We start from the raw sequence: 55,780 nt of genomic DNA on the forward strand, positions 1-55,780 counted from the left end.
CCCGCAACTGGTCAAGGACGGCAAGATCAAGTCGCTGGAATCGATGAACGCCGAAGCACTGAAACTGCACCCGGGTGCAACGATTACCGACACCGACCTGGATAACCACTTCAACGGTTATGAGTATGAAGTTGAACTGAAGACTGCTGATGGTAAAGAGTTCGACGTGGACTTTGATGCCACCACCGGTAAAGTGCTGAGCGACAAGCAAGACACTTGATAGACCATTGTTAAAGAGCCGCACGATTTAAGGTCGTGCGGTTTTTTTATGATTTGCGTTTGGCTTTATTGATGAGTTGTCAGTGAAAACTTTACCCCCTCACCCCAGCCCTCTCCTCCAAGGGGGCGAGGGGGAAAGGGAGCAGATCGGGGAAATTTCGGAGCCTGAGTTCGCCTCAAAATCCAAAAGCCATCACAAACGACTACCAGCCTGAGTTTACCTCGACATCTCAGGTCGGCGTATCTCGAACAATCAGCACGGTCAGTCCCCTCTCCCTCCGGGAGAGGGCTAGGGTGAGGGGCCAAAGCCATCACGCCGAAAACACTGACAAACCGTTACCCAACAAATCAAGCACTGAGCCGCGCCGTCACCTCATTCAACTGCCCCGACAACCCATGCAGATTCTGACTGGCACTCTCGGTGCGCTGAACGTTGTCGAGGTTGGTGCTGGCGATCGCGGTGATTTCAGTCAGGTTGCGCGAGATATCCTCGGCCACCGACGTCTGCTCCTCAGCGGCCGTGGCGATCTGCCGGTTCATGTCGCGAATCGCCTCCACCGCCAAGGTGATGCGCTCCAGCATCGCGCCAGCCTGGGTCACTTGCTCGACACTTTCATCACTGCGTGCCTGGCCGCTCTCGATAGCCTGCGCGGCATCGACAGCGCCGGTCTGCACGTTCTGGATGATCTGGTTGATCTCGATGATCGACTCCGCCGTGCGCTGAGCGAGGTTGCGCACCTCATCGGCGACGACGGCAAAACCACGCCCGGCCTCGCCCGCCCGCGCCGCTTCGATGGCTGCGTTGAGCGCCAGCAGGTTGGTCTGTTCGGCGATGCCACGAATCACCTCCAGCACCTTGCCGATACGACCGCTGTCGGTTTCCAGACGACGAATCACCGTGGCGGTGTTGGCGATTTCGCCGCGCATCTGCGTGATCGAGTGAATGGTGGTTTGCATGACCTTTTCACCCTGCTGCGCCGACTGATCGGCATCGTCGGCAGCACGCGCGGCATCAGCGGCGTGACGGGCGACTTCCTGGGCCGTGGCGGACATTTCATTCATCGCCGTGGCCACTTGGTCAGTGCGATTGAATTGCTCGCTGGTGCCGCCGGCCATGGTCGTGGCGATGGCGTTCAACTCACCGCTGGCGCTGTCCAGATCACCGGCGCTGCGTTGCAAGCGAGTGAAGGTGTCCGCCAGAAAATCGCGCAGAGTGTTCGCTGCGGCGGCAAGGTTGCCCAGTTCATCGCGACGCTCGCTGACTACGCGCTCCGCCAACTGCCCACGGCTCAAGCGAGTGACGTAATCGATGAGGTTGCGGATCGGCTCGATCAGGTTGCGGCTGACCAGCCACAGGCTCAGCAGACCGATCAGCAAGCCTGACGCGAGCATCACCAACAGGCCCAGCCACACGGTGCGATCAGCGCTGGCACTGATCAATGCCGATTGCGCGGTGCCCTGCTCGCGCAGCTCGGCAACCAACGCGCTCATCTGCTCGCTGGTGGCGCGGTCGAGGCCTTTGACAGCGGCGTCGCCGGCGCTCGCATCACCACCGGTAGCCACGTAGGCATCACGGCCCTTCTGGTAGGCCGCGCCCAACTGGCGATGCTCCTCGCGCAAGCGTTCGATGCGGGATTTGAGATTGGCCTCGATGCCTTTCTGGCTGGCCAGTTCGCCGAGAATATTCTGCACATCGCGCTGACGCTCTTCGAACTGGCTCCAGTATTTCGCCAGATCCGCCGGTTGCTTGCCGCGCAGCAGAACGTTTTTCCATTCCTGCACCTGCACTTTGAATTGCAGGTTGGCTTCATCGATCAATTGCGAAGTGTGCAGCGGGCCGGCGATCAATTGGCTATAGCTTTGCACGCCGTTGGAGAGGAAATGAAAGCAGGCCAGGGCGATCAACAGCATCGCCAGCAGACTGCCGCTCAGCAGGGCGAGAATTTGCGCTCTCAGGGATTTTTGCAGCATTGCGAGGTACTCGAAGCAGGGATGAGGCACGCCCGAACGGACGTGAAAATTGGCCGGACTTCCCTGTCGTCGCACCGTGGCAAAACGCCAATGGCGCGCAACCTGACTCACCTGAGATCGGCGCGCCAGAGCCTTCCTTGAGAAACTTCCGACAGCCGGTAACGCATTGATTTGACGTCATTTTGCTGTCACAAAACGGTCATGTGAGCTTGCGATGATGCCGCTCAGGTGAACCTGAAAATCCCGCACCAAAGACCCTCCTCGCAGCGAGCCGCCATGAACCACAGCCTCGATATCAGCCATCGCGACCCGGACCTGTTCGGCTTGCTCTACGGCTTTCGTTTTCTGCCCGGTGAGCGCGGTCGGGAGATCGATTCGGCGACGGCATTGCGCTGTTTGCAGGACGACAGCGACAGCGGCGAATTCCTCTGGCTGCACCTGAACCTGGCCCATGCCGCGTGCGAGCGCTGGATGAAAAGTCATCTGCAATTACCCGAGGAGTTTTTCGAAGCGCTGCACGAAGGTTCGCGTTCGACGCGCATCGAGCATGTCGATTCGGCGCTGCTGGCGGTGGTCAACGATGTGGTGTTCAACCTCAGCAGCATGGTCTCCTCCGATGTGTCGACGCTGTGGGTCTGCGTGCGCAGCAAACTGATCGTCAGCGCACGCCTGCAACCGCTGCACTCGGTGGACAAGTTGCGCTCGTCGGTGAAGGCCGGCGAATGCTTTCGCTCGCCCTCGGAACTGCTCGTGCATCTGCTGCGCGATCAGGGCGAAGTGCTGACGCAGATCGTGCGCAAGACCAGCCTGAGTGTTGATCAGGTCGAGGACGAGTTGCTCTCATCACGCCTGTCGACCAATCGCGCCGAACTCGGTGCCAATCGCCGCGTACTGGTGCGTCTGCAAAGGCTGCTGGCGCTGGAGCCGGGTTCGCTGCTGCGCCTGCTCAACCGCCCGCCGCCTTGGTTGCAGAAGGAGGACGTCAAGGAGTTGCGCAAATCCACCGAGGAGTTTGCGCTGATCATCAACGACCTGACTGCCCTCGGCGAGCGGATCAAATTGTTGCAGGAAGAGATCGCCGCCAACCTCAACGAACAGAGCAACCGCACGCTGTTCACCCTGACGGTGGTGACGGTGCTGGCCTTGCCGATCAACATCATCGCCGGTTTTTTCGGGATGAATGTGGGGGGTGTGCCGCTGTCCCAGGATCCGCACGGGTTTTGGGTACTGGTTGCGCTGGTGGCGACGTTCACCGTGATTGCCGGGCGCTGGGCATTTCGCAAGCGTGGGGATTATTGAGCGCAAATCCCACACACAAGACAATCGTCTCTGTGGGAGCGAGCCTGCTCGCGAAGTCGGTGTGTCAGATAAATCAATGTTGAATGACATGGCGCTTTCGCGAGCAGGCTCGCTCCCACAGGTTTCTTTTTCAGCCTTCAGATCAGCGGCGGGCTTGAACGCCCAAACACTGACCTGACGCAGTCTCTCTGTAACATTCTGCAACGATCATGGGCGACATTCCTTCCCTCGCTCAGGATTGTCCGCCATGGCTACGCCCTCACTGACCGCCAGCCCCGCGTCCGCCGCCGGCGGCAGACCGGCGCTCGACAAGAAACCCGGTCCGTTTACCTACGTGATCTTTTTCGCCGTGCTGGCCATGGGCATGTTGTTCACCGCCTACAGTCTGATGCACGACATGCACGAACTCGGCACGGTGGTCACCACCTGGACGCCGTTTCTGCTGCTCGGCGTGGCACTGTTGATTGCGTTGGGTTTCGAGTTCGTCAACGGTTTCCACGACACAGCCAACGCCGTGGCGACGGTGATCTACACCCACTCGCTGCCGCCGAATGTCGCGGTGGTCTGGTCGGGCTTCTTCAATTTCCTCGGTGTGCTGCTGTCCAGCGGTGCGGTGGCGTTCGGCATCATCGCGCTGTTACCGGTGGAGCTGATTCTGCAGGTCGGCTCGTCCGCCGGGTTTGCGATGATCTTCGCCCTGTTGATCGCGGCGATCCTGTGGAACCTCGGCACCTGGTGGCTGGGTTTGCCAGCCTCTTCTTCGCACACTCTGATCGGCTCGATCATCGGCGTCGGCGTGGCCAATGCCCTGATGCACGGCCGCGATGGCACCAGCGGTGTCGACTGGGCGCAGGCAACCAAGATCGGTTATGCCTTGCTGCTGTCGCCGCTGGTGGGCTTCGGCTGTGCGGCGCTGTTGCTGCTGGCGTTGCGCGCGTTCGTCAAAAACCGTGCGCTGTACAAGGCGCCCGAAGGCAACGCCCCGCCGCCGTGGTGGATTCGCGGTTTGCTGATTGCCACCTGCACCGGTGTGTCATTCGCTCACGGCTCCAACGACGGCCAGAAAGGCATGGGCCTGATCATGCTGATTCTGGTCGGCACACTGCCGATGGCCTATGCACTGAACCGCACCATGCCGGAAGAACAATCGCTGCAATTCGCCGCCGTGGCCCAAGTCACCCAGCAAGCGCTGGTGAAAAACGCGCCACTGCCGGCACCGGCCGATCCGCGTCCGATTCTTTCGGACTACATGCGCAGCAAGGAACCGACGCCGCAACTGATCCCCGCCCTCGCCGCCCTGACCGGGCACATCGGCGAGGAAGTCAGAGGCTACGGCTCGCTGGCAAAAGTCCCGGCCGAAGCCATGGGCAACGTGCGCAACGACATGTATCTGGCCAGCGAAAGCATCCGCCTGATGGAGAAGAACAAGGTCGGCAATTTCGATGCCGACACCAGCAGCAAACTGCAGCTGTTCAAACAACAGATCGACAACGCCACGCGGTTTATTCCGCTGTGGGTGAAGATCGCCGTGGCCATCGCGCTGGGGCTCGGCACCATGGTCGGCTGGAAGCGCATCGTGGTGACCGTCGGCGAGAAGATCGGCAAGACTCACTTGACCTACGCCCAGGGCGCCTCGGCGGAAACCGTGGCGATGCTGACCATCGGCGCGGCGGACATGTTCGGTTTGCCGGTGTCGACCACCCATGTGCTGTCATCGGGCGTGGCCGGGACCATGGTTGCCAATGGCGCCGGATTGCAGATGCGCACAATCCGCAATCTGCTCATGGCCTGGGTGTTGACCCTGCCAGCGGCCATCCTGCTGTCGGGCAGCCTTTACTGGCTGTTCACCCAAATCTTCTGACCCTGTGCAAATCTCTGTGGGAGCGAGCCTGCTCGCGAAAGCGCTGGGTCAGACAACTCTGCATGAACTGACACGCCCTCTTCGCGAGCAGGCTCGCTCCCACAGTTCGGTCGAAGGTGATCTGTCAGAGCGTCGAACGAACCACATCGCCGAGCCAATCCATAAACACCCGCACCCGCAGCGGCAAATGCCGTTGCCTTGCATACAACAAGGAAATCGCCATTGGCGGTGCGGTGTACTGCGGCAGTACCGTCAGTAGTTCGCCATTTTCCAGATGCGGTTGCATGCCGGTGCGCGGTACCTGCGTCAGGCCGAAGCCGCCCAGGCACGCAGCTTCATAGGCATCGGTGCTGTTGACCGTGACACTGCCGGCCATCGCCACACGCCGCACCTCGCCGTTTTCCTCATAGACGAACCCCTCCGAACGCGAGCCCAGTACGCCGACGTAATGCACCAGCCGATGCTGCGCCAGATCCTCGATGGTCTGCGGCACGCCGTAGCGTTGCAGATAAGCAGGACTGGCGCAGTTGACCATCGGGAAGTCGCCAAGATGCCGGGCGACCACCGACTGATCCGGCTGCGCGCCGATGCGCAATACGCAGTCGAAACCTTCGCTGAGCAGATCGACGCGGCGGTCGGTGCTGCTGATTTCCATCTGCAGATTCGGGTGGCGATCCATGAATTCCGGCAGGCGCGGCATGATCAAGCGTCGCGCGAGGATGTTCGGCATATCGACGCGGATGCGCCCGGTCAGCGAAGCCTCGTCCTGACGGAACAGCCCTTCGATCTCATCCATGTGCGAAAGCAGATCCTTGCTGCGCTCGTACAGCACCAGACCATCCTGTGTGGCCTGCACCTTGCGCGTGGTGCGCTGCAACAGCCGCGTGCCGAGCAAGGCTTCGAGCGCCTGCACCTGCTCGGACACCGTCGAGCGCGGCAGGCCGAGGCTTTCACCGGCGAGGGTGAAACTCGACAGTTCGCTGACCCGAACGAAGGTACGCAGCAGTTCCAGTTTGTTCATGACAAGCCCCGGTGATTGTTCGGCTGAGCCGATCAGTGATTCCGCTTTTGCCGTGTTTATCACCTCAGGGCGGATAAATAAACTTCTTCCATCACCACTCAACGCAATCGAGGAAGTCCGCATGAATCGCAAAATCGCACTGATCACTGGCGCCAGTCGTGGCTTGGGCCGCAGCGCCGCCGTGCACCTTGCCGCGCAGGGCATCGACATCATCGGCACCTACAACAGCCGCGCCGACGAGGCCCAGGCGCTGGTCACTGAATTGCAGGCGCTCGGCGCGAAAGCGGCGATGCTGCAACTGGACGTCGGCCGCAGCGAGAATTTCGCCGCGTTTGCCGCGCAGGTTGAACAGGTATTGGGGCAAACCTTTGAGCGTCAGCGCTTTGATTTCCTGATCAACAACGCCGGGGTCGGCGTGCATGCGCTGTTCAGCGAAACCACCCCGGAGCAATTCGATCTGCTGATGAACGTGCAGTTGAAAGGGCCGTTCTTTCTGACCCAGCAACTGCTGCCACTGATCAATGACGGTGGGCGCATCGTCAATACTTCGAGCGGCCTGACCCGCTTCAGCCTGCCGGGTTACGGCGCTTATGCGGCAATGAAAGGTGCGATGGAAGTGCTGACGCGGTATCAGGCGAAAGAGCTTGGCGCGCGGCAGATTGGCGTGAACGTTCTGGCGCCGGGTGCGATTGAAACCGATTTTGGCGGTGGCACGGTGCGCGACAACAGCGCTGTCAACGCGATGGTCGCCAGCAATACCGCGCTGGGTCGTGTGGGGCTGCCGGATGATATTGGCGGTGCACTGGCGCTGCTGCTGTCAGAGGGTGGGCAGTGGATCAACGGTCAGCGGGTCGAGGCGTCTGGCGGCATGTTTCTCTGAACTCAACCAACAGACTGTTTGTGGCGAGGGGATTTATCCCCGCTGGGCTGCGTAGCAGACCGATTTTGGGGCCGCTGCGCAGCCCAACGGGGATAAATCCCCTCGCCACAGGTTTAGCTCAGCTTTCATACGTGCGGCGGGTCATGAAGCGCTCGCGCAGTACGTCATAGCCCCAGTGATAGACGTAGGTGTACGGCAGGAAAAACAGCAGTACGCCGATGTCGAGCAACAACGCCTGCCACAGGCTGACCGACAGCCACCAGGCAATCAGCGGCACACCCATCACGATCAGTCCACCTTCGAAGAGCAAGGCGTGAACCACGCGGACCCAGGCGTTGTGCGCCATGTTCATCCGCGCCAGAGCACGGTCGAAAAAACGGTTGAACACCACGTTCCACGCCAGCGCCAACAGCGCAATCAACACGGTCACCGCGCCCATGTCGAGCAGCGGCTTTTGCATGATCCAGGCAAGCAGCGGTGTGCAGATCAGGATGGCAAGAAACTCGAAACCAACAGCCTGGAAAACACGTTCGGTAATGGACTTGTGGGCAGTCATGGCCTGACTCCTTGTTTGACGATGGTTGCCATGATCCAACTGAATACCGATACTTCATAACCAATAACCATCGATCAAGGCGATAGTTCATGGCTTCGCAGGAAGTGCTGCTGGCGTTTGTCCAGGCAGCGACGCAAGGCTCATTTTCCGCAGCGGCGCGCAAACTGGGGCGCAGTCAGTCGACCATTAGCGCGGCAGTGGCAAGCCTGGAGATCGATCTGGATCTGCAGCTGTTCGATCGCAGCAGCCGCAAGCCCACGCTCACCCCCGCCGGCCACGTCATGCTGCAGAAAGCCGAGGCGATTCTGGCCGCCACCAGTCGCCTGGAGATGAGCGCACGGCAATTGGCCCAGGGCGTGGAACCGAAGCTGACCGTGGCGATTTCCGATACCTATCAGTCGTACCGTTTCGAGGCGGCGCTGGTAGATTTCGAGCAGCGTTATCCGGAGCTTGAGCTGGAATGCCTGATTGCCGAATGCGATGACCTGATCGAACTGGTCCAGCGCGGCCGGGCGCATCTGGCCTTCGCGGAAATGCAGGACAACTACCCGCCGGATCTGGTGACTTCGACCGTGGCCGAGCGCACCGAGATTGCCCTGTTCGTCAGCCGTGAGCATGCGTTGGCGAAGCTTGAGCATGTCGATCAGCAGATTCTTGAGCAACATCGCGAGCTGCGTCTGGCGACCATCGTCAATCCGTATGACAGTCGCGGCAAAGGCCGGGTGTGGTCGGCGCCGAGTTACCTGATGCTGCTGGAAATGGCGGAAAAAGGCTTTGGCTGGGCACCGCTGCCGAGGTGGCTGGTGCAGCGTTATGCCAATGATTTGCTGATAGAGCTCGACGTGCGCGGCTGGCCGAAACCGGTGTTTGTCGACGCCTTGTGGTCGCGCTTGTATCCGCCGGGGCCGGCAGGGAGCTGGTTGCTCAGCAAGATGCTTGAATAAGCGCTTGAGATCAAAAGCCCCTCACCCCAGCCCTCTCCCGGAGGGAGAGGGGGCCGACCGAGGTGTCTGGCGTTATGCATCGACCTGAAAACCTTATCGATCATGGATTCAAGACAATTCGTTCAAGTCGGTGAATCCCTCCAATATCCCCCAATCAGTCCCCTCTCCCTTTGGGAGAGGGGGCCGACCGAAGTGTCTGGCGTTATGCATCGACCTGAAAAAACTTATCGGTTATGGATTCAAGACAATTCGTTCAAGTCGGTGAATCCCTCCAATATCCCCCAATCAGCCCCTCTCCCTTTGGGAGAGGGGGCCGACCGAAGTGTCTGGCGTTATGCATCGACCTGAAAATCTTATCGATTATGGATTCAAGACAATTCGTTCAAGTCGGTGAATCCCTCCAATATCCCCCAATCAGTCCCCTCTCCCTTTGGGAGAGGGTTAGGGTGAGGGCAATCCACAGGCTGCCCACAATCGCCAGAGCACCAAGGTCAGAGCATTTCCAGCGCCATGATACGTGCTCGAATAAACCGCCGCTCCGGCTCCTGCCGCGTCAGCTCCAGCGCCCGCTGATACGCTGCCCGCGCCTGCTCCACCCGGCCCAACTGCCGACAAAACTCCGCCCGCGCCGAATGCGCCAAGTGGTAATCCTGCAACTCCCCACGCGCCAAAATCCCTTCTACCAACAACAACCCGGCCAACGCTCCATCCCGTTTGGCTACCGCGACCGCGCGGTTCAGCTCGATCACCGGCGACGGCACCGCGCGCAGCAATACGTCATACAGACCGACAATCTGCTGCCAGTCCGTTTCCGCCGCCGACAGTGCTTCCGCATGCACCGCTGCAATCGCCGCTTGCAGACAATATGGCCCGGACCGCCGCGTACTCAGCGCGCGCTCGACCAGCGCGCAGCCTTCGGCCATCAGCCCGGCGTCCCACAACGAGCGATCCTGATCGTCGAGCAACACCAGTTCACCGCTCGGCGAAGTGCGTGCCGGTCGACGTGATTCGTGCAGCAGCATCAGCGCCAGCAGACCCATGACTTCCGGCTCCGGCAGCAACTCCATCAACAAGCGCCCCAGCCGAATCGCTTCGCGCGTCAGATCCTCGCGGGTCAGCTCAGTGCCGACCGAGGCCGAATAGCCTTCGTTGAACACCAGATAAATCACCCGCAACACGCTGTCGAGGCGCTCGGGCAATTCGTTCAGCGTGGGTACTTGATAGGGGATTTTCGCGTCGCGGATCTTGGCCTTGGCGCGCACGATGCGCTGGGCAATCGCCGCCGGCGCCGAGAGAAAAGCACGGGCGATTTCCTCGGTGGTGAGGTCGCAGACTTCACGCAAGGTCAGCGGCACTTGCGCATCTGCCGCCAGTGCCGGGTGGCAGCAGGTGAAGATCAGCCGCAAGCGATCGTCTTCCACGTCTTCGCCACTCCAGTCAGCCTGTTCCAGCTCATCGAGCTGCGCCAGCAGCAACGGTTGCGACGCCTTGAACCGTGCGCGCCGGCGCAGCACATCGATGGCTTTGAAACGTCCGGTGGAGACCAGCCAGGTGCGCGGGTTGTCCGGCACGCCGTCGCGTTGCCAGCGCTCGACCGCGACGAAGAACGCCTCGTGCAAGGCTTCTTCGGCGAGGTCGAAATCACCGAGCAGGCGGATCAGCGTGGCCAGGATCCGCCGCGACTCCTCGCGGTAGACCTGCTCGACCCGCGCCCTGACGTCAGACATTCAACTGCCGCACCGGACGCACTTCAACGCTGCCGACCCGCGCTGCCGGAATGTTGCCGGCCACCTGAATCGCTTCGTTGAGATCCTTGGCGTCGATCAGGTAGAAACCGGCCAGTTGCTCCTTGGTTTCAGCAAAAGGCCCATCGGTGATCGACAACTTGCCGTTGCGCATGCGTACCGTGGTGGCGGTCTCCACCGATTCCAGCGCTTCGGCGGCGATCATCCGCCCGCTGCCCTGAATCGACTCGGCGTAGGCCCAGCATTCGGCGTCTTCCGGGCTGTCGGGCGAGGTGTGCAGCAGGCGTTCATCGCTGTAGACCAGGCATAGGTATTTCATGGCGATCTCCTGATTCGAACGGATCAACTATGGCTGAAGATCAGGGGGTTACATCGAACAGCGTCGCGCCGCTCATCGGATCGAACGGTGCCGACCAGTGTTCGTGGGCAATCTTCCACGCCCCGCCGACCTGCCGATAACAGGCGGTCACGCGCATCCAGCAACTCTGGGTCTCGCCCTTGTCGTTGGTGCCGCCGCAATTGGCCACCCAGTGGGCGAAAGCGATGTTGTCGGCGCTTTCGATGGCGATTTCGTGGAACTCGAAGATGTGCGGGCCGGGGCACATTTCCATGCACTCGACCCAGTGCGCGCGGTACGCCGCTTTGCCTTTGAATTGCAGCGCCTTGATCGCATCGAACGAGACGATGTCGTCGGCGTACAGGGCCATGACTTTCTCGACGTCCTTGGCCATTACCGCTTCGCGGTAGGTGTTGATCAGAGTCTGGATTTCGCTTTGTGCGCTCATGGTGTTCTCCGTGGTTTTTGTTGTGAAGACACCCTTAGTCGTTTGCCCTTTGCGCAGATCGACAGGGCAAACAAAAAAAATTCGCCGACAACAATGTCGCTAGAATCCGAGCTTCAATCCTTGTAGGAAAAAGGAAATTCCCGTGTCAGCCCAACTCGTGCCTTACGACAGCCTCAGCCCTTTGCAGCGTGAGCAAGTCGAGTCGATTGAAATCCATCCCGAGCAGATCAAGTTCTCCGGCGACATCCACGGTGCCCTGCACACCCTGCTGTCGAAACCCGGCCCCGGCGTGAAAGGTTTTGCCCTGCTGGCGGACGACGTACCGGTGGCGTTTCTGCTGCTCAAGCGCCCGCCGGTATTGCCCGACTGGGCCGACGAACACAGCGCCACGTTGCATGCGCTGCAGGTCGATCGGCGCGCGCAGGGCAAGGGTTACGGCAAGGCTTGCCTGCAAGCGCTGCCCACCGTCGCGCTTGGAGCCTGGCCGGAAATCAAAGGGCTGGAGCTGTCGGTAGACGCCGACAACGAAGCGGCCATCGCGCTGTACGCCAAACACGGCTACGTCGACAGCGGCGAAGCCTACAAGGGCCGAATCGGTTACGAGCGGCGTATGGGGCTGTTTTTCTAGATCGTAGAGGGATGCACGATGATCGATTCAATCGAAGCACTGGAAGCTATTTACGGATTGCCCCACGAACGTGCGGTGCGCAAGCAGATCGGCTTTCTCAACGAGGATTATCAGGCGATGGTGTGCCTGTCACCGCTCGTGATTGTCAGCTCGGTGGGGACCGATGGCCTCGATAACTCGCCGCGCGGTGATGCGCCGGGATTTGTTCGGATCATTGATCAAAACACGTTGGCCCTGCCGGATCGCCCGGGCAACAACCGCATCGATACCTTGCGCAATGTGCTGCACGATCCGCGAGTGTCGCTGCTGTTCATCATTCCCGGGATCGGCGAGACGTTGCGGGTCAATGGTACGGCGCAGATCAGCGCGGAACCGGGGTTGCTCGAGAGTTTCGCGGTAAACGGCAAAGCGGCGAAAACGGTGTTGCTGATTACGGTGGAAGCGGCGTTTTTCCATTGCTCGAAAGCATTCGTCCGCGCCGACGCCTGGAACCCGGAAACCCACCTGCCGCGTTCGGCATTACCGAGTGCCGGCGCGTTTCACAAGCGTCTGAATGATGGCCAGTTCGATGCTGAAACCTATGACCGGGAAGCGCCAAAACGGGTGCGCGATACCCTCTACTAAACGCGGAACTCAAAACGCCACAACCCCCCTGTGGGAGCGAGCCTGCTCGCGAAAGCGTCATATCAGTCAACAAATTGGTTGGCTGACACGGCCTCTTCGCGAGCAGGCTCGCTCCCACAGTTTTGATTAAGGCTTAGAGGGTCAGCATCATCTCGTGCCACGCCATGCCGCCGTGGTCGGACTCGGACGGCTTGATGTAGGCAAAGCCAAAGCCGGCATACAGCGCAATGTGCTGCTCTTTGCACATCAGATGAATTGTCGCTTTGTCCATGGCGCGCATGCGCTCGATGAATTCTGCGAGCAGGCGCTTGGCCAGGCCCTGCCCTTGGTAATCCGGGTGCACCACCACCGACATGATCACCACGTTCGGGCCTTTCGGGTCGTGGCCGATCAGTTCCTTGAAGGCTTCGTCGGACATCTGCACGTCGAACGCCGCGCCGGAATTGATGAAACCGGCGACCACGCCATCCACCTCGGCGACGATGAAGCCGTCAGGCCAGGTGTCGATGCGCGTGGCGATCTTCTCGCGGGTCGCGGCTTCGTCGCCTTCGTAGGCGACGGTTTCGATGGCGTAGCAGCGGTCGAGGTCGGCGGCGCTGACGTTGCGGATCACGGTGTTCATGGCAACTCGGAAATCATTGGAATTGAGGTCGCCAAGCATAAAGCAGATCAACCGGGGCGGACATGATCCGCCTCGATTGGTTGCTTTCAGGGTTTGAGTGGCAACCAGATTTCCAGCGTACCGGTGTGCAGTTTCGGATTGAAATCTGCGCTGTAACGCTCGAATTCCGGGGCATCTGCTGCTTCACGGCCTGATTGCGGCAGCCAGGTGTTCCAGATGTACTGAAAAGTCTGCGGCAGTTGCTTCAATGGCCTGTTGTGCTCAAAGACCGCGTAATGCTGCGGCTGGATTTCAACCCAGCGGTACTTTTCCGGCAGGTCGTCGAGCTTGTCGATCTGCACCCCGGCGATGTATTCGAAACCGCCCTCGCCGTCCGCATTGCAGCAAACGCCGTAGGTCACTTCGTTGACTTGCGCGGGGATTTTTCCCAAGTGCGGGATCAGTTTTTCCCACAACGCGGGAATGTCTTCGGTGGTCTCCTGAGTGAATCGCCCGCCGAAACCGGCAATCAGCAGAAATTGCCCGTGTTCGAAGCGAGGCTCGGTTATCTCGACGCGTTGTTGTTCATCCATGACGCGACTCCTCAGAACGCAAAAGTGGATTCGGCTGGGAGTATAGAAAGCCCGACCCGTTTCGCACGTTCACAGCGAGTGCAACTGCTCGACGGCACCTGAACCGACAAACTCGTTGTAGCCGGAAACGATCACGTACACCGCGAAATAACAAAAGATCGCCGCCGATGCCAGATAGGAGTAGCGCAGAAGCTTGTCGCCCAGCAGTTTGCCGCCGTGGCTTGCAGCGAAGCACAGACCGGCCGACCACAGCAGCCCGGCGCAGAGAAAACCACCGAGAAACAGCGCCGAACTCAACGGACCACCGCCACCGGACCGGGCGATCAACGTACCGCCGACGGCAGCAAACCAGAGAATCGCACTCGGCGATGACATGGCTAGAAAGATCCCCCGGAAAAACTCCTTGCGATGGGAGTTCTGCCCCACTTCCGCCGTTTCCGCCAGCAGCGCTTCGTGGTGAATCGCCGAGTAAATCATCTTCGCCGCGAAGTAGATCAGCAGCGCCGAACCGCCAATCCACAGGACCCAGCGCACGGTTTCGTACTGGAGCAAAACGGTCATGCCGGCCAGTGCCAGCACCGCGTAGATCAGGTCGCCGACGCAGGTGCCCAGGCCCAGGGCGAAGCCCTGAAAGTAGCCGCGCTGCATGGCCAGGGTGATCATCGCGATGTTGGCTACGCCGATATCCAGGCACAGCGAAAGGCTCAGCAAGAAGCCGCTGGTGAATTCCATTGACCGATTTTCCTTGAAAAAAATGTTTACAACCGCGCTGGACAGTATGCCATCACTGCCCTTATCTTCCGCCACAGGTCACCGCAGTGACCAGCGTCGCTCGGACGGTTCCGGGCGCTTACGTTATCCGAGGCAACAATGGCCGAACAAGGTTCGCCGCGCCGCTTTGCGCGCATAGATCGACTCCCCCCTTACGTTTTCAACATCACCGCCGAGCTGAAAATGGCCGCTCGCCGCCGTGGTGAAGACATCATCGACCTGAGCATGGGCAATCCCGACGGCGCCACGCCGCCGCACATTGTCGAAAAACTGGTGCAGGTCGCCCAACGTGAAGACACCCACGGTTACTCGACCTCCAAAGGCATTCCACGCCTGCGCCGGGCGATTTCCAACTGGTACAAGCAGCGCTACGAAGTCGATATCGACCCGGAAAGCGAAGCCATCGTCACCATCGGTTCCAAGGAAGGCCTGGCGCATTTGATGCTGGCGACACTGGACCAGGGCGACACGGTGCTGGTGCCGAACCCGAGCTATCCGATTCACATCTACGGTGCGGTGATCGCTGGCGCTCAAGTGCGTTCGGTGCCGTTGGTGCCGGGGGTGGATTTCTTCGATGAGCTGGAGCGCGCCATCCGTGGTTCGATCCCCAAGCCGAAAATGATGATTCTTGGCTTCCCGTCGAACCCGACCTCGCAGTGCGTGGAGCTGGATTTCTTCGAACGGGTGATTGCCCTCGCCAAGCAATACGACGTGTTGGTCATCCACGACCTGGCGTACGCCGACATCGTCTACGACGGCTGGAAAGCGCCGTCGATCATGCAGGTGCCCGGGGCCAAGGACATTGCGGTGGAGTTTTTCACCCTGTCCAAGAGCTACAACATGGCCGGCTGGCGTATCGGTTTCATGGTCGGCAATCCGGAACTGGTCAGCGCTCTGGCGCGGATCAAGAGCTACCACGACTACGGCACCTTCACTCCGCTGCAAGTGGCGGCGATTGCCGCGCTGGAAGGCGATCAGCAATGCGTGCGCGACATCGCCGAGCAGTATCGTCAGCGTCGTAATGTGCTGGTCAAGGGCCTGCATGAGCTGGGCTGGATGGTCGAGAATCCGAAGGCTTCGATGTACGTCTGGGCGAAGATTCCCGAGGCTTATGCACATCTGGGTTCGCTGGAGTTCGCCAAGAAACTGCTGGCCGAGGCCAAGGTCTGCGTCTCGCCGGGGGTGGGCTTTGGCGAGTACGGCGATGACCACGTGCGCTTCGCGCTGATCGAAAACCAGGATCGGATTCGCCAGGCCGTGCGCGGGATTCGCGGGATGTTCCGCGCGGATGGTTTCAATCCGAAATCCCCTGCCTGACACCTGTCCCCTGTGGGAGCGAGCCTGCTCGCGAAAGCGGTGGGTCAGTCAGCATAGATGCAGCTGACACGACGCTTTCGCGAGCAGGCTCGCTCCCACAATGGCTTTCAGTGAACCGTGAAATCAGGACACAAAAAAACCGCATCGCTGCGGTTTTTTTGTGCCTGCAAACTGCCGCTTAAACGAACAGCGACAACAGCAGGATAAAGCCCAGGCCCACCACCGACAGAATGGTTTCCATCGCAGTCCAGGTCTTGAAGGTTTCGGCCACGGTCATGTTGAAGTACTGCTTGACCAGCCAGAAACCGGCGTCGTTGACGTGGGACAGGATCAGCGAACCGGCGCCGGTGGCCAGCACCAGCAGTTCACGGTTGACGCCCGGAATCATGCCGACAACCGGCACCACAATGCCAGCGCCAGTGATGGTCGCCACAGTGGCCGAACCAGTCGCGATACGAATTACCGCCGCCACCAGCCACGCCAGCAGGATCGGCGAGATCTGCGCGCTGACCGCCATGTGGCCGATCACGTCACCCACGCCGCTGGTCACCAGCATCTGCTTGAAGCCACCGCCCGCACCGATGATCAGGATGATCGCAGCGGTTGGCGCCAGACTCGCGTCGAGCCACTTGAGCATCTGGTTGGAACCGATGCCCTGCTTGTAGCCGAAGGTGTACAGCGACAGCAACAGCGCCAGCAGCAGTGCGGAGATCGGGTGACCGATCATGTCCATCCAGATGCGGAAGAAGTTGCCGTCCGGCAGCGCCACGTCAGCGAAGGTTTTCAGCAGCATCAGGAACACCGGCAGCAGCACGGTGACCAGGGTGATGCTGAAGCTTGGCAGGTTGGCCGAATCGTTTTCCCGGGCCAGTTGATCGACCAGCTCCTGATTCGGGTGACCCGGGATGTGTTTGGCGATGAAGGTACCGAAGATCGGACCGGCAATGATGGCGGTCGGCAGCGCGACGATCAGACCGTACAGAATGGTCTTGCCGATGTCAGCGCCGAACACGCCGATGGCCAGCAGCGGACCCGGGTGCGGCGGCACCAGACCGTGCACGGCAGAGAGGCCGGCGAGCAGCGGGATACCGATTTTGATGATCGATACGCCAGTGCGACGCGCAACGATGAACACCAGCGGAATCAGCAGCACGAAGCCGATTTCGAAGAACAGCGGGATGCCCACCAGGAACGCGGCGAACATCATTGCCCATTGGACTTTGTCCTTGCCGAAGGCGCGGATCAGGGTCTGGGCGATCTGATCGGCGCCGCCGGATTCGGCCATCATTTTGCCGAGCATGGTGCCCAGGGCGAGGATGATGCCGACGAAACCGAGCACGCCACCGAAGCCGTCCTGGAACGCCTTGATGATGGTGTTGATCGGCATGCCGGAAGTCAGGCCAAGAAATGCGGCGGCGATGGTCAGGGCTATGAACGGGTGAATCTTGAATTTGGTGATCAGGATAATCAGGCCGATTACCGTGACCACCGCATCGAGCAGCAGGAACGTCTCGTGGGACATGCCAAACATGGGGGGTGTCTCCTGGATTGTTGTTGTTATTAAAGCGGGTTGAACAGAAGTCGGGAGGACAGCGCTGTCTTTTTCAACATACTCATACCGCCTGTTTCAGACCGTTGGCCTGCCACCAGACGTGAGCCTGCAGGGCCAGCTCTTCGACGCTGTGAATCGAAGCATTAAGCGGCAGAGTCAGCGGCTCGCCCTTGGGCGATTCGAGGGTGGCGAACTGGCTTTCGATCAACGTCGCCGGCATGAAGTGGCCCGGGCGGTGCGATACGCGCTCGGCGGCGACTTCCGGAGTCAATTCAAGAAACACGAAACCGAGGCCCGGCAAGGCACTGCGCAGACGTTCGCGATAGCTGTGTTTTAGGGCGGAGCAGGTCAATACCGGGCGCTGGCCTTGGGCATCGACGCGACGCAGTTCATCGCACAGGCTGTCGAGCCAGCCGGCGCGGTCTTCGTCGTTCAGGGGGATCCCCGCGCTCATCTTTTCGATGTTCGCGGCCGGATGAAAAGTATCGCCTTCAATGGCAGTGGCGCCGCTCAATTGGCACAGGGCCTGGCTGACGCACGTCTTGCCGCAACCGGCAACGCCCATGATGACCAGGGCGGTGATGGGATGACTCATATAACACCTCAGCGCGCAGACAGCGCTACCTTTGCTAGCTATGACTCTAGTGCACAGGCAGAAGTTGCCGACGCCTTCTTGTCGTTTTTTTGGGTTGCAGCAGGTTTGTTCCCAACGCCAAAGAGCACTGATCAGGCAGGACCGCGCTCACGCATTTGCAGCTGCATCAGGACAGCGCTACCTTAGTGCCTTGATTTTTGTTTGGCAAGCCGCCCGATGACCTCCCCCAAGAACGATAAAAATACCCGCACCACCGGCCGTCCGACCCTCAACGAAGTAGCCCGCCTGGCCGGCGTCAGCCCGATCACTGCCTCGCGCGCGTTGCGCGGGGTGAGCACGGTAGCCACCGAACTGGTGGAAAAAGTGCAGAAAGCCGCGCTCGAACTCAACTATGTGGTCAACCCCGCCGCCCGTGCTTTGGCCTCGGCGCAGAGCCATTCGGTTGTCGTACTGGTGCCATCGCTGTCCAACCTGCTGTTCATCGACACGCTGGAAGCCATTCATCGGGTGCTGACGCCCAAGGGCTTCGAAGTGCTGATCGGCAACTTTCACTATTCGCGCGATGAAGAAGAAAACCTGCTGCGCAACTACATGGCCTATCAGCCGCGCGGCTTTTTGCTGACCGGGTTTGATCGCACGGAAAGTTCGCGGCGGATGATCGAGGCCAGCAACATTCCTTGCGTGTACATGATGGAGCTGGACAGCGCCGCCGGGGTCAATTGCGTGGGTTTCTCGCAGTTGAGCGCCGGGGAAACTGCCGCCGAACACCTTCTGTCTCGCGGACGCAAGCGCTTGGCCTACATTGGTGCGCAGCTGGATCAGCGCACGTTGTTGCGCGGTGAAGGCTTCCGCAAGGCGTTGCAGAAGGCGGGCCGCTACGACCCGGATCTGGAAGTGCTGACGCCACGTGCTTCGTCGGTGGGCTTGGGTGGCGAGTTGTTCCTGCAATTGCTGGCGGCGCATCCGGATGTTGATGCGATTTTCTTCGGCAACGATGACCTGGCCCAAGGCGCGCTGCTGGAAGCCTTGCGTAACGGCATCAAGATTCCCGAGCAAGTGGCGATTCTCGGTTTCAACGATTTGCCGATGTCTGAACACATGGTGCCGCGCCTGAGCAGCATCAATACCCCGCGTGAGGCAATAGGCCGGCGCGCGGCGGAGCAGATGCTGACGTTGATGGCGGGTAACAAAGTGGCGCGGCCGGTGGAGGATATGGGGTTTGAGTTGAAGGTGCGCGAGAGTACCTGACCCTTCACAAATGCTGAGTTGAAACACAACCCTTGTGGGAGCGAGCCTGCTCGCGAAAGCGGTGGGTCAGTCAGCATTGATGCAACTGACACGACGCATTCGCGAGCAGGCTCGCTCCCACAGGGGATCTCTATCAAATTTAATGGATGAGCAGGTCAACCAGAGCCTGCGCACCCTTTTGCAAGGGCTGGCTCTTGAGCCACACCGCGTGCACCGGCAACACCAGGCCATTTTCGATGTTGCGAAAATTCAGCCGCTTCAAGCGTCCCGCGTCCAGCCACGGCTGCACCACCGACAGCGGGAAATTACCCCAGCCCAATCCCGCTTCAACCATCTCCATTGCCGTCTCGAGATTGTCCGTACGCCAGTAAGACTCAGCCACCAACGGCCGCGTTTCGCTGATCGGCAAGTCGCGGCTGGCGACAATGATCTGCCGTACCTGCACCAGATCTTCGAGAAACACATCACGCCCCTGCAGCAACGGACTGTCCGCCGCCAGCGTGGCGATCATGCGTTCGCTGCCGACGAACTGAAACCGCTCCAGCGCAGTGACGCTCAACCCGGCGAAGGCCAGACACACGCTGATCCGGCCACTGTGCAACATCGCCAGCACATCATCCTGCGGCGCAGTCAGCACTTCGATGTCGAGCAGCGGATGACGCTCGGCAATCACTTTGATTGCTGCCAGCAAGCGCCGTCGATCAAGGTCCGCAACCGCGCCAATCGACAACCTGCTTTCCAGTCCCAACGACAGCTCCACCGCGTGCACTTGCAGCTGCTTGAGCTGCTCGGCGATCAGTCGCGCGTGGGGCACCAACGACTGCGCCATCGCCGTGGGTTGCGGCTCACGATGGCTGCGGTCGAACAACGGGTAACCGAGTTCCGCTTCAAGATTGGCAATGCCCATGCTCACCGCCGACGGCACCTTGCCCAATTGCCGGGCAGCGGCGGAAAACGAGCCGCGCTCGATGACCGCGAGAAACAATTCGATGCTGTCGCTGTTGAAATTCAACCCGCCCACCTATCAATAAAACTGAAAACTACCGACTTTTTCTGTCAGGTCTATTGAAGCTATCTTTCGCCGCCTTCGCCAGCCCTGCTGGCCAACATTAGCCAAGAAAGAGGCAAATCTGCATGCAAGGCGTGAAACGTAAACTGGTCTATGTGTCGCTCTATGAAGTGATCGGCATGACCTTCTCGGCCCTCGGTCTGGCCCTGTTGTCGGGCACTTCGCCGGGCAGCACAGGACCACTGGCAGTGATCATCACCAGCATCGCCGTGACCTGGAATTTCATCTACACCTCGTTGTTCGAACTCTGGGAAAGCCGCCAGATCTCGCGCACCCGCACCGTCAAACGGCGCATCGCCCACGCCGTCGGCTTTCAACTGACGCTGATCGTGTTCCTGATTCCGCTGATCGCGTGGTGGATGAACATCAGCCTGGTGCAGGCGTTCCTGCTGGATCTGGCGCTGATCATTTTCATCCCGTGCTACACCTTCGTGTTCAACTGGCTGTTCGACCGGATCTTCGGTTTGCCAACGTCGGCACTGCCCGACTCAGCAACAAGCGCGTGACGCGCCAGTAACATATTGATCGCGATGTTGACCATTGGCTGATTCGGCCCGCGCACGCGTAATCTGGCACTGGAGAATATTGCCCATCGTTGACGGCCAACACAGGACTCACCTGTGGGAGCGAGCCTGCTCGCGAAGGCGTCGTGTCAGTGACTATGTGCTTGACTGACACAACGCTTTCGCGAGCAGGCTCGCTCCCACATTGGTTATTGGTGACGTTGAAACAGCTCAGTTCAATTGCAGGGTTTCATTGAACTGGCTGATCGCATCCACCACATGCCGGGAGCCCTGCTGGATCTCCAGAATCACCTCGCCCGCCTCGTTCGCCAGCTCCACGCCCAACCCGGTTCGGCTCAGGCTCGACTGCATGCTCGATACCGCGCTCAGCGACAGGTCGTGGTTCTTGCGCACCACGTCGACAATTTCCAGAGTGGCCTGACTGGTCCGTGCGGCGAGGCTACGCACCTCATCGGCGACGACGGCAAAACCGCGTCCATGCTCACCGGCGCGCGCCGCTTCGATCGCTGCATTGAGTGCCAGCAGGTTGGTCTGGTCGGCAATGCCGCGAATGGTCTGGACGATGGTGCCGATGATGTCCGACTGTTTGCTTACCGCATCGATGCTCACCGCGGCTTCGTTCAGGTCGCGGGAAATGTCCTGAATGATCTGCACGGTCTGCTGCACCACCTGTGAGCCTTTTTGCGCGCAGGCGTCGTTTTGTACCGAGGTGCTGTGGGCCGATTCCGCAGCGTTCTGCAGGGTGGTCATCTGCTTGGTAATGTCGCTGGCGAACTTGACCACTTTGTACAAGCGGCCCTTGGCATCGAACAGCGGGTTATACGATGCCTCCAGATACACCATCTGCCCGGACTTGTTCTTGCGCTCGAAGCGGTGCGAGTGATATTCGCCGCGATTGAGCGAAGCCCAGAATGCCTTGTACTGCGCAGATTCCGCTTCGGCGCGGTGACAGAACAGGCTGTGGTGCTGGCCGACAATTTCAGGGTGCGCGTACTGCATGGTCTGCAGGAAGTTGTCGTTGGCGCGGATGACATTGCCTTCGGGGGTGAACTCGATCACCGCCATGGAACGGCCGATCGCCGCCAGCATGGCTTCTTCTTCATGTTCTTTGTTGATGCGCGCAGTGATGTCCGCCGCAACCTTGATGACACTTCTGACCTGTTTGTCTGGCCCGAACACCGGCATGTAACTGGCTTCAAGCCAGATCTCCCGACCGCTCTTGTTCAGGCGCAGGAACGTGCCGCTGAGCGGTTCACCACGGGCCAGGTCGCGCCACAACTTTGCGTAGTCCTCGCTGCGATAAAAGCTTTCTTCGCAGAAGATCCGATGGTGTTTGCCGCGCACTTCTTCGGCGCTGTAGCCCATGGTCTTGCAGAAGTTCTCGTTGGCGTCGAGGACGATGCCTTCCGGGGTGAATTCGATCATGGCCATCGAGCGGCTGATGGCTTCGATTTTCGCGTTGGCCTCGGTCAGCGCACAGCTGAAACGCTCGATTTCCCGCAGGTCAGCCTTGTGATGTAGGTTGAACATGGTTGTATCACCTTCCGCGCGTTCTTTTGATTTGATGAAAGTTCAGGTCTTGCAAGATCCATCACTACGTTCCACAGAACAGGCACACGCCTTCCTCCACGGGAGGAAGTTGTCAGGTGATAAATGATGATCAATCGGAGGGTTCGTGCAGCGACGCTCTGATCAAGACATCCTTTTCTTGATAGCCCGCAAGCGGGCCAGCCCTAACGCGTAGAAGAACTTCCATTTAGATGACGCTCCTTGTTGGTTCAGTGTCGGTGCCTTGGGTTGCGCACTCTGGCAGCATGAATCACGGACCAACCGGTGCCGTCGGCCGGTTGGCATGACGGTCGACATGGTTAGTTACCTGCAAGCGTAGCCAGCCCGACGCCGGGCGCAAGGCCACTAGTCGGCCAGTATCTGGCATTTTTTGCACAAGAAACGGTTCAGCGCGGGGAACGGCGTGGTGAGAACGGACGTTTTCGCCAGCGAAGCGGAAGCCCGCGAACCGGGCTCCCGTAGGGTTTGCTCAATGGCCGAAGATGTCGACCTTCTTGGCTTTCTTCTCGGCGCGTTTTTCAATCGCAGTCTTGGCCGGCTTCTTCTTCGCGGCTTTCTTTGAATCCATACCTTTGGACATGATCGATACTCCACTCACAGGGGATGTGAGTTCAGGTATACACCTATCCCGAGGCGCGCGTTCTTTTATAATCGGCGCTTTTCGCAGTGACAGCCGAACTCATGTCCGACATCCACTACAGCCAGCTCGACGAATCGTTGTGGCCGCTGATGAACAAGTTCTACCGCAGCCACCAATCGTCGATGAAAGCCGTGCGCGAGGCGCAGTTGTGGGTGGCAAGGCGCGGTGAAATCGTTGCGGCGCTGTGCCTGCGTCCGGTAGCGGGCGGGCATTGGCTGACGGGGTTGTTTGTCGATCCGGGGTGTCGCGAGCAGGGAATTGCTGCGCAACTGATCGCGGCGGCGGTTGCTAAGGTGGACGAGCCGGTGTGGCTGTTCTGCCATCCGGATCTGCGCGGGTTTTATGAGCGGCGTGGGTTCAGTTTCGATCCGCTGCTGCCGCAGGCGATGGCCGAGCGGTTGAGCCGGTACGCGCGGAGCAAGCCGATGATTGCGATGGGGCTTAATCCCGCAGATTTACGCTGAAACCCCGTGGGAGCGAGCCTGCTCGCGAATGCGGTGTGTCAGCGCCGAATCTGGTTCTGATACTCCGCGTTCGCGAGCAGGCTCGCTCCCACAGGGATTGATGGTGTTCTGACAATCAGTCGTCAGCGTTGGGATCAAGGTCCGGGAACAGCACTTCGGTAAAGCCGAACTTGCTGAAATCGGTAATCCGTGACGGGTACAGCCGGCCGATCAGGTGATCGCATTCATGCTGCACCACTCGCGCATGAAACCCCGAGGCTACGCGCACGATCGGCTCGCCCTTGGGATCAAAGCCTTCGTAGCGAATCTGCTGATAGCGCTCCACCGCACCGCGCAGGCCCGGCACCGACAGACAGCCTTCGAAGCCCTCTTCCATCAACGGATTCAACGGCGTGATCAGCGGATTGATCAGGATCGTCTGCGGCACTGCTTCAGCATCCGGGTAACGCTCGCTGTGTTCGAAGCCGAAGATCACCAGTTGCAGGTCGACGCCGATCTGCGGCGCCGCGAGGCCAACGCCGCCGACGCTTTCCATGGTCTGGAACATGTCGTCGATCAGTTGCCACAGCTCGGCGCTGTTGAACATCTCAGGCGGTACCGGCGCGGCGATGCGCAACAGGCGCTCATCACCCATTTTCAGAATTTCACGAATCATGGTCGGGCTTCATCAGTGTCCGGCTTGAGCGAGTGATCGCGGCCCAGGCCGGAGACGTGTTGTTTGGTGGATTCGTCGGGCTCGCCAGGGGCTTTTTCGCCCTTGTCCTTGCCTTCGGCGGACATGTGCTCGATCACCGCATTCATTTCTGCGCCGAGCAACAGCACCGCGGCGGAAATGTAGAAATACAGCAACAGCACGATGATCGCCCCGATGCTGCCATACATCGCGTTGTAGTTGGCGAAGGTTTTTACGTAGAAGGCAAAGCCCAGTGAAGCGAGAATCCACACCACCACGGCCAGCACCGAACCTGGGGTGATAAAACGGAAGTCCTGTTTGACGTCAGGCATCACGTAATAGATCAGCGCTACCGCGACCATCATCAGAATCACGATCACCGGCCAGCGCGCGATAGTCCACACCGTGACGATGAAGTCTTCCAGCCCCACTTGTGCGGCAATCCAGCCCATCACCTGCGGCCCGAGCACCATCAGCGCGGCGGCAATCAGCAGCATGCCGGCAATGCCAACGGTGTAGACGATCGACAAGGGAAAACGCTTCCAGACCGGTCGGCCTTCGACCACGTCGTAAGCGGCATTCATCGCGCTCATCATCAGGCGCACGCCGGCGGACGCGGTGTACAGGGCGATCACGATACCGATGGACAGCAGGCCACCCTTGGATTGCTGCAACTGGTCGATCACCGGATTGACCTGCTCCAGCGCCTGCGGCGGCAGGACCAGTTCAGATTGCAGGCGCAGCCAGGAGAAAAAGTCCGGCAGGTGCAGGAAACCGATCAGGGCAATCAGGAAAAGAATGAACGGGAAGAGCGAGAACAGCATCTGGTAGGCCAGCGCCGAGGCGTAGGTCGACATTTCGTCATCGACGAATTCAGTGACCGTGCGCACCATCACCCGGTGCAGGGGCAGACCTTTCATGTCCGGGAATATCATTCGCGTCTCCTTGCGCCGCAAAAGGTTGAAGTCGTGGCGACTCAGGGGCCGTTTTTTACCTCAAGGTAGCCTACTTGGCGATCCTTCGGCGGATGACCGCAGGGTTCTGATACAAAAACGGCCATCCTTGGATGGCCGCTCGTGTGATTCGTTCAAGGCTCACTTACGCCTTGTCGACGCCTTTTTTCACAGCGTCCTTGGCGTTGCCGACCGCTTGCTGGGCTTCGCCTTTTTTCTCTTGAACTTTGCCTTCCGCGCGCAGCTTGTCGTTGTCAGTAGCTTTGCCGACGCCTTGCTTGACGTTACCGACGGCTTCGTTGGCCATGCCTTTTACTTTATCGCCTGTGCTACTCATGGTGTTTCTCCGTGAAGCATAAAGGGAAGAAAAGTCATTACGTAACGATTGACCGGTGCGCTTTGCGCCGAGTTTCATTTATTTTGCCGGCATTTCGTCGTGGCATGCAGGTTGCGCTTTATGTTTGCCGGCGTTGCCCCGAGAATGCTCAGCCTACGGGCGCTGAGCCCGGCACACCGATTCGCAGGAATGTCATGAAGCTCAATAAAACCCAGGCCATCGCCCGTCGCAACCAGGAACTGGGCGGCGCCGTGCTCGGCACCAACAACTGCCACTTCGCCGAACTGAACCGTAACCGCAACATCTGGTGGTTCGACCTGCCGGTGTCGCGCTTGGCCATCGGTCAGTACGAGTGGATTCACTTGCTGCTGCACACCCCGGCCACCGATGAGTTGCTGCACCTGAAAGTGCCGACGGTGTTCCTGCGCGAAAAGCTCGAAGGCCTGGTGATTCGCAACGAAGGCAAACGCAAGGCGGCGCTGAGCCTGGAATTGAGTGCGGACAAGGATTCGTATCTGCAGGACATGCGTCCGGCGGGGACCAATGTGAATTTTGCGCCGTTTCGCCAGTAGTATCGGCGGCGCGGCCCGTTCCCCTCACCCTGGCCCTCTCCCAGAGGGAGAGGGGACTGACCGAGTTGCTCTCGCGGAATATGCCGACCTGAAATATCCAGCCGAACTCAAGATCCGAATTATCCCTGATCGGCTCCCTCTCCCTCTGGGAGAGGGCTGGGGTGAGGGGCAGTCTCGAAGCATGACTCAAGCCCTACTCGGCACCAACAAAAAGCCCCGCATCTGCGGGGCTTTTTATTTACGCGGCAGACTTGGCCTTGATCTTCTTCAGTTCTTCATCTCGCAATTCGCGGCGCAGGATCTTGCCGACGTTGGTGGTCGGCAGCGCATCGCGGAACTCCACCGAACGCGGCACTTTGTAGCCGGTAACGTTGGCGCGCATGTGGTCCATGACCTGTTCTTTGGTCAGGGTCACTCCCGGTTTGGCGACGATGAAAATCTTGATCGCCTCACCCGACTTCTCGTCCGGCACGCCGATCGCCGCGCACTGCAATACGCCCGGCAAAGTCGCCAGCACGTCTTCCAGTTCGTTCGGATAGACGTTGAAGCCAGACACCAGAATCATGTCCTTCTTGCGATCGACAATGCGCATGTAGCCGTCCGGCTGGATCAGCGCGATGTCACCGGTTTTCAGCCAGCCGTCGCTGTCGAGCATTTCATCGGTGGCTTCCTGACGCTGCCAGTAACCCTTCATCACTTGCGGGCCCTTGACGCACAGCTCGCCGATTTCACCCAGCGGCTGCTCGACACCGGCATCGTCGATGACTTTGCACAGGGTCGACGGTACCGGAATGCCAATGGTGCCGATCTGGATGTGCTGGATCGGGTTGACCGTGGCCACCGGGCTGGTTTCGGTCATGCCGTAGCCTTCGCAGATGGCGCAACCGGTCACGGCTTTCCAGCGCTCGGCTGCCGCCAGTTGCAGGGCCATGCCGCCGGACAGGGTGACTTTCAGCGCGGAGAAATCCAGTTTGCGGAAACCTTCGTTGTTGCACAGCGCCACGAACAGCGTGTTCAGACCGACAAAACCGCTGAACTTCCACTTCGACAGCTCCTTGACCATCGCCGGCAGGTCGCGCGGGTTGCTGATCAGGATGTTGTGGTTGCCGATCAGCATCATCGCCATGCAATGAAAGGTGAACGCATAGATGTGATACAGCGGCAGCGGCGTGATCAGGATCTCGCAGCCTTCGTTGAGGTTGGAGCCCATCAGCGCCTTGCATTGCAGCATGTTGGCGACCAGGTTGCGGTGCGTCAGCATCGCACCCTTGGCCACGCCGGTGGTACCGCCGGTGTATTGCAGCACCGCGACATCGCCGCTGTCCGGATTGGCTTCGGCCACTGGCTGGCCGTGGCCCTTGCTCAGGACGTCGTTGAATTTGATGGCTTTGGGCAAGTGATAGGCCGGGACCATTTTCTTCACGTACTTGATGACGCTGTTGATCAGCAGGCGCTTGATCGGCGGCAGCAGGTCGGCGACTTCGGTGACGATGACATGCTTGACGCCAGTCTTCGGCACCACGGCTTCGGCCAGGTGCGCCATGTTCGCCAGGCACACCAGGGCTTTGGCGCCGGAGTCGTTGAATTGGTGTTCCATTTCCCGCGCGGTGTACAACGGGTTGGTGTTGACCACGATCAGCCCGGCGCGAATGGCACCGAAGACCGCGACCGGATACTGCAGGACGTTGGGCAGTTGCACGGCGATTCGATCACCGGGCTGCAAGTCGGTATGCTGTTGCAGATACGCGGCAAAGGCACCGGACAGCTCGTACAGCTCACCGTAGGTGATTGTCTTGCCCAGGTTGCTGAAAGCCGGTTTGTTGGCGAAGCGTTGGCAGGATTGCTTCAACACTGCCTGAATGTTCGGATACTCGTCTGGATTGATCTCGGCTGCGATTCCAGCCGGGTACTTATCCTTCCAAAAGTCTTCGATCATGGAAGCCCACTCCTCAGCAACGCGAATTCTTCACCGCATTTGATGCGATTATTATTGGTGTGTGTTTTGTATTGGTGAATCCGGCGTTTTACAGGCCGAGAAGTCACAAAGCGCGCCGAGAGTAGCAGCTTTGCCAAGGGTCGACCAGAGCCAAACGTGGGCCCTACAGTCATATTGATGACTCAAGACTTGCCAGCGGTCATTTTAGAGCAAAAATCCTATTAAACCGTGAAAGCCCCGTAGTCATGGGGTGTAAAAGCAAAAGATCGCAGCCTTCGGCAGCTCCTACATTTGGAATGCGTATCCTGTAGGAGCTGCCGAAGGCTGCGATCTTTTGCTTGTAACCTTTATGCGATATCCCGCAACTCGCGCCGCAGAATTTTCCCTACAGGCGTCATCGGCAACGACTCACGCAACACGATGTGTTTCGGCACCTTGTAGGCCGTGAAGTGTTCTTTGCAGTAGGCCTTCAGCTCTTCCAGGCTGACCCCGCTCTCCCGCGCTACCACAAACAGCTTCACCGCCTCTCCCGAACGCTCGTCCGGCACGCCGATGACCGCGCAGTTGGCGACTTTCGGGTGGGCCATGACCACGTCTTCGATTTCGTTGGGGTACACGTTGAAGCCGGAGACGATGATCATGTCCTTCTTGCGATCGACGATGCGCACGAAACCGTCCGGGTCGATCACGGCGATATCGCCAGACTTGAACCAGCCCTCGGCATCCAGCACTTCGGCGGTAGCTTCGGGTTTGTTCCAGTAGCCCTTCATGATCTGCGGGCCTTTGATGCATAGCTCGCCGCGCTCGCCCAGTGGCTGCTCAACGCCGTCATCGTTGATGATTTTCACCAGCGTGCCCGGCACCGGCAGGCCGACAGTGCCCAGCCGCGACTGATCGCCGTAAGGGTTGGTGCAGGCTACTGGCGAGGTTTCGGTCAGGCCGTAGCCTTCAGTGATACGGCAACCGGTCATCTGCTCCCAGCGCTCGGCGGTGGCCTTGACCAGCGCGGTGCCGCCGGAGTTGGTCAGCTTCAGGCTGGAGAAATCCAGGGTCTTGAAATCCGGGTGGTCCATCAGCGCGACGAACAAGGTGTTCAGACCCAGCAGCGCCGAGAAGCGCCAGTTTTTCAGTTCCTTGATGAAGCCGGCAATGTCGCGCGGATTGGAGATCAGCACGTTGTGGTTGCCCGAGACCATCATGCACATGCAATTCGCGGTGAAGGCATAGATGTGGTACAGCGGCAGCGGCGCGATCATCACCTCTTGGCCTTCGCGCAACAGAGGTTGACCGTCCGGGCCGAGCTGAGCCAGACACGCGCGCACCTGCTGCATGTTCGCCACCAGATTGCCGTGGGTGAGCATCGCGCCCTTGGCCAGGCCGGTGGTGCCGCCGGTGTATTGCAGCACGGCGATGTCGTCGAGGCCGACGTTCAGCGGCTTGATACCCTGACCGCGGCCCATGCGCAGCGCGCTTTTGAACGAGGTGGCTTGCGGCAGCGAATACTCGGGAACCAGTTTCTTCACTTTGCTGACCACGGTGTTGACCAGCCAGCCTTTGGCGGTGGGCATCAGGTCGCCCATCTTCGCTTCGATCAAATATTGGATGTCGGTGTCGGGCAACACTTCCTGGACTTTCTGCCCGAACAGATTCAGGTAGACCAGCGCGCGTGCGCCGGAATCCTTGAACTGGTGGCGCATTTCCCGCGGTGTGTACAGCGGGTTGGTGTTGACCACGATCAGCCCGGCGCGCAGCGCGCCGAACACGGCAATCGGATAATGCAGAACGTTGGGCATCTGCACCGCAATGCGATCCCCCGGCACCAGATCGGTATGGGCCTGCAGATAACCGGCGAACGCCGCGCTCTGGCGTTCGAGTTCGGCGTAGGTCAGGGTGATGCCCATGCTGCTGAACGCCGGGCGGTCGGCGAATTTCTTGCAGGAACGCTCAAACACTTCGATGACCGACTTGAATTCACCCATGTCGATGTCCAGCGGTACGCCGGCTGGGCGCTTGTCATTCCAGAAATCAGGTTGCATTGTTCTTGTCCTCTTTACCTGAGCCGATCCGGGAGCCGCTTTCTGTCGTTTCTGCTTCGTCCATTGAAGGCGAAAAGCACAAAGCGGAGCTTCACGGACACTAGCAGCTATGGCCATTGAGGCAAATATGACGCAAGCCCTCATTGATCCCGTGAATCTTCCTGCCATGGCGTGAGCTGATCAGACGCGCTATACACTGTGGCGATGCTGAGCAAAGGAATCGCCATGACACACGACACCTTCTGGCTGGACGCGAATGACCGCAGCCGCCTGTACGTCAACCGCTGGCTGCCGGCCACGCCATTGAAAGCGGTGGTTCTGCTGGCCCATGGCATGGCCGAACACAGTGCTCGCTACGCCCGCCTCGCCGACACGTTTTGCGACAAAGACTATGGCGTCTACGCCCCGGATCTGCGCGGCCATGGCCGCACAGCCGACAACGGCACCCTCGGCCACTTCGCCGATGACGATGGCTGGTGCAAGGTCGTCGGCGATCTGGCCAGCCTCAACCAGCACATCGGCCAGCAACACCCCGGCGTGCCGATCATCCTGCTCGGCCACAGCATGGGCAGCTACATCGCCCAGGCCTATCTGCTGCATCACAGCGCCAGTCTGCACGGGGCGATTCTCAGCGGCTCGAATTTCCAGCCAGTGGCGCTGTATCGCGCTGCGCGGCAGATTGCCCGGCTGGAAAAACTGCGTCAGGGCGGCAAGGGCCGCAGTGCGTTGATCGAGTGGCTGTCGTTCGGCTCGTTCAACAATAAATTCAAACCGGTGCGCACCCGTTTCGACTGGCTGAGCCGCGACCCGGCGGAGGTCGACAAGTACGCCGCCGACCCGTTGTGTGGCTTTCGCTGTACCAATCAGTTCTGGATCGACCTGCTCGGCGGCTTGCAGCAAATCAGCAAAGCGTCCAATCTCGCGCAGATCGATCCGGGCCTGCCACTGCTGGTGATTGGCGGCGAATGTGATCCGGTGAGCGAGGGCAAGCGTCTGACAGATCTGGCCAATGCCTTGCGCAGGGCCGGCAGCCAGCATCTGCAACTGAAGATCTACCCGCAGGCCCGGCACGAATTGTTCAATGAAAGCAATCGCGACGAAGTGACTACCGATGTGCTCGCCTGGATCGACCAGGCCCTGAGCCATCGGCGCCCGCAGCGTAGCGAATAATTTTTTGTGGATTCACTGAAATCCGTCACAGGAATCGAAACCGATGACCCAGGTTACCAACATCCCTTACGAAGCCCTTGAAGTCGGCCAGACCGCCAGCTACAGCAAGACTGTCGAAGAGCGCGACATTCAGCTGTTCGCCGCGATGTCGGGCGACCACAACCCGGTGCACCTGGACGCCGAGTTTGCCGCCGCCAGCATGTTCAAGGAACGCATCGCCCACGGCATGTTCAGCGGTGCGCTGATCAGCGCAGCGGTGGCCTGTGAATTGCCTGGGCCGGGCACCATTTATATCGGCCAGCAGATGAGCTTTCAGAAGCCTGTGAAGATCGGCGACACGCTGACGGTGCGCCTGGAAATTCTGGAGAAACTACCGAAATTCCGCGTGCGTATTGCCACTCGCGTGTTCAATCAGCGTGATGAGTTGGTGGTGGATGGCGAGGCGGAGATTCTCGCGCCGCGTAAACAGCAGACGGTAACGTTGCCGACATTGCCGGCGATCAGTATCGGCTGATGGATTTTAGGGTGTCAGGTAGATTGCTGCCCCCTCACCCCAACCCTCTCCCCCAAGGGGGCGAGGAGGAAAGGGAGCTGATCTGCATCGGATTCAAATCCTGCGCTCGGCGCGGGCGATCTTCAAGACCTTCCAGAACCAGAGTTCAACTCAGATCGCTCAAGTCGGCGTAACTCCGGCATTCACCTCGGTCAGTCCCCTCTCCCTCCGGGAGAGGGCTAGGGTGAGGGGCTTTTCCTGCGGGCACAAAAAAACGCCAGACGAGCTGGCGTTTTTTATCAGCCGACTAACTCTTACGAGTTGGCACGAGCCTGGTTGCGCAGGGCTTTCACCTGGTCGTGGTTGCGTTGTACGCCGTGGTACTGACGCTCAACCAGATCCTTGATGCCCACCAGATTGTGCTTGTTGATCTTCTCGATCGCTTCACGATAAGCCTTCAGCGCATGGTCTTCACCGCGCTCGGCTTCGTTCAGCACAGCCTCTTCATCTTTACCGGTGAACATGGATTTCACGTCGACCCAGCGACGGTGCAGATCACCGGCGACGCTGGTCGAAGTTTCCGGATCACCGCCCAGCGAACGTACCTGAGCCTGCAGCTCGGCTGCTGCGGTGGCGCAATCGGCGGAGCGCTGCACGAACAGGGTTTTCAGTTCTGGGTGCTTAATGTCTTCGGCGCAAGTCTTGAACCCTTCCTGACCGTCCTTGCAGGTTTCAATCAGGTCGTTGAGTACAGAAATGGCTTCTTTATTCATGTCGGTCATTTTTCAATTCCTTGCGATGGGTTGAAGATGCAAGGGATATTGCAGCGTGCGTGCCAGCTTCGCTTCAGGTAGAAATATCTTTGTTTTCAGTGACTTAAGAAAGATTGAACCATCTGTATGCTGGTTTTTTGCATGATCTGTCATTTGGCCTGCATGCAGAATGCCTGTATTTTCCAGGCTGTTATGTGAATCGATGAAGCGTGCTGATGAATCCGGAAAAACTCGAACTGTTGATCACCCGCGAGATGCCCTTCGGCAAATACAAAGGGCGGATCATTGCCGACTTGCCTGGCCCCTATCTGAACTGGTTCGCCCGCGAAGGTTTTCCCCACGGCGAACTCGGTGGCCTGTTGGCGTTGATGCAGGAGATCGACCACAACGGCTTGTCCGACCTGCTCGAGCCGCTACGCGCCAAACATGGCAAACCCGCCCCGCGCCACTGACGCGCCCTCCTCTCTTGAGCCTTGTCGACCATGCCTGACAACACCCGCCGCGCCCGTGACGAAGCCTTCTGGCAAACCTTTGCCGACCGATACGATGTGCAGCCCGGCCCGGTCAATCTGGAAAACGGTTACTTCGGGCGCATGTCGCGCACGGTGATCGAGGAGTACCAGCGCAACATCGAGCTGATCAACACCAGCAACTCGGTTTATGCGCGGCAACGCTTCGAGCAGCACGGCAACCTCGAAATCCGCGCGCAACTGGCAGAACTGATTGGCGTACGCGCGCAAAGCGTGGCGCTGACGCGCAATGCCACCGAAGGCCTGCAATCGCTGATCCGCAATTACAATCGCCTGCAACCGGGCGATCAGGTGCTGATCTGCGACCTCGAGTACGACACGGTCAAGGGCGCCATGCGCTGGCTGGCGAAACACCGTGGCGTTGAGGTTATCGAAATATCCCACCGCCACCCGGCCAGTTTCGACAGCCTGCTGGAAAGCTACCGCGAAGCTTTCACCCGCCACCCGAAACTTAAACTGATGGCGCTGACCCATGTCACCCATCGCACCGGCCTGGTCATGCCGGTACAAGCCATCGCCGCGCTGGCCAAAGAGCACGGCGTAGACATCATCCTCGACGGTGCCCACGCCCTCGGCCAGATTGAATTTGACCTGCAAGCGCTGGGCATCGCCTTCGCCGGTTACAATCTGCACAAATGGATCGGCGCGCCGCTGACCCTCGGCTTCATTTATATCGCCCCGCAGCGTCTGGCCGACATTGATCCGGACATGGGCGAGATGCATTACCCGGTCACCGATATTCGCGCGCGCACCTCGTACAGCACGCCGAACATCCCGGCGCTGATGACCTTGCCGCTGGTGTTCGAAGAGCACGACGCCCTCGGTGGCGCCGCAGCCAAAAGCCCACGTCTGAATTACCTGCGCAACCTGTGGGTCAACGCCGTGCGGCATCTGCCAGGCATCGAGGTACTGACGCCGGACGATCCGCAACTGTATTGCGGGATCACCGCTATGCGCTTCACCCGGCATGCCGATCAGCAGGCCATGGCCGAGCGTCTGCTCAGCGAATTCAACCTGTTCACCGTGGTGCGCACCGGCGCCGCGTGCGGGCCATGCATTCGCATCACACCGGGGCTGACCACCACGGCTGGCGAGATGGAGCAGTTGGTCCACGCATTGAACCAGCTGCGCTAGAACGGCGCTCCGGAGTTTTTTTCGTAGCCTTCAAGACCCAACTGCGACGACACGGCGAACGTGTCGATGCCGAGGGTCTGGCAAGCGAAGGCACCGTCTTCAAGATCGGCGCCGGCGATCGGCTGCAATACCAACTGCATGGCGTCCTCGGCGGCAGCTTCACAGCCGCAGTGGCCGGGCAAATGCAAGGTGCCGGCCCAGGCCTCGTGGTGAGCTTGCGCTCCTGCTTCGTCGCCGGGAATGAATACGCTCAGCTTCAGGCAAGCAGCGCCGTGCACCGCTCGATCCGGATAGACACTGGTGAAACGGACGATGCCATGGCTGTCGGTCGATTGAATGCCGCACAGGCTGGTGTCGGTATCAATCGTCTGCCGAATGAGCACCAGCGCGCCGATAACCGGCTCGCTGGTCATCGCATCGACCAGCGAAAGACGCAGGATCAGCGGCAGGCCTTCGACGCCCTGGCTGATATTGCGCACATGGGATTCGGCTGCGGGCCGATCAGGGCGGTCGAGGGGAAGTTGCTTCGGTTGATAAGGGGATTGTGGCGCAAGGGTCAGAGACTGAAAGTCGTCCATGAGGCGTTCTCTCTTCCATAAGATGAACGCAGGTTAACTCCGTGAAAAAGACAGCGTGCAGTAACTATGTATCGCGACATGTACCGGCACTTTTTTCAGCGCAAAAAAAAGGTGCGCCGACCAAGCGCACCATAAAGCCGTAAAGCACACAACGAGGTGTCGGGTGACAATCAGTCCAGCAACGCCAGGGCCTCGGCGGTGCATTCCTGAATGCGGGCCCAGTCGCCGTTCTTGATCCACTCCGGATCAAGCATCCAGCTACCGCCCACGCACATGACGTTTTTCAGCGCCATGTAGCTCTTGATATTGGCCGGGCCGACGCCGCCAGTCGGGCAGAATTTCACTTCGCCGAACGGGCCGCCGAGCGCCTTGATTGCCGCCACGCCACCGCTGACTTCCGCCGGGAACAGCTTGAAGCGGCGATAGCCCAGACCGTAGCCTTCCATGATCCCCGAGGCATTGCTGATGCCCGGCAACAGCGGAATCGGGCTGTCGACGCTGGCTTCGAGCAGGTCGCGGGTGATGCCCGGGGTGACGATGAATTGCGAGCCGGCCGCTTCCGCCGCTGCGAGCATGTTGCGGTCGAGCACGGTGCCGGCACCGGTCATCAGTTCCGGGCGCTGTTCGCGCAGGATCTGAATGGCCTTGAGGCCGAACTGCGAACGCAGGGTCACTTCCAGCGCGGTCAGGCCACCGGCGGCGAGGGCGTCGGCCAGTGGCAGCACGTCCTGTTCGCGGGCGATGGTGATTACCGGCAGGATCCGCGCCTTGGCGCAGAGACTGTCGATCAGGGCAACTTTGTCCGCCATGGAAACGGTCGGGGATGGGGTTGTCATAGCGGCTGTTCCTTGGCTCATGGGCACCAGTAAATCTCTAACGTAGGTTGCAGAAACGCGCGCACCGGCATGGCCGCTACGTCATCGGATGCCAGCGCGGCATTCAGGGTGGTCAGTTTCGATTGACCGGAAATCGACAGAATCTTGTGCTTGGCCGAGGCCAGCAGCGCACGGCTCATGGTCAGGCGCTGACGTGGCACGCTCGGCGCCAGCATCGGCCAGCAACGGCGCGTGCCATCGGCTTGCAGCGCTTCGGCGAGGTTCGGGCTGTCGGGGAACAGCGACGCGGTGTGGCCGTCATCGCCCATGCCCAGCACCAGCACATCAATCGGCGGCAATTCGGCAAGCAAGCGATCAGCCTGTTCCGCAGCCTGCTCGACGTTGGCCGCCGCGCTGTAGAGGCTGAGGAACTGCGCCTTGGCTGCCGGGCCTTTGAGCAGATACTGCTTGAGCAGGCCGGCATTGCTGTCGGCATGTTCCACCGGCACCCAACGCTCGTCGGCCAGGGTCACAACGACCTTCGACCAGTCCAGCTCCTGCTTGGCCAGGTGCTGGAAGAACGCGACCGGGCTGCGCCCGCCAGACACCACCAGCACCGCGTTGCCGCGTGCCGCAATGGCGTCGCTCAGTTGCTTGGCAACGTTCAGCGCCAGGCCTTCGGCGAGCAGCACCGGGCTGGTGAATTCGCGGGCAGTCACGCCCGTCGGCAGTTGCACATCAGATATCGCCATACCACGACCTCCCGTCCCGCGTGATCAAAGCAATGGAGCTCATCGGCCCCCACGACCCGGCCGCATACGGCTTGGGCGCGTCACCGGATTTCTTCCACCCGGCGATCAGCTGGTCACACCACTTCCACGCGGCTTCGATTTCATCTTTACGGACAAACAGGTTCTGATTGCCGTTCATCACTTCCAGCAACAACCGCTCGTAGGCATCGGGGATCCGCGCGCTACGCCAGGTGTCGGAGAAATTCAGTTGCAGCGGCCCGCTGCGCAGTTGCATGCCCTTGTCCAGGCCTTGCTCCTTGGTCATCACGCGCAAGGAAATGCCTTCGTCCGGTTGCAGGCGGATGATCAGTTTGTTGCTGATCTGCAGACGCTGCTCCGGGGCGAAAATGTAGTGCGACGGTTCCTTGAAGTGGATAACGATCTGCGACAGCTTCTGCGGCATGCGCTTGCCAGTACGCAGGTAGAACGGCACGCCGGCCCAGCGCCAGTTGCGGATGTCGGCACGCAGGGCGACGAAGGTTTCGGTGTCGCTCTGGGTGTTGGAATTCGGTTCTTCGAGGTAACCCGGAACGGATTTCCCCTCGCTGTGGCCGGCGATGTACTGGCCGCGCACGACCTGAGTGGTCAGGCCTTCCGGGCTGATCGGCGCGAGCGCCTTGAGCACTTTCACCTTCTCGTCACGGATGCTGTCGGCGGACAGGTCGGCCGGCGGGTCCATGGCGATCAGGCAGAGCAGCTGCAACAGGTGATTCTGGATCATGTCGCGCAGCTGGCCGGCCTTGTCGAAATAGCCCCAACGGCCTTCGATGCCGACCTTCTCGGCCACGGTGATTTCCACGTGGGAGATGTAATTCTGGTTCCACTGGGTTTCGAACAGGCTGTTGGCGAAACGCAGGGCGATCAGGTTCTGAACGGTCTCTTTGCCCAGATAGTGGTCGATACGGTAGGTGCGGTCTTCCGGGAAGAACTGCGCTACTGCGTCGTTGACCTTGCGCGACGACTCCAGGTCAGAGCCGATCGGCTTTTCCAGCACCACCCGAGTGTTTTCGGCCAGACCGACTTTCTCGAGGTTCTCGCAGATTGCGCCGTACACCGCCGCCGGGGTGGCGAAGTAGGCAATCATGCGCTGGCTGCTGCCGGCCAGTTCCGCCAGCGCCACGTAATCCTCAGCCTTGAGGAAGTCGACGTGCAGATAGGTCAGGCGCGCGAGAAAGCGCTCGGCTACGGTTTCGTTCAGCTCTTTGCCGACGTAACGGCGCAATTCGGCGGCGATGAACGCCATGTGCTGCTGCTCGCTGCCGGGCTCACGGGCCAGCGCGATGATGCGCGTGTCCTCGTGCAGCAGGTCGGCACCGTCAAGGTGATACAGGGCAGGAAACAGCTTGCGCAGGGCCAGATCGCCAAGCGCGCCGAACAAGGCAAAGGTGCACGGTTCAACCGTAATGGAAGGCATGATGTTTGTTCTTTTATCAAGTTAAGCTACAAATACCTTTTTTCAAGGCATCACTCAAGGGAAAATGTAGTAATAACCACAACATTTTCGCAGAATACTCAATCCGAGTGGTGGTCGCCCGGACGCATCAGTAGGATAGGCCACCGTCACGGGCCATATCAAAGGCCCAATTTGCATAGCCCGACGCAACTCTGCGTCGGTGAATCAGGAATTCCATATGGACCGCGTGCGAAATTTACTGGAACAGATCCAGAGTCGCCTTGAAGAGCTGAACAAGGCCGAACGTAAGGTCGCCGAGGTGATCCTGCTCAATCCGCAGCAGGCCACCCGCTTCAGCATCGCCGCCCTCGCCCAGGCCGCCTCGGTGAGCGAACCGACGGTCAACCGTTTCTGCCGCTCGTTCGGTGTCAGCGGTTATCCCGAACTCAAGCTGCAATTGGCCCAGAGCCTGGCCAGTGGTGCGGCGTATGTCAGCCGCGCGGTCGAGGCTGACGACAATCCCGAGGCGTACACGCAGAAGATTTTCGGCAGCGCCATCGCCTCCCTGGACAGCGCTTGCCAGGCGCTGGACCCGAACCTGATCAGCCGCGCCGTCGACCTGTTGATCCAGGCGCGGCAGATCCATTTTTTCGGCCTCGGCGCTTCAGCCCCGGTTGCGCTGGATGCGCAGCACAAGTTCTTCCGCTTCAACCTCGCGGTCACCGCGCATGCCGATGTGCTGATGCAGCGGATGATTGCCTCGGTGGCGCATACCGGCGAGCTGTTTGTGATCATTTCCTACACCGGACGTACCCGCGAGCTGGTGGAAGTGGCGCGGATCGCCCGGGAGAACGGCGCTTCGGTTTTGGGCCTGACGGCGGAGAATTCGCCGCTGGCCAAGGCCAGTACTTTGAGCCTGAACATTCCGTTGCCGGAAGACACCGACATTTACATGCCGATGACGTCGCGGATCATTCAGTTGACCGTGCTGGATGTGCTGGCGACGGGGATGACCTTGCGCCGTGGCGTGGATTTCCAGCCGCATTTGCGCAAGATCAAAGAGAGTTTGAATGCCAGCCGGTATCCAGTGGGTGACGAGTTCAACTAAAGATCAAAAGCCCCTCACCCCAGCCCTCTCCCAGAGGGAGAGGGGGCCGACCGAGGTGTCTTGCGCGGAACATCGACCTGAAACACTGAGTCGATTATGGATTCACCGACATTCATTCAGGTCGGCGAATCTCTCGAATATCCCCCATTCGGTCCCCTCTCCCCCGGGAGAGGGCTAGGGTGAGGGGCTACGATGTGGCTGACACACTCAAGCAGCCGCCCACGCCTGCAAACTCAAATGCGCCTTCTCCCCCGGCGCCAAGTGCAGGCTGTCCGTGCCGCCCGCCGCTGCCTCCACACAGACGAATTCGGAAATCTCGTCCCAACTCACCCCCAGCAACGGCCGCGCGCCGGGATGCCAGACGACAGTGTCGCCGCTGTCACCGGTATCGATGCACAACTCGCGCTGCCAAGCGTGATCCTTGAGCTGTAATTCGCCGTCATGCTGGAACACCCGCTGACACCCGCCATCAACGCGCAACTCACCTTCCTGCTGACAAATCTGACGGTTCAACTGGTCATAACCCTGTGCGCCTTCGAGCCCAGACAGCGCTATCTCACCGACATCGCCAATACGCCAGTAAGCGTGCAAAGCCTGGCTCAACTGGCACGGCATGTCGTCCTGATGCTCGGTGCTCAGGCGTAACTCCATGCGTTCGCCCAGATGCGCGTGCAGGTCGACCTGCCAATCGCACAGCTGCAATTGCCAGTGCAGACGCACGCCATCCTCGGCGCTGCTGCTGTCGAGCAGTTTCCAGTCGAGCAATCGCGCCCAACCGTGCGACGGCCACGCGTTTTCGCTCGGATGACGGCCATACCACGGCCAGCACACCGGCACGCCACCGCGAATCGCGCCGACATGCGGCCACTTCGCCGCGCACCACAACCACGGCTTTTGCCCGCGCGGTTGAAAGTGCAGCAACTGCGCGCCCTGGCGACTGAACACCGCCTGACACAGCGGATGATCGATCACCAGCACGTCGCGCATCTGATAGCGCTCCCAGGCGAACACCGGTCGCTCGCGCAGGGACTTGAAGAAGCGTTGCAGCGGATGCTCATGCATTGGCTACGGTCCTGAAGATCATGGGGGTACTTATCAATCCAAAAGCCTTGCATAGCACTTTGTGGCGAGGGGATTTATCCCCGCTGGGTCGCGAAGCGGCCCTGGAAACCATTCACCGAGGTGTATCAGCCAGATTGTGCTTATAGGATTTGGGGCCGCTTCGCAGCCCAGCGGGGATAAATCCCCTCGCCACAAAAAACTCTCCAGCCACAAAAAATCATCAAGCATCACATCTGACCTGTGTCACAAAAAAAAGCGGACAGCCTTGGCTGTCCGCAAAATGCGCACATAGAGAGGAGCTTATCGCAGACGCGTCAGAACGTTGACTGAATTTTCAGGCCAGCGACCAAAGCGTTATCGACTTCATCCACACCGCCCGGATGGGTGATGTATTGCAGGTTGGGACGCACGGTCAGCCAGTTGGTGACATGGATGCCGTAGTTGAGTTCGTAGTTGTATTCGGTTTCACGAATCGGCGAGAACGCGGCGTTGTCGTAGTCGGACACACCGTTCGCAGCGTTCAGCAGTTCAGCGTTGCGCTTGACGTCCTTGTTGACGTGGATACGCGCCGCGCCGATACCGATGTCATCCTTCGGACGCGCATCGAACGGGCCTTTGTAGACAAACATCACCGACTGGTAGTTGTCGATGAAGTTGGTGTCCTTGTCGTGGAAAGTCGCGTTGGCAGCGATGTTCAGACCGCGAGTCGCATCACCGTTGTGGCTGGTGAGTTGCTGTTGCGCAACGAACCAGTAACCGCTTTTGCTGTTGTGCGACTTGTAGTCATCACCGGTCGTTGCCGCATCGAGACCGTTGACGTCTTCGCGAACGTCGTCGGCATCCGCCGTGCTCTTGTAGTAACCGACGCGGTATTCGCCCGGCAGGCTGTTGACCTTCGGCGACCAGACCAACTCAACCGGCAGCACGGTACCCTTGGTGCCACTGCCGCTGAGCTTGAAGCCGTTGCCGTGTTCCAGCTGCGACGGGTTCTGGTTGTACGCACCGATTTGCGCGTAGAGCTCGTCGTTGATGTTGTACTTCACACGGATCGCAGCCTGGCTGACTGGCCAGTTGTACCAGATGTTGGTCGCCCAGTTACCCACTTGCGAACCGCAGAACGCCAGGTTCTGAAAGTCGCACGGGAAGGTGTTGAAATCTTCGCCTTCGCCGAAGTAACCGGCCTTGACGTCGAGCTTGTTGTCGAAGAACTGGTGCTGAATCCACAGTTGGGTCAGACGCACCATGTGGCCACGGCCGTAGACTTCCTGCGAGGAGCTGAGGGTGCCGGCACGCGGATCGCCAACGCGGTCGTTGGAGATGTTGTAGCCGTTACGATTGGTCAGCTGGATCTTCGCTTGGGTGTTGTCCCAGCCCCACAGCTTCTGCAGGTCAAGGGCCACGCCCAGACCGAACTGGTCAGCGTAACGCGCAGTCTTGTCGTCGTTGTAGCCGCCGTTCAGGTTGGCGCCCATCTCGCCAACGTAGTCGGCCTTGATGTCGATACCCTGCTCGATCAGCTTGGTGCGCTCGCCGCCCCAGTCGCCGGTCATCCATTTGGAGTCGGAGCTGAAGGCATCCGCCGCCATCGCATTACCGGCCAGCACCAGTGCAGCTGCCGCAGAAACCTGGCAGATCAACCGGGCATTGACGTGTTTCTTTTTCATCCCTACATCCTCGTCTTTATTGTTATTAACTGTTTTTATCTAACGCGGTTTACATAAAGTGCAGTGCTCGACAGGCCGGGCACTGCTTGCCCCCTGTGGGAGCGAGCCTGCTCGCGAATGCGGTGGAACAGGCGACATCAATGCTGGATGTCAGACCGCTTTCGCGAGCAGGCTCGCTCCCACATTTTGTACTTCAGCGGCCTTTGAATTGCGCCACATTCGCCGACCGGGTCTCTGTCTGCACCTGGCCCGCAACGCCCAGACGCTCGCCGGTATTGGCATCGAACAACAACACTTTCGATGGATCGAACTGCAGCGTCAGGCTTTCGCCTACCTGCGGTGCCACGTCCGGCGCCAGTCGGCAGCAGACCTTGGTGTCGTTCAAGTTGACGAACACCAGGGTGTCCGGACCGGTCGGTTCAGTGACCTGCACTTCGGCGCGGATGCTCGGCAGACCATTGCCCTCGCCATTCGCCAGAACAATCTGCTCCGGGCGCAGGCCGAGAATCACTTCGCGATCTTCAAGCCCGGCGTCCTGCATGCTCATCGGCAATTCGCAGCGCGCCTGGCCGCTGTCGAGCAGCGCCAGCAGACGACCGTCCTTGCGCTGCAAACGCAGGGGAATGAAGTTCATCGGCGGCGAACCGATAAAGCTCGCCACGAACAGGTTGGCCGGGTTGTTGTAGATGTCTTTCGGCGTACCGAATTGCTGAATGATGCCGTCCTTCATCACCGCGACCTTGTCGCCCAGAGTCATCGCTTCGATCTGGTCGTGGGTCACGTAGACCGTGGTGGTTTTCAGGCGCTGGTGCATCAGTTTCATTTCGGTGCGCATCTCGACGCGCAGCTTGGCGTCGAGGTTCGACAGCGGTTCGTCGAACAGGTAGATCTTCGGCCGCCGCGCCAGAGCACGGCCCATCGCCACGCGCTGTTGCTGACCACCGGAGAGCTGGCCCGGCTTGCGATTGAGCAGGTGTTCGATCTGCAACAGCTTGGCCACACGGGCGACTTCTTCGTCGATCGCTGCCTGCGGCATCTTGCGGATCTTCAGGCCGAACTCGATGTTCTCGCGCACGCTCATGGTCGGGTACAGCGCGTAGGACTGGAACACCATGGCGATGTCGCGATCCTTGGGGCTCATGCCGCTGACGTCCTGATCACCGATCATGATCGCGCCGCCGGTGATGGTTTCCAGACCGGCGATGCAGTTCATCAGGGTCGATTTGCCGCAGCCCGACGGGCCGACGAGGATCAGGAATTCACCGTCCTTGATCGACAGTTCGATGTTCTTCAGGGTGTCCGGCAGGCCGGCCCCGTAGGTCTTGTTTACGTTGCGAAGTTCAAGCGTAGCCATGATTACCCCTTGACCGCGCCGGCCGTCAGCCCGCGCACGAAATACTTGCCTGCGACCACATAGACCAGCAGGGTCGGCAGGCCGGCGATCATCGCCGCTGCCATATCCACGTTGTATTCCTTGGCGCCGGTGCTGGTGTTGACCAGGTTGTTCAGCGCCACGGTGATCGGTTGCGAATCACCGCTGGAGAACACCACACCGAACAGGAAGTCGTTCCAGATCTGGGTGAACTGCCAGATCAGGCAGACCATGATGATCGGCGTCGACATCGGCAGGATGATGCGGCGGAAAATCGTGAAGAACCCCGCGCCATCCAGCCGCGCAGCCTTGACCAGCGCATCGGGGATGCTCACGTAGTAGTTGCGGAAAAAAAGCGTGGTGAACGCCAGACCGTAGACCACGTGGACGAAGACCAGGCCGGTGGTGGTGCTCGCCAGGCCCATCTTGCCGAGGGTGAACGAGGCCGGCAGCAGCACGGTCTGGAACGGCAGGAAGCAGCCGAACAGCAGCAGACCGAAGAACAATTGCGAACCACGGAAGCGCCACATCGACAGCACGTAACCGTTCAACGCACCGATGGCGGTGGAGATGATTACCGCCGGTACGGTGATCTTGATCGAGTTCCAGAAGTAGCCGTCAACCGTGGCCCAGGCCTTGACCCAGCCAATGCCGCTGACCACGGTCGGCCAGCTCAGCAGGTTGCCGGTGCTGATGTCTTCCGGGGTCTTGAAGCTGGTCAGCAACATCACCACCAACGGCACCAGATAGAGGAACACCGCAAGGATCAGCACCGCGTAGATCGCGATGCGACTGAAGCTGATCGCAGGTTTGGCAGCAAGACTAGTCATGACGCTTGGTCCTCAGCTCGGAGTACAGGTAAGGCACGATGATCGCGAGGATCGCACCGAGCATCAGAATCGCACTGGCCGAGCCCATGCCCATCTGGCCGCGACTGAAGGTGAAGGAATACATGAACATCGCTGGCAGGTCGGAGGAATAACCCGGGCCGCCGGCGGTCATTGCCGCAACGAGGTCGAAGCTCTTGATCGCGATGTGCGCGAGGATCATCACCGCACTGAAGAACACCGGACGCAGGCTTGGCAGCACGACTTTCCAGTAGATGCGCGGCATGCTCGCGCCGTCGATCTGGGCGGCACGGATGATCGATTGGTCGACGCCACGCAGGCCGGCGAGGAACATCGCCATGATGAAGCCCGAGGCTTGCCACACAGCGGCGATCACCAGGCAGTAGACCACGCGATCAGGGTCGATCAGCCAGTCCAGACGGAAGCCTTCCCAGCCCCAGTCACGCAACAATTTGTCCAGGCCCATGCCCGGATTGAGCAGCCATTTCCACGCGGTACCAGTGACGATCATCGAGAGCGCCATCGGGTACAGGTAAATGGTGCGGATAAAGCCTTCGCGACGGATGCGCTGGTCGAGGAACACCGCCAGCAACACGCCGATCACCAGGGTAATGCCGATGAACATGCCGCCGAACACGGCGAGGTTCTTGCTCGCCACCCACCAGCGATCGTTGTCGAACAACCGCGCGTATTGCGCCAGACCGGCCCACTTGTAGTTGGGCAGGAAGGTCGAGGTGGTGAACGACAGAATGAACGTCCACAGGATGTAGCCATAGAAGCCCACCAGCACGATGAACATGCTCGGCGCCAGCACCAGTTTCGGTAGCCAGCGCTGCAATGCATCGAACGGCGAGGCCTTGCTGAACACAGCAACAGAACTCATGGGGAAATCCACAAAAAAAGATAAAAACAGCTTCAAGCTTCAAGCTACAAGCTGAGCAGAGCAGTGCTCTAACTTGCAGCTTGCAGCTTGCCGCTTGCAGCTACGGCTTATTTAGCTGACTGAACCGCCGCGCCGAGTTTCTTCGCCGCATCGGCCGGGTCGGCTTTCGGGTCGTTGATGTAGTTGGTGACTACGTCAAAGAACGCGCCCTGCACGGCCAGCGTGGTCGCCATGTTGTGCGCCATGCTCGGTTGCAGGCCGCCGGACTTGGCGTCCGCGAGGAAGTCCTTGGCAGCGGTCTGCGCGCAGGAATCGAAGCCGAGCTTGTCCATGTTGTTCAACATGTCGTTGCGCACCGGGATCGAGCCTTTGTTGATGCTGAAGACTTTCTGGAAGTTCTCACCCAGCACGACTTTGGCGATGTCCTGCTGACCGGCCGCAGTGCCTGCGTCCTTCTGCTTGAACACGGCCAGCGAGTCGATGTTGTAGGTGAACGCCTTGTCGGTGCCCGGGAACGCTACGCACTCGTAGTCCTTGCCGGCGACTTTCTTGGCGGCGGTCCATTCGGACTTGGCCCAGTCACCCATGATCTGCATGCCGGCCTTGCCGTTGATCACCTTGGCCGCTTCGAGGTTCCAGTCCTGGCCTTTGCCGTCAGCGTCCATGTAGGTCGCGACTTTCTTCAGCTCAGTGAGCGCCTTGACCATTTCCGGGCCGGTCAGCGCTTTGTTGTCGAGATCGACCAGGGCTTTCTTGTAGCCATCCACGCCCATGACCGAGAGCACCACGGCTTCGAACACAGTGCTGTCCTGCCAAGGCTGACCGCCGTGGGCGAGCGGAATGAAGCCCGCCGCTTTCAGCTTGTCGCCGGCTGCGTAGAACTCTTCGAGGGTGGTTGGATTCTTGGTGATGCCGGCTTTCTTGAAGACTTCCGGGTTGATCCACAGCCAGTTCACGCGGTGAATGTTCACCGGCACGGCCACGTAATCACCGTCGTACTTCACGGTATCGGAGACTTTCTTGTCGAGCAGACTGTCCCACTTTTCCGACTTGGCGACGTCTTTCAAAACGTCGGTGTCGAGCAGGCCGGTCGACGCCCATTCCTGGATGTCCGGGCCTTTGATCTGGGCAACGCCTGGCGGGTTGCCGGCAACGGCACGGCTTTTCAGCACGGTCATGGCAGTCGCACCGCCACCACCGGCGACAGCGCCGTCTTTCCAGGTGAAACCGTCTTTTTCGACTTGGGCCTTGAGCACATCGACAGCGGCTTTTTCGCCACCGGAGGTCCACCAGTGCACGACTTCGACCGAACCTTTGGAATCGGCAGCGGAGACACTGAGCGGCAGGATTGCGAGCGGGAACAGGGAGGCGACAGAAATGACAGTAGCGAGGCGAGAAATCGCATTCATTCGAAATGTACCTTTCTTGTTGTTATGCATTGCAAGTCTGGTGCTTGCGCTGCACGGAGTTTAAACAGAGCGTTTCGCTTCGCAGGTAACGAAGGGACGCGTAAATGTCACGACATGGTTACACAGGAACAGGCCGGGACAACCGCGCCAAAGCCGTGGCCATGCTCGGCGCCAGCGGCAATCGCGGAATCAGCACAGCCTGCCAGGCGTGATACAGATCGGGCTTGCCCGGCCAGATATCGGCACTCGGGACATTCTGCGGATTGAGTTCGTGGTGCCAGCTGCCGTTGCAGCGGTCGATGAAATTGGTCTCGCAGAATTCCCAGAACAGTCGGTACCAGGTTTCGTATTGCGCGTCGCCGGTGCGTTTGAGCAAGGCGCTGGCGGCAGCGCTGGCTTCGGCGTGCGTCCAGTGCAGGCGATGGCGGACCACGGCTTTGTTGTGCCAGTCGAGGGTGTAGACAATGCCCGGCGCGCCATCGACATCCCAGCCGTGCCGGCAGTTGTTTTCGAAGAGTTTTTGCGCATCCAGGGCCAGCCAGCCCGGTGTAAGCATGCCGGCCTGCACCCGCGCGGCTTCAAGGTGCAGGAGCAAGCGCGCCCACTCGAAACCGTGACCCGGCGTGGTGCCGAAAGGACGGAAACCGTCAGCCGGATTGTCGTGGTTGTATTCGCGCAGCGGTTGCCAATCGCGATCGAAGTGTTCGATGACCATGTAGTCGTTGGCTGCAGCGTGACCATGGATGACCCGCTCGACGATGCGCTGGGCGCGCACCAGCCAGCGCGGATCTTCAGTGACATCGGCCAGCGCGAGGAACGCTTCGGTTGCGTGCATGTTGCTGTTGGCGCCGCGATAGGCTTCTTCTTCGCTCCAGTCGCGGTTGAAGAATTCGCGCATGGCGCCCTCTTCTTCGCTCCAGAAATAAGTGTCGATGATGTCGATGGCGTCATCGAGCAAGGCCTGGGCGCCGGGACGTTGCGCGACCACTGCGGAACTGGCGGCGAGTGCGACAAAGGCATGCAGATAGGCGTTCTTGCCGGTGTTGTCGTCGCGATGTTCGGCGACGGCAAACCAGCCGCCGTGCAACGCATCACGCAGTGGCCCGCGCAACGCGGCGATACCGTGGTCGACCAGTTCGGCAAACCCCGGCAGGCCCTGAATGTGGGCCATGGCGAAGCTGTGGGTCATGCGCGCGGTGTTCATGGTTTCGGCTTGCGCGTGCGCCTGCAAACGGCCGCGCTCGTCGAGATTGCCGAAGCCTTCGGGCAGCTTCGCAGCCTTGGCGAAATCCAGCAGACGCAGGCCTTCAGCGGCGAGCCATTGCTGGTGGGCAGGGGCGTTCAGCCAACTGCTGAAGTCAGGATGAAAGGTGTCCATGGCGTGACCCTTTTTTGTTGTTAGGACTGCGGGCAGTCTAAACAACGGGCCGGGGCGGGCTTGTAACGAAGGGGACGGTATTTGTCACTGGCCTGTGACATTTGGATTGATGCGTCTGACGTCTTCGCGAGCGGGCTCGCTCCCACAGGCGAACGCATTCCAACCGTCACAACGCGGGCGAATTTGGGAGCGAGCCTGCTCGCGAAGAACGATAACGCGGTCTGACTAATCAACACTGCGCGGCAACTGCAACGTCACCCGCAGCCCACCTTCACGCAGGTTCTGCAACGTCACCTCGCCGCCATGGCTATGGGCAATGTTGCGCGCAATACCCAGACCGAGTCCGTATCCCTGCTGCTGCCCCGCCAAGCGGAAGTGCGGCTCGAACACTTGCTCCAGCCGCTGCTGCGGCACGCCCGGCCCTTCATCATCGACATGCAGAACAAACGCGCTGTCATCGTCATCGATGTGCAGATGCGCGTTCTGCCCGTACTTCAAGGCGTTGTCGATCAGGTTGCCGATGCAGCGCTTGAGCGCCAGCGGCTTGCCCGGATACGCCGACAGCGCGCGCCCATGCTGGGTGACGCGGCCATTGCCGTTCGGCGCCAGATACGGCTCGACCAGGCAATCGAGCACATGGTTGAGATCCACCGGCTCGATGTTCTCGTGGATGTCGGTGTCTTTCACGCATTGCAACGCGCCTTTGACCAGCAGCTCCAGCTCATCCAGATCGCGGCCGAATTTGGCTTGCAGCTGTTCGTCTTCGAGCAGTTCGACGCGCAAACGCAAACGGGTGATCGGCGTGCGCAAGTCGTGGGAAATCGCGCTGAACAACTGGCTGCGTTCGGTCAGGTAGCGGCTGATGCGTTCGCGCATGGTATTGAACGCTCGGCCCACCTCCACCACTTCACTGCCGCCGCCCTCCGCCACCGGCTCGACGTCGGCGCCCAGCGACAGATCCCGCGCCGCCCGCGCCAGGCGCTTGAGCGGCCGGCTCTGCCAGTGCACCAGCAGGCCGATGAACAACAGCAAGAAGCCGCTGGTGAGGACGATAAACCACACCTGCTGCGCCGGCAGGCCTTGCTCTTCGAGGCTGGTGTACGGCTCGGGCAGCAACGAGGCGATGTACAGCCATTCCCCCGGAGCCATTTGAATCTGCGTGACCAGCACCGGCGGATTCACCGGTTCCAGGGTCAACGCGTAATGCGCCCAGGAGCGCGGCAATTCATCAAGTTTCAGTCCGGCGTTGAAAATGCGCAGGTCTTCGGGGCTGACGAAGGTCACCGAAATATCCGTGTCACGGCCCAGAGACTGGCGCAGCACCTCGTCCACAGCTTGCATCACCGCAGCCTTGCGCGGCGTCACCGGCAGCACGTCCATGCCCAGCGGCTTGTCGTTAAGGGTCACGACAAATCGGGTGCCGCCCATGCTGCGCAGTTGATCGAGCACCAGCGGCCGATAGGCGACCGGCAAGGAACGGAAATAGCTGACGCTGGCGGTCATCGAATGCGCCAGGCTGCGGGCACTGGTGACCAGGCCTTCGAGCTGGGTGGCGCGCAGTTGCGAAACCCAGATCACGCTCGACAGCGTCTGCGCGAACAGCACCGCCAGCAGAGTCAGCAGCAGCATCCGCCCGAGCAGCGAGCGCGGCACCGGTATGCGACTGGCGAACTTGCGCAGCGCCTCAATGAGCATTGCCGGCAACCACATTGGCTGCCAACTGATAACCGCTGCCACGCACGGTGCGGATCAACCGTGGTGGTTTTTCGGTGTCGCGCAGGCGTTGGCGCAAACGGCTGACGGCCATGTCGACGATGCGATCGAGCGGCATCAGATCGCGGCCACGGGTGGCGTTGCCGATGGTGTCGCGGTCGAGGATTTGCTGCGGATGATCGAGGAACAGTTTCAGCAGGGCGAAATCGGCGCCGGAAAGGATCACTTCCTCGCCGTCAGTGTGGAACAGCCGATGGCTGACCGTGTCCAGGCGCCAGTCGTCGAAGACCAGCACTTCGCTGCCGCTGCGTTCGTGGGCGAACTGTGCGCGGCGCAGCAGGGCCTTGATCCGCGCTTGCAGTTCGCGCGGGCTGAACGGTTTGCCGAGGTAGTCATCAGCGCCAAGTTCGAGACCGATCACCCGGTCGGCTTCGTCGGAACTGGCGGTCAGCATGATGATCGGCACCTGCGCCTGACGCGGATGCTGGCGCACCCAGCGGCACAGGCTGAAACCGTCTTCGTCGGGCAGCATCACATCGAGGATCACCAGATCGCTCGGCGCCTCGTTGAGCGCCTGACGAAAACCGGCACCATCGGCGGTGGCCCGCACCTGAAACCCGGCGCGGGTCAGGTAGGTTTCCAGCAACTCGCGTATTTCCTGGTCGTCATCGACCAACAATATCGACTTGTTGACTGAGCTCACTTCGAAGGCATCCTTGTTGTTGGAGTTGGGGCGGATTATGCCTTAAGCGCTGATTTTACAAACACCACAAAACCACTGTGGAAAACAAACCTGTGGTGAGGGGATTATGCCTGCTGGGTTGCGCAGCAGCCCTGGGCTTTTTGGGGCTGCTTCGCAGCCCAGCGGGGATAAATCCCCTCGCCACAGATAAATCCTCTCACCAAGAGGTGACTGCAGTTCAGGGTCGAATTGCTTGATCCAGCGCCACACCGGCGCCCACCAGGCCGGAATACGGCGCGGTCACCAGCCAGACCGGGATGCCTTTGAAGTAATCGCTCATGCAGCCTTTGTCGGCGAAGCAGCGGGCGAAGCCGCTGGCGAGGAAGAAATCGGCGAAGCGTGGAATCACCCCGCCAACGATAAACACGCCGCCGCGCGCGCCGGTGGTGAGCACGTTGTTGCCGGCAACGCGGCCGAGCCAGCAGCAGAATTGCTCGAGCACTTCCAAAGCAATCGGATCACCGGCGAGGCCGGCGGCGGTAATCGCTTCCGGCGTCTCAAGCTTCGGCTCATGGCCATCCACCGCGCAGATCGCCCGGTACAGCCGCGGCAGGCCGCCGCCGCTCAACGCGGTTTCCGCGCTGACATGGCCGATCTCGTTGTAGATGTGCTGCCACAATTGCGTTTCCCGCGGGCTGCTCAGCGGCAGGTCGACGTGGCCGCCCTCGCCCGGCAACGCGGCAAAGCGTCCTTCGCCGAGATCGAGCAAGGTGCCGACACCCAGGCCAGTGCCCGGGCCGATCACCACCGCCGGGCGCAACGGCTCCGGCGTGCCTTCGCAAACCACGCGGAATTCGCCGGGCTGCAAGCGGGTCATGCCCAGCGCCATCGCCGAGAAGTCGTTGGTCAGCAACAACTGCTCGACCTGCAAGGTCTTGCAGAACGCGCTGCGACTCAGCCGCCAGTGATTGTTGGTGAACTTGAATTCATCGCCACTCACCGGACCCGCCACCGACAGGCATACCGAGCCGATCGAGCCCGGCGCCAGACCGAGCCCGCTCAGGTACAGAGCGATTGCCTCTTCCGGGCTGGCAAAGTCGGCCGTGGCCAGCACCTGAACCGATTGCAGTTGCTGGTTTTGCCACAACGCGAACCGCGCGTTGGTGCCTCCGATGTCACCGACCAAAGCCAGTTTCAATTAAGCGTCTCCAGGGCAGAAGTGAAGGCGCTGGCGCCCTGCTCCGCCGAGCTGAAGGCCATGCGCATGAAGCCAAACAGCTCGCGGCCGCTGCCAATGTTGTTGCCCAACAGGCCTTTGGCAGGTTCGCGCGCTGCAAATTCGGCGGCGTCGACCTTCAGTTCCAAGGTGCCTTTGACGCCATCGACGCGGATGATATCGCCCTCTTGCACGCGCGCCAAAGCACCACCGACATAAGCTTCCGGGCTGACGTGAATCGCTGCGGGGATTTTCCCCGACGCGCCGGACATGCGCCCGTCAGTCACCAATGCCACTTTGAAGCCGCGATCCTGCAGTACGCCGAGGAACGGCGTCATCTTGTGCAGCTCCGGCATGCCGTTGGAGCGCGGGCCCTGGAAGCGCATCACGGCGACAAAATCCTTCTCCAGCAGACCGGCCTTGAATGCGTCCGCCAGGTCCTGCTGATCCTGGAACACCATCGCCGGTGCTTCGACGATCTGGTTTTCCAGCGCAACCGCAGAAACCTTCATCACCCCGCGACCGAGATTGCCCTCCATTACGCGCAGACCACCCTCCGCCGAGAACGCACGCGCCACTGGACGCAGGATGTTTTCGTCGAGGCTGTTGGTCGGGCCTTCGCGCCAGACCAGCTCACCGTTATCGAGGAACGGCTCCTTGGTGTACTGGCTCAGGCCATGGCCGAGCACAGTGTTGACGTCTTCATGCAGCAGGCCGGCGCCGAGCAGTTCGCGGATCAGAAACGACATGCCGCCCGCTGCCTGGAAGTGGTTGATGTCGGCTTTGCCGTTCGGGTAGACGTGGCTCAGGGTCGGCACGACTTCGGAGAGGTCGGCCATGTCCTGCCAGGTCAGTTGAATGCCAGCGGCCATGGCGATGGCCGGCATGTGCAGGGTGTGGTTGGTCGAGCCGCCGGTGGCGTGCAGGGCAACGATGGAGTTGACCAGCGCCTTCTCGTCGACGATTTCGCCGATCGGCATGAAGTTGCCGTTCTGCTTGGTCAGGCGTGTGACCTGATGCGCGGCTTCGCGGGTCAGGGCGTCGCGCAGCGGCGTGTTCGGGTTGACGAAAGAGGCGCCCGGCAAGTGCAGGCCCATGACTTCCATCAGCAACTGGTTGGTGTTGGCGGTGCCGTAGAACGTGCAGGTGCCCGGGCTGTGGTAGGACTTCATCTCCGATTCCAGCAGCTCTTCGCGGGTCGCCTTGCCTTCGGCGTACTTCTGGCGGACGTCGGCTTTTTCCTTGTTGGAAATCCCCGAAACCATCGGCCCGCCCGGTACGAAGATCGTTGGCAGATGACCGAAACGCAGCGAACCCATCATCAGGCCCGGGACGATCTTGTCGCAGATGCCGAGCATCAGCGCGCCGTCGAACATGTTGTGCGACAGCGCCACGGCGGTCGACATCGCGATCACTTCGCGGCTCGGCAGGCTCAGTTCCATGCCCGGCTCGCCCTGGGTCACGCCATCGCACATGGCCGGAGTGCCGCCGGCGAACTGGCCGACCGAGCCGATCTCGCGCAGGGCATTCTTGATTTGTTGGGGGAAAACTTCGTACGGCTGGTGCGCCGAAAGCATGTCGTTATACGAAGACACAATGGCGATGTTCGCCGAGTTCATCATCCGCAGGCTGTGCTTGTCTTCAGTGCCGCACCCGGCCACGCCGTGGGCGAAGTTGGCGCATTGCAGCTTGCCGCGCATCGGGCCGTCGGTGGCCGCGCCGCGAATCAATGCAAGGTAAGCCTGACGCGTGGCGCGGCTGCGGGCGATAAGCCGTTCGGTGACCTCAAGAACGCGGGGATGCATGTGTAGAACTCCAGGCTAACGGATGTGGCGACCTGATTGTCTATGCTGATCAAACGCCGTTGTTGTTGGAATGACAGACGGCTTTTTTGACCATTCGGACCAGTTGATTCAGGTCACTCGTTGTAGATAAAACAAAATATTGCCACTAAAAAGGCTTGTTTTCTATTTTTATGCGAATAATCTTGTAATTCCAACAACAAAACGACGGCGGCGCTGTTCCATGACTCTTCGAATTGCAATCAATGGTTTCGGCCGCATCGGCCGTAATGTCCTGCGCGCACTGTATACCCAAGGCTATCGTCAAGACCTGCAGATCGTCGCGATCAACGATCTGGGTGACAGCTCGATCAATGCCCATCTGCTCAAATACGACACCGTCCACGGCACCTTCGACGCCGAAGTGGCGCACGATAACGAAAGCCTGACGGTCAATGGCGACCGCATTGCGGTCAGCGCCATTCGCAACCCGGCCGACCTGCCGTGGGCCGCAGAAAAAATCGACGTAGTGTTCGAATGCACCGGTCTGTTCACCGACCGTGCCAAAGCCGCCGCGCATATCAGCGCCGGCGCCCGCAAGGTGATCATTTCTGCCCCGGCCAAAGGCGCCGACGCCACCGTCGTCTACGGCGTCAACCACGACATTCTGCGTCAGTCGCACCAGATCATTTCCAACGCTTCGTGCACCACCAACTGCCTCGCACCAGTGGCGCAGGTGCTGCATCGCGAGTTGGGCATCGAAAGCGGCCTGATGACCACCATCCACGCCTACACCAATGACCAGAACCTCACCGACGTCTATCACAGCGACCCGTACCGTGCCCGGTCGGCCACGCAGAACATGATCCCGAGCAAGACTGGCGCAGCCGAAGCGGTAGGCCTGGTGTTGCCGGAACTGGCCGGCAAACTGACCGGCATGGCCGTGCGTGTGCCGGTGATCAACGTGTCGCTGGTCGACCTCACCGTGCAACTGAAGAAAGAAGCCAGTGCCGACGAAGTCAACGCCCTGCTGAAAGCGGCGAGCCAGCATTCGAAGATTCTCGGCTACAACACCTTGCCGCTGGTTTCCAGCGACTTCAACCACAACCCGCTGTCTTCGATTTTCGACGCCAACCACACCAAAGTCAGCGGCAAGTTGCTCAAGGTGCTGGCCTGGTACGACAACGAATGGGGCTTCTCCAACCGCATGCTGGATAACTGCCTGGCGTTGTGTAACGCGGAATAATCCCGGCCGGTCCCCAATCCCTGTGGGAGCGAGCCTGCTCGCGAAAGCTATATCTGTCAGTCAATATGGAGCTGACTGACACGATGCCTTCGCGAGCAGGCTCGCTCCCACACGAGATCCGATTTCAATTCGAAATCAGCACTTGACCATTCAGTTGGATGATAAGCATTATCATTCGCTCAAAATGGATCAGGTCCTCCCGTGAGTCAATCGCGCTTCAACCACGTCTTCCTCGCCCAGCGTACTTCCCTGCTGCGCACGCTGGAACGGATGGTCAACAATCACAGCACCGCTGAAGACCTGTTGCAGGAGACCTACCTGCGCGTGACCCGGGCGTTGAGCGAGCGGGCCATCGATCACCTTGAACCCTTTGTGTTCCAGACCGCGCGCAATCTGGCGCTGGATCATTTGCGTGCGCGCAAGATTCATGCGCGGACCATGGTCGACGATGTACCACAGGACGTGGTGCAGAGCATCGCCGCGCCGGCCAGCAGCGCTGAAGACGCCGCCCATGCCGAACAATTGCTGGAGCGTTTGAACGTGAGCCTCAGCCAACTCAGCCCACGCCAGCAGCAGATTTTCATCCTCAGCCGCCTGCATGGGCACAGCTATCAGGAAATCGCTGATGAACTTGATGTTTCGCTGAGCACCGTGCAGAAGGAACTGAAACTGATCATGTCGATCTGCATCGGCGTTGCCGAACGACATAACGGCAGCGGCAAGTTTTGAGCTGCACGCTACAAGTAAAAACAAAAAGCAGTATTGCATCCGGCTTGCAGCTTGCAGCTTGAAGCTAGAAACTGCTTCGCCAGAAGCCCTGAGGAACCACCGTGACGGACACCCACCGCCCGCCTTCGCCCGATTCGGCGCGGGACGCTGCAGCTGCAATGGACCAGGCGCTGGACTGGCTCATCGTGCTCGGCAGCCCGGATGAGGAACAGACCCGGCAATTTCATGCCTGGCTGGCGGCTGATCCTTTGAACGCCGAGGCGTTCGCCAAGGCCCAGGCCATCTGGGATGGCCCGCAAGTCGCACTGTGCGCCGAAGCCCTGGCGGCAAAACCGGTAAAAATCACTTTTCTCAAACGCTTGCGCCCGCACTGGAAACCGCTGGCCACCGCTGCGGTGTTGATCCTCGGGCTGTTCAGTTTCAGTAATTTGCCGATGCGCATTCAAGCGGATCACCTCACCGTGGTCGGCGAGCGTCAGCGCTTGCAACTGGAGGACGGCTCGAAGGTCCTGCTCAATACCAATTCGGCATTTTCCAGCACCATCAACGATCAACAACGTGTGGCCCGGCTGTTTCAGGGCGAGGCGTTTTTCGAGATTGCCAGCGGGCGCAGTCAGCCGCTGGAGATCGACGCAGGCCCGGTGCAGGCAAGCGTGCACGACACCGCATTTGCCGTGCGTTATCTCGACGGGGTCGCGCAGGTCAACGTGCAGCGTGGTGATGTCGATCTGCGCGCCACGCACAACGATGCCCGGGTGCGCCTGCGCGCCGGGGAAAGCATTCGCATCGGCCCCAATGGATTTGATCGCCCGGCCAAGCTCGACGCCAATGCCGACCTCGCGTGGGTTGAAGGCCGACTGGTGTTCGAGAACTGCCCGCTGAATCAGGTGCTGGCCGAGCTGCGCCGCTACTACCCGGGCTGGATCATCAACAACAACGAGCAACTGGCCGACGTCGCCGTCACCGGCAATTACCGTCTCGACCAGCCGCTCGACGTGGTCCGCTCCCTCGCCCACATCACCTCGGCGC

The 55,780-nt window shown here is 60.1% G+C and carries 54 protein-coding genes (2 of these 54 running past the window's edge); 20 read left to right on the forward strand and 34 right to left on the reverse strand.

Going from position 1 to position 55,780, the window contains the following annotated elements; translation table 11 throughout:
• Positions 1–220, forward strand: the 3' portion of a protein-coding gene (locus PspCFBP13508_RS06060) for a PepSY domain-containing protein (RefSeq protein ID WP_016773566.1). Its footprint begins 86 nt before the window's first position; the window shows 220 of its 306 coding nt (coding positions 87–306); the start codon falls outside the window, past its left edge; the stop codon is at positions 218–220.
• Positions 221–567: 347 nt separating this feature from the next.
• Here the strand turns inward: PspCFBP13508_RS06060 and PspCFBP13508_RS06065 are convergent, their stop codons facing one another.
• Entirely contained in the window at positions 568–2,190 is a 1,623-nt protein-coding gene (locus PspCFBP13508_RS06065; RefSeq protein ID WP_137213968.1) for a methyl-accepting chemotaxis protein, read from the reverse strand.
• 276 nt (positions 2,191–2,466) lie between these two features.
• On the opposite strand from PspCFBP13508_RS06065, the gene PspCFBP13508_RS06070 reads away from it, so the two are divergent.
• Positions 2,467–3,489, forward strand: a complete 1,023-nt coding sequence (locus tag PspCFBP13508_RS06070; protein ID WP_039758494.1) for a transporter — start codon at positions 2,467–2,469, stop codon at positions 3,487–3,489.
• Positions 3,490–3,736: 247 nt separating this feature from the next.
• Positions 3,737–5,350: an inorganic phosphate transporter gene (locus PspCFBP13508_RS06075; RefSeq protein WP_137213969.1), complete on the forward strand. Its 1,614-nt coding sequence runs from the start codon at positions 3,737–3,739 to the stop codon at positions 5,348–5,350.
• 124 nt (positions 5,351–5,474) lie between these two features.
• Here the strand turns inward: PspCFBP13508_RS06075 and PspCFBP13508_RS06080 are convergent, their stop codons facing one another.
• Complete coding sequence (locus PspCFBP13508_RS06080) at positions 5,475–6,371, reverse strand: LysR family transcriptional regulator (RefSeq protein ID WP_137213970.1); 897 nt, start codon at positions 6,369–6,371, stop codon at positions 5,475–5,477.
• Between the two features lie 121 nt (positions 6,372–6,492).
• Here PspCFBP13508_RS06080 and PspCFBP13508_RS06085 point away from each other — a divergent pair, with 121 nt between their 5' ends.
• Positions 6,493–7,251 carry an SDR family oxidoreductase gene (locus tag PspCFBP13508_RS06085; protein WP_137213971.1) on the forward strand — a complete coding sequence of 253 codons (759 nt, stop codon included), beginning with the start codon at positions 6,493–6,495 and terminating at the stop codon, positions 7,249–7,251.
• A 118-nt stretch (positions 7,252–7,369) separates the two neighbouring features.
• Here the strand turns inward: PspCFBP13508_RS06085 and PspCFBP13508_RS06090 are convergent, their stop codons facing one another.
• Entirely contained in the window at positions 7,370–7,807 is a 438-nt protein-coding gene (locus PspCFBP13508_RS06090; protein ID WP_137213972.1) for a multidrug/biocide efflux PACE transporter, read from the reverse strand.
• Positions 7,808–7,896: 89 nt separating this feature from the next.
• On the opposite strand from PspCFBP13508_RS06090, the gene PspCFBP13508_RS06095 reads away from it, so the two are divergent.
• A complete protein-coding gene (locus tag PspCFBP13508_RS06095; RefSeq protein ID WP_122602114.1) occupies positions 7,897–8,751 on the forward strand; it encodes a LysR family transcriptional regulator in 855 nt (284 codons plus the stop codon).
• A gap of 491 nt (positions 8,752–9,242) precedes the next feature.
• Here the strand turns inward: PspCFBP13508_RS06095 and PspCFBP13508_RS06100 are convergent, their stop codons facing one another.
• Genes PspCFBP13508_RS06100 through PspCFBP13508_RS06110 form a run of 3 tightly spaced genes read right to left on the reverse strand, consistent with a single transcriptional unit; the run spans position 9,243 to position 11,281 of the window.
• Entirely contained in the window at positions 9,243–10,478 is a 1,236-nt protein-coding gene (locus tag PspCFBP13508_RS06100; RefSeq protein WP_137213973.1) for an RNA polymerase sigma factor, read from the reverse strand.
• Positions 10,471–10,815, reverse strand: a complete 345-nt coding sequence (locus tag PspCFBP13508_RS06105) for a YciI family protein (RefSeq protein WP_024014039.1) — start codon at positions 10,813–10,815, stop codon at positions 10,471–10,473. The genes PspCFBP13508_RS06100 and PspCFBP13508_RS06105 overlap by 8 nt, the downstream gene beginning before the upstream one ends.
• Before the next feature lie 40 nt (positions 10,816–10,855).
• Positions 10,856–11,281: a nuclear transport factor 2 family protein gene (locus PspCFBP13508_RS06110; RefSeq protein WP_024014040.1), complete on the reverse strand. Its 426-nt coding sequence runs from the start codon at positions 11,279–11,281 to the stop codon at positions 10,856–10,858.
• Positions 11,282–11,423: 142 nt separating this feature from the next.
• Here PspCFBP13508_RS06110 and PspCFBP13508_RS06115 point away from each other — a divergent pair, with 142 nt between their 5' ends.
• On the forward strand, positions 11,424–11,909 hold the full coding sequence (locus tag PspCFBP13508_RS06115) for a GNAT family N-acetyltransferase (protein WP_137213974.1): 486 nt from the start codon (positions 11,424–11,426) through the stop codon (positions 11,907–11,909).
• Between the two features lie 18 nt (positions 11,910–11,927).
• Positions 11,928–12,533: a pyridoxamine 5'-phosphate oxidase family protein gene (locus tag PspCFBP13508_RS06120; RefSeq protein WP_137213975.1), complete on the forward strand. Its 606-nt coding sequence runs from the start codon at positions 11,928–11,930 to the stop codon at positions 12,531–12,533.
• A gap of 133 nt (positions 12,534–12,666) precedes the next feature.
• On the opposite strand, the gene PspCFBP13508_RS06130 is transcribed toward PspCFBP13508_RS06120, so the two are convergent.
• From PspCFBP13508_RS06130 to PspCFBP13508_RS06140, 3 genes are all read right to left on the reverse strand, one after another.
• Positions 12,667–13,155 carry an N-acetyltransferase gene (locus PspCFBP13508_RS06130; RefSeq protein ID WP_137213976.1) on the reverse strand — a complete coding sequence of 163 codons (489 nt, stop codon included), beginning with the start codon at positions 13,153–13,155 and terminating at the stop codon, positions 12,667–12,669.
• An 86-nt stretch (positions 13,156–13,241) separates the two neighbouring features.
• On the reverse strand, positions 13,242–13,727 hold the full coding sequence (locus tag PspCFBP13508_RS06135) for a GyrI-like domain-containing protein (RefSeq protein WP_137213977.1): 486 nt from the start codon (positions 13,725–13,727) through the stop codon (positions 13,242–13,244).
• A gap of 69 nt (positions 13,728–13,796) precedes the next feature.
• Positions 13,797–14,459 carry a LysE family translocator gene (locus PspCFBP13508_RS06140; protein ID WP_016773553.1) on the reverse strand — a complete coding sequence of 221 codons (663 nt, stop codon included), beginning with the start codon at positions 14,457–14,459 and terminating at the stop codon, positions 13,797–13,799.
• Between the two features lie 138 nt (positions 14,460–14,597).
• Here PspCFBP13508_RS06140 and alaC point away from each other — a divergent pair, with 138 nt between their 5' ends.
• The gene (alaC, locus tag PspCFBP13508_RS06145) at positions 14,598–15,815 is read left to right on the forward strand and encodes an alanine transaminase (protein WP_137213978.1); all 1,218 of its coding nucleotides are present in this window, start codon (positions 14,598–14,600) and stop codon (positions 15,813–15,815) included.
• A gap of 178 nt (positions 15,816–15,993) precedes the next feature.
• Here alaC and PspCFBP13508_RS06150 read toward each other — a convergent pair whose 3' ends face one another.
• Together PspCFBP13508_RS06150 and PspCFBP13508_RS06155 are read right to left on the reverse strand one after the other, a co-directional pair.
• A complete protein-coding gene (locus PspCFBP13508_RS06150; protein WP_016773551.1) occupies positions 15,994–17,346 on the reverse strand; it encodes a GntP family permease in 1,353 nt (450 codons plus the stop codon).
• An 82-nt stretch (positions 17,347–17,428) separates the two neighbouring features.
• Positions 17,429–17,962 (reverse strand): gluconokinase, encoded by a 534-nt coding sequence (locus PspCFBP13508_RS06155; protein WP_016773550.1) that lies wholly within the window; start codon positions 17,960–17,962, stop codon positions 17,429–17,431.
• A gap of 216 nt (positions 17,963–18,178) precedes the next feature.
• Here PspCFBP13508_RS06155 and PspCFBP13508_RS06160 point away from each other — a divergent pair, with 216 nt between their 5' ends.
• Complete coding sequence (locus PspCFBP13508_RS06160; protein ID WP_024014046.1) at positions 18,179–19,210, forward strand: LacI family DNA-binding transcriptional regulator; 1,032 nt, start codon at positions 18,179–18,181, stop codon at positions 19,208–19,210.
• A gap of 139 nt (positions 19,211–19,349) precedes the next feature.
• On the opposite strand, the gene PspCFBP13508_RS06165 is transcribed toward PspCFBP13508_RS06160, so the two are convergent.
• Complete coding sequence (locus PspCFBP13508_RS06165; protein ID WP_137213979.1) at positions 19,350–20,222, reverse strand: LysR family transcriptional regulator; 873 nt, start codon at positions 20,220–20,222, stop codon at positions 19,350–19,352.
• Positions 20,223–20,344: 122 nt separating this feature from the next.
• Here PspCFBP13508_RS06165 and PspCFBP13508_RS06170 point away from each other — a divergent pair, with 122 nt between their 5' ends.
• Positions 20,345–20,785, forward strand: a complete 441-nt coding sequence (locus tag PspCFBP13508_RS06170) for a PACE efflux transporter (RefSeq protein ID WP_137213980.1) — start codon at positions 20,345–20,347, stop codon at positions 20,783–20,785.
• Positions 20,786–21,013: 228 nt separating this feature from the next.
• Here the strand turns inward: PspCFBP13508_RS06170 and PspCFBP13508_RS06175 are convergent, their stop codons facing one another.
• Entirely contained in the window at positions 21,014–22,333 is a 1,320-nt protein-coding gene (locus PspCFBP13508_RS06175) for a PAS domain-containing methyl-accepting chemotaxis protein (RefSeq protein WP_137213981.1), read from the reverse strand.
• A 720-nt stretch (positions 22,334–23,053) separates the two neighbouring features.
• On the opposite strand from PspCFBP13508_RS06175, the gene PspCFBP13508_RS06180 reads away from it, so the two are divergent.
• Entirely contained in the window at positions 23,054–23,476 is a 423-nt protein-coding gene (locus PspCFBP13508_RS06180; protein WP_137214182.1) for a GNAT family N-acetyltransferase, read from the forward strand.
• 115 nt (positions 23,477–23,591) lie between these two features.
• Here the strand turns inward: PspCFBP13508_RS06180 and def are convergent, their stop codons facing one another.
• The 3 genes from def to PspCFBP13508_RS06195 form a co-directional block, all read right to left on the reverse strand.
• The gene (gene def / locus PspCFBP13508_RS06185) at positions 23,592–24,131 is read right to left on the reverse strand and encodes a peptide deformylase (RefSeq protein ID WP_076563914.1); all 540 of its coding nucleotides are present in this window, start codon (positions 24,129–24,131) and stop codon (positions 23,592–23,594) included.
• The gene (locus PspCFBP13508_RS06190) at positions 24,128–25,084 is read right to left on the reverse strand and encodes a YihY/virulence factor BrkB family protein (RefSeq protein ID WP_137213982.1); all 957 of its coding nucleotides are present in this window, start codon (positions 25,082–25,084) and stop codon (positions 24,128–24,130) included. The genes def and PspCFBP13508_RS06190 overlap by 4 nt, the downstream gene beginning before the upstream one ends.
• Positions 25,085–25,247: 163 nt before the next feature.
• A complete protein-coding gene (locus tag PspCFBP13508_RS06195) occupies positions 25,248–25,439 on the reverse strand; it encodes a CsbD family protein (RefSeq protein WP_042607250.1) in 192 nt (63 codons plus the stop codon).
• Positions 25,440–25,633: 194 nt separating this feature from the next.
• Between PspCFBP13508_RS06195 and PspCFBP13508_RS06200 the strand changes: the two genes are divergently transcribed.
• Complete coding sequence (locus PspCFBP13508_RS06200) at positions 25,634–26,011, forward strand: hypothetical protein (protein WP_016775519.1); 378 nt, start codon at positions 25,634–25,636, stop codon at positions 26,009–26,011.
• Positions 26,012–26,249: 238 nt separating this feature from the next.
• Here PspCFBP13508_RS06200 and fadD1 read toward each other — a convergent pair whose 3' ends face one another.
• Positions 26,250–27,947 carry a long-chain-fatty-acid--CoA ligase FadD1 gene (gene fadD1 / locus PspCFBP13508_RS06205; RefSeq protein ID WP_024014053.1) on the reverse strand — a complete coding sequence of 566 codons (1,698 nt, stop codon included), beginning with the start codon at positions 27,945–27,947 and terminating at the stop codon, positions 26,250–26,252.
• A gap of 347 nt (positions 27,948–28,294) precedes the next feature.
• On the reverse strand, positions 28,295–29,983 hold the full coding sequence (gene fadD2, locus PspCFBP13508_RS06210) for a long-chain-fatty-acid--CoA ligase FadD2 (protein WP_137213983.1): 1,689 nt from the start codon (positions 29,981–29,983) through the stop codon (positions 28,295–28,297).
• A 225-nt stretch (positions 29,984–30,208) separates the two neighbouring features.
• On the opposite strand from fadD2, the gene PspCFBP13508_RS06215 reads away from it, so the two are divergent.
• The gene (locus tag PspCFBP13508_RS06215) at positions 30,209–31,153 is read left to right on the forward strand and encodes an alpha/beta hydrolase (protein WP_137213984.1); all 945 of its coding nucleotides are present in this window, start codon (positions 30,209–30,211) and stop codon (positions 31,151–31,153) included.
• Positions 31,154–31,196: 43 nt separating this feature from the next.
• Positions 31,197–31,667, forward strand: coding sequence for a MaoC family dehydratase (locus tag PspCFBP13508_RS06220; RefSeq protein WP_003227420.1), 471 nt, complete (start codon positions 31,197–31,199; stop codon positions 31,665–31,667).
• Between the two features lie 293 nt (positions 31,668–31,960).
• Here the strand turns inward: PspCFBP13508_RS06220 and PspCFBP13508_RS06225 are convergent, their stop codons facing one another.
• Complete coding sequence (locus PspCFBP13508_RS06225; protein ID WP_016773542.1) at positions 31,961–32,428, reverse strand: PA2169 family four-helix-bundle protein; 468 nt, start codon at positions 32,426–32,428, stop codon at positions 31,961–31,963.
• Positions 32,429–32,634: 206 nt separating this feature from the next.
• Between PspCFBP13508_RS06225 and PspCFBP13508_RS06230 the strand changes: the two genes are divergently transcribed.
• Together PspCFBP13508_RS06230 and PspCFBP13508_RS06235 are read left to right on the forward strand one after the other, a co-directional pair.
• Complete coding sequence (locus tag PspCFBP13508_RS06230; protein ID WP_003227425.1) at positions 32,635–32,871, forward strand: DUF3820 family protein; 237 nt, start codon at positions 32,635–32,637, stop codon at positions 32,869–32,871.
• A gap of 30 nt (positions 32,872–32,901) precedes the next feature.
• On the forward strand, positions 32,902–34,083 hold the full coding sequence (locus PspCFBP13508_RS06235; protein WP_137213985.1) for an aminotransferase class V-fold PLP-dependent enzyme: 1,182 nt from the start codon (positions 32,902–32,904) through the stop codon (positions 34,081–34,083).
• Here the strand turns inward: PspCFBP13508_RS06235 and PspCFBP13508_RS06240 are convergent.
• From PspCFBP13508_RS06240 to zwf, 4 genes are all read right to left on the reverse strand, one after another.
• Positions 34,080–34,661 carry a hypothetical protein gene (locus PspCFBP13508_RS06240; protein WP_137213986.1) on the reverse strand — a complete coding sequence of 194 codons (582 nt, stop codon included), beginning with the start codon at positions 34,659–34,661 and terminating at the stop codon, positions 34,080–34,082. The two genes, PspCFBP13508_RS06235 and PspCFBP13508_RS06240, sit on opposite strands and share 4 nt — an antisense overlap.
• A 170-nt stretch (positions 34,662–34,831) precedes the next feature.
• Positions 34,832–35,497: a bifunctional 4-hydroxy-2-oxoglutarate aldolase/2-dehydro-3-deoxy-phosphogluconate aldolase gene (locus PspCFBP13508_RS06245; protein ID WP_016773539.1), complete on the reverse strand. Its 666-nt coding sequence runs from the start codon at positions 35,495–35,497 to the stop codon at positions 34,832–34,834.
• Positions 35,498–35,514: 17 nt separating this feature from the next.
• Positions 35,515–36,228 carry a 6-phosphogluconolactonase gene (gene pgl / locus PspCFBP13508_RS06250; protein WP_137213987.1) on the reverse strand — a complete coding sequence of 238 codons (714 nt, stop codon included), beginning with the start codon at positions 36,226–36,228 and terminating at the stop codon, positions 35,515–35,517.
• Positions 36,215–37,681 carry a glucose-6-phosphate dehydrogenase gene (gene zwf / locus PspCFBP13508_RS06255; RefSeq protein ID WP_016773537.1) on the reverse strand — a complete coding sequence of 489 codons (1,467 nt, stop codon included), beginning with the start codon at positions 37,679–37,681 and terminating at the stop codon, positions 36,215–36,217. Before zwf ends, pgl begins: the two co-directional genes overlap by 14 nt.
• Positions 37,682–37,907: 226 nt before the next feature.
• Here zwf and PspCFBP13508_RS06260 point away from each other — a divergent pair, with 226 nt between their 5' ends.
• Complete coding sequence (locus tag PspCFBP13508_RS06260) at positions 37,908–38,768, forward strand: MurR/RpiR family transcriptional regulator (protein WP_169842436.1); 861 nt, start codon at positions 37,908–37,910, stop codon at positions 38,766–38,768.
• A 207-nt stretch (positions 38,769–38,975) separates the two neighbouring features.
• On the opposite strand, the gene PspCFBP13508_RS06265 is transcribed toward PspCFBP13508_RS06260, so the two are convergent.
• The 11 genes from PspCFBP13508_RS06265 to edd form a co-directional block, all read right to left on the reverse strand.
• The gene (locus PspCFBP13508_RS06265) at positions 38,976–39,830 is read right to left on the reverse strand and encodes a D-hexose-6-phosphate mutarotase (RefSeq protein WP_137213988.1); all 855 of its coding nucleotides are present in this window, start codon (positions 39,828–39,830) and stop codon (positions 38,976–38,978) included.
• A 314-nt stretch (positions 39,831–40,144) separates the two neighbouring features.
• Complete coding sequence (locus PspCFBP13508_RS06270) at positions 40,145–41,494, reverse strand: carbohydrate porin (RefSeq protein ID WP_016773536.1); 1,350 nt, start codon at positions 41,492–41,494, stop codon at positions 40,145–40,147.
• 193 nt (positions 41,495–41,687) lie between these two features.
• Positions 41,688–42,848, reverse strand: a complete 1,161-nt coding sequence (gene ugpC / locus PspCFBP13508_RS06275; RefSeq protein WP_073472036.1) for a sn-glycerol-3-phosphate ABC transporter ATP-binding protein UgpC — start codon at positions 42,846–42,848, stop codon at positions 41,688–41,690.
• A gap of 2 nt (positions 42,849–42,850) precedes the next feature.
• The gene (locus PspCFBP13508_RS06280; RefSeq protein ID WP_016773534.1) at positions 42,851–43,696 is read right to left on the reverse strand and encodes a carbohydrate ABC transporter permease; all 846 of its coding nucleotides are present in this window, start codon (positions 43,694–43,696) and stop codon (positions 42,851–42,853) included.
• Positions 43,689–44,597, reverse strand: coding sequence for a sugar ABC transporter permease (locus PspCFBP13508_RS06285; protein WP_016773533.1), 909 nt, complete (start codon positions 44,595–44,597; stop codon positions 43,689–43,691). The genes PspCFBP13508_RS06280 and PspCFBP13508_RS06285 overlap by 8 nt, the downstream gene beginning before the upstream one ends.
• A gap of 107 nt (positions 44,598–44,704) precedes the next feature.
• Entirely contained in the window at positions 44,705–46,006 is a 1,302-nt protein-coding gene (locus PspCFBP13508_RS06290) for an ABC transporter substrate-binding protein (RefSeq protein ID WP_024014061.1), read from the reverse strand.
• A gap of 118 nt (positions 46,007–46,124) precedes the next feature.
• A complete protein-coding gene (locus PspCFBP13508_RS06295; protein WP_137213989.1) occupies positions 46,125–47,384 on the reverse strand; it encodes an AGE family epimerase/isomerase in 1,260 nt (419 codons plus the stop codon).
• A 225-nt stretch (positions 47,385–47,609) separates the two neighbouring features.
• Positions 47,610–49,079, reverse strand: coding sequence for an ATP-binding protein (locus PspCFBP13508_RS06300; RefSeq protein WP_137213990.1), 1,470 nt, complete (start codon positions 49,077–49,079; stop codon positions 47,610–47,612).
• Positions 49,069–49,800, reverse strand: a complete 732-nt coding sequence (locus tag PspCFBP13508_RS06305; RefSeq protein WP_016773529.1) for a response regulator transcription factor — start codon at positions 49,798–49,800, stop codon at positions 49,069–49,071. The genes PspCFBP13508_RS06300 and PspCFBP13508_RS06305 overlap by 11 nt, the downstream gene beginning before the upstream one ends.
• Before the next feature lie 217 nt (positions 49,801–50,017).
• Complete coding sequence (locus tag PspCFBP13508_RS06310; protein WP_137213991.1) at positions 50,018–50,977, reverse strand: glucokinase; 960 nt, start codon at positions 50,975–50,977, stop codon at positions 50,018–50,020.
• On the reverse strand, positions 50,974–52,800 hold the full coding sequence (gene edd, locus PspCFBP13508_RS06315; protein ID WP_137213992.1) for a phosphogluconate dehydratase: 1,827 nt from the start codon (positions 52,798–52,800) through the stop codon (positions 50,974–50,976). The genes PspCFBP13508_RS06310 and edd overlap by 4 nt, the downstream gene beginning before the upstream one ends.
• Positions 52,801–53,020: 220 nt before the next feature.
• Between edd and gap the strand changes: the two genes are divergently transcribed.
• From gap to PspCFBP13508_RS06330, 3 genes are all read left to right on the forward strand, one after another.
• The gene (gene gap, locus PspCFBP13508_RS06320; protein WP_016773526.1) at positions 53,021–54,022 is read left to right on the forward strand and encodes a type I glyceraldehyde-3-phosphate dehydrogenase; all 1,002 of its coding nucleotides are present in this window, start codon (positions 53,021–53,023) and stop codon (positions 54,020–54,022) included.
• A gap of 201 nt (positions 54,023–54,223) precedes the next feature.
• Positions 54,224–54,751, forward strand: a complete 528-nt coding sequence (locus PspCFBP13508_RS06325) for a sigma-70 family RNA polymerase sigma factor (protein WP_016773525.1) — start codon at positions 54,224–54,226, stop codon at positions 54,749–54,751.
• Between the two features lie 101 nt (positions 54,752–54,852).
• Positions 54,853–55,780, forward strand: the 5' portion of a protein-coding gene (locus tag PspCFBP13508_RS06330) for a FecR domain-containing protein (RefSeq protein ID WP_137213993.1). The gene runs 38 nt beyond the window's last position; 928 of the gene's 966 nt are visible here — the first part of the coding sequence; its start codon is at positions 54,853–54,855; the stop codon falls past the right edge of the window.

Source organism: Pseudomonas sp. CFBP13508 (assembly GCF_005233515.1).
In the GTDB taxonomy this organism is placed as follows: domain Bacteria; phylum Pseudomonadota; class Gammaproteobacteria; order Pseudomonadales; family Pseudomonadaceae; genus Aquipseudomonas; species Aquipseudomonas mercuritolerans.

What these genes read in the sequence shown, in the direction of transcription:
- PspCFBP13508_RS06065 (WP_137213968.1), bottom strand. Translation starts at nt 2,190, where the DNA reads ATGCTGCAAAAATCCCTGAGAGCGCAAATTCTCGCCCTGCTGAGCGGC.
- PspCFBP13508_RS06070 (WP_039758494.1), top strand. Translation starts at nt 2,467, where the DNA reads ATGAACCACAGCCTCGATATCAGCCATCGCGACCCGGACCTGTTCGGC.
- PspCFBP13508_RS06075 (WP_137213969.1), top strand. Translation starts at nt 3,737, where the DNA reads ATGGCTACGCCCTCACTGACCGCCAGCCCCGCGTCCGCCGCCGGCGGC.
- PspCFBP13508_RS06080 (WP_137213970.1), bottom strand. Translation starts at nt 6,371, where the DNA reads ATGAACAAACTGGAACTGCTGCGTACCTTCGTTCGGGTCAGCGAACTG.
- PspCFBP13508_RS06085 (WP_137213971.1), top strand. Translation starts at nt 6,493, where the DNA reads ATGAATCGCAAAATCGCACTGATCACTGGCGCCAGTCGTGGCTTGGGC.
- PspCFBP13508_RS06090 (WP_137213972.1), bottom strand. Translation starts at nt 7,807, where the DNA reads ATGACTGCCCACAAGTCCATTACCGAACGTGTTTTCCAGGCTGTTGGT.
- PspCFBP13508_RS06095 (WP_122602114.1), top strand. Translation starts at nt 7,897, where the DNA reads ATGGCTTCGCAGGAAGTGCTGCTGGCGTTTGTCCAGGCAGCGACGCAA.
- PspCFBP13508_RS06100 (WP_137213973.1), bottom strand. Translation starts at nt 10,478, where the DNA reads ATGTCTGACGTCAGGGCGCGGGTCGAGCAGGTCTACCGCGAGGAGTCG.
- PspCFBP13508_RS06105 (WP_024014039.1), bottom strand. Translation starts at nt 10,815, where the DNA reads ATGAAATACCTATGCCTGGTCTACAGCGATGAACGCCTGCTGCACACC.
- PspCFBP13508_RS06110 (WP_024014040.1), bottom strand. Translation starts at nt 11,281, where the DNA reads ATGAGCGCACAAAGCGAAATCCAGACTCTGATCAACACCTACCGCGAA.
- PspCFBP13508_RS06120 (WP_137213975.1), top strand. Translation starts at nt 11,928, where the DNA reads ATGATCGATTCAATCGAAGCACTGGAAGCTATTTACGGATTGCCCCAC.
- PspCFBP13508_RS06130 (WP_137213976.1), bottom strand. Translation starts at nt 13,155, where the DNA reads ATGAACACCGTGATCCGCAACGTCAGCGCCGCCGACCTCGACCGCTGC.
- PspCFBP13508_RS06135 (WP_137213977.1), bottom strand. Translation starts at nt 13,727, where the DNA reads ATGGATGAACAACAACGCGTCGAGATAACCGAGCCTCGCTTCGAACAC.
- PspCFBP13508_RS06140 (WP_016773553.1), bottom strand. Translation starts at nt 14,459, where the DNA reads ATGGAATTCACCAGCGGCTTCTTGCTGAGCCTTTCGCTGTGCCTGGAT.
- alaC (WP_137213978.1), top strand. Translation starts at nt 14,598, where the DNA reads ATGGCCGAACAAGGTTCGCCGCGCCGCTTTGCGCGCATAGATCGACTC.
- PspCFBP13508_RS06150 (WP_016773551.1), bottom strand. Translation starts at nt 17,346, where the DNA reads ATGTTTGGCATGTCCCACGAGACGTTCCTGCTGCTCGATGCGGTGGTC.
- PspCFBP13508_RS06155 (WP_016773550.1), bottom strand. Translation starts at nt 17,962, where the DNA reads ATGAGTCATCCCATCACCGCCCTGGTCATCATGGGCGTTGCCGGTTGC.
- PspCFBP13508_RS06160 (WP_024014046.1), top strand. Translation starts at nt 18,179, where the DNA reads ATGACCTCCCCCAAGAACGATAAAAATACCCGCACCACCGGCCGTCCG.
- PspCFBP13508_RS06170 (WP_137213980.1), top strand. Translation starts at nt 20,345, where the DNA reads ATGCAAGGCGTGAAACGTAAACTGGTCTATGTGTCGCTCTATGAAGTG.
- PspCFBP13508_RS06175 (WP_137213981.1), bottom strand. Translation starts at nt 22,333, where the DNA reads ATGTTCAACCTACATCACAAGGCTGACCTGCGGGAAATCGAGCGTTTC.
- PspCFBP13508_RS06180 (WP_137214182.1), top strand. Translation starts at nt 23,054, where the DNA reads ATGTCCGACATCCACTACAGCCAGCTCGACGAATCGTTGTGGCCGCTG.
- def (WP_076563914.1), bottom strand. Translation starts at nt 24,131, where the DNA reads ATGATTCGTGAAATTCTGAAAATGGGTGATGAGCGCCTGTTGCGCATC.
- PspCFBP13508_RS06190 (WP_137213982.1), bottom strand. Translation starts at nt 25,084, where the DNA reads ATGATATTCCCGGACATGAAAGGTCTGCCCCTGCACCGGGTGATGGTG.
- PspCFBP13508_RS06195 (WP_042607250.1), bottom strand. Translation starts at nt 25,439, where the DNA reads ATGAGTAGCACAGGCGATAAAGTAAAAGGCATGGCCAACGAAGCCGTC.
- PspCFBP13508_RS06200 (WP_016775519.1), top strand. Translation starts at nt 25,634, where the DNA reads ATGAAGCTCAATAAAACCCAGGCCATCGCCCGTCGCAACCAGGAACTG.
- fadD1 (WP_024014053.1), bottom strand. Translation starts at nt 27,947, where the DNA reads ATGATCGAAGACTTTTGGAAGGATAAGTACCCGGCTGGAATCGCAGCC.
- fadD2 (WP_137213983.1), bottom strand. Translation starts at nt 29,983, where the DNA reads ATGCAACCTGATTTCTGGAATGACAAGCGCCCAGCCGGCGTACCGCTG.
- PspCFBP13508_RS06215 (WP_137213984.1), top strand. Translation starts at nt 30,209, where the DNA reads ATGACACACGACACCTTCTGGCTGGACGCGAATGACCGCAGCCGCCTG.
- PspCFBP13508_RS06220 (WP_003227420.1), top strand. Translation starts at nt 31,197, where the DNA reads ATGACCCAGGTTACCAACATCCCTTACGAAGCCCTTGAAGTCGGCCAG.
- PspCFBP13508_RS06225 (WP_016773542.1), bottom strand. Translation starts at nt 32,428, where the DNA reads ATGACCGACATGAATAAAGAAGCCATTTCTGTACTCAACGACCTGATT.
- PspCFBP13508_RS06230 (WP_003227425.1), top strand. Translation starts at nt 32,635, where the DNA reads ATGAATCCGGAAAAACTCGAACTGTTGATCACCCGCGAGATGCCCTTC.
- PspCFBP13508_RS06235 (WP_137213985.1), top strand. Translation starts at nt 32,902, where the DNA reads ATGCCTGACAACACCCGCCGCGCCCGTGACGAAGCCTTCTGGCAAACC.
- PspCFBP13508_RS06240 (WP_137213986.1), bottom strand. Translation starts at nt 34,661, where the DNA reads ATGGACGACTTTCAGTCTCTGACCCTTGCGCCACAATCCCCTTATCAA.
- PspCFBP13508_RS06245 (WP_016773539.1), bottom strand. Translation starts at nt 35,497, where the DNA reads ATGACAACCCCATCCCCGACCGTTTCCATGGCGGACAAAGTTGCCCTG.
- pgl (WP_137213987.1), bottom strand. Translation starts at nt 36,228, where the DNA reads ATGGCGATATCTGATGTGCAACTGCCGACGGGCGTGACTGCCCGCGAA.
- zwf (WP_016773537.1), bottom strand. Translation starts at nt 37,681, where the DNA reads ATGCCTTCCATTACGGTTGAACCGTGCACCTTTGCCTTGTTCGGCGCG.
- PspCFBP13508_RS06265 (WP_137213988.1), bottom strand. Translation starts at nt 39,830, where the DNA reads ATGCATGAGCATCCGCTGCAACGCTTCTTCAAGTCCCTGCGCGAGCGA.
- PspCFBP13508_RS06270 (WP_016773536.1), bottom strand. Translation starts at nt 41,494, where the DNA reads ATGAAAAAGAAACACGTCAATGCCCGGTTGATCTGCCAGGTTTCTGCG.
- ugpC (WP_073472036.1), bottom strand. Translation starts at nt 42,848, where the DNA reads ATGGCTACGCTTGAACTTCGCAACGTAAACAAGACCTACGGGGCCGGC.
- PspCFBP13508_RS06280 (WP_016773534.1), bottom strand. Translation starts at nt 43,696, where the DNA reads ATGACTAGTCTTGCTGCCAAACCTGCGATCAGCTTCAGTCGCATCGCG.
- PspCFBP13508_RS06285 (WP_016773533.1), bottom strand. Translation starts at nt 44,597, where the DNA reads ATGAGTTCTGTTGCTGTGTTCAGCAAGGCCTCGCCGTTCGATGCATTG.
- PspCFBP13508_RS06290 (WP_024014061.1), bottom strand. Translation starts at nt 46,006, where the DNA reads ATGAATGCGATTTCTCGCCTCGCTACTGTCATTTCTGTCGCCTCCCTG.
- PspCFBP13508_RS06295 (WP_137213989.1), bottom strand. Translation starts at nt 47,384, where the DNA reads ATGGACACCTTTCATCCTGACTTCAGCAGTTGGCTGAACGCCCCTGCC.
- PspCFBP13508_RS06300 (WP_137213990.1), bottom strand. Translation starts at nt 49,079, where the DNA reads ATGCTCATTGAGGCGCTGCGCAAGTTCGCCAGTCGCATACCGGTGCCG.
- edd (WP_137213992.1), bottom strand. Translation starts at nt 52,800, where the DNA reads ATGCATCCCCGCGTTCTTGAGGTCACCGAACGGCTTATCGCCCGCAGC.
- gap (WP_016773526.1), top strand. Translation starts at nt 53,021, where the DNA reads ATGACTCTTCGAATTGCAATCAATGGTTTCGGCCGCATCGGCCGTAAT.